Source organism: Geofilum rubicundum JCM 15548 (assembly GCF_000974365.1).
GTDB lineage: Bacteria > Bacteroidota > Bacteroidia > Bacteroidales > Marinilabiliaceae > Geofilum > Geofilum rubicundum.
Genome location: NZ_BAZW01000035.1, coordinates 1 through 43,862, shown reverse-complemented (window position 1 = coordinate 43,862; position 43,862 = coordinate 1). Strand labels below are relative to the sequence as shown.

41 protein-coding genes and 1 pseudogene are annotated in these 43,862 nt (G+C 46.5%); 22 read left to right on the top strand and 20 right to left on the bottom strand.

The annotated features are described in order from the left end of the window. Positions 1–199: 199 nt before the first annotated feature. Together JCM15548_RS14030 and JCM15548_RS14025 are read right to left on the bottom strand one after the other, a co-directional pair. Positions 200–1,360 carry a 1-acyl-sn-glycerol-3-phosphate acyltransferase gene (locus JCM15548_RS14030; protein WP_062126633.1) on the bottom strand — a complete coding sequence of 387 codons (1,161 nt, stop codon included), beginning with the start codon at positions 1,358–1,360 and terminating at the stop codon, positions 200–202. Positions 1,361–1,540: 180 nt separating this feature from the next. Continuing rightward, positions 1,541–1,888, bottom strand: a complete 348-nt coding sequence (locus JCM15548_RS14025) for a carboxymuconolactone decarboxylase family protein (RefSeq protein ID WP_062126630.1) — start codon at positions 1,886–1,888, stop codon at positions 1,541–1,543. A 202-nt stretch (positions 1,889–2,090) separates the two neighbouring features. On the opposite strand from JCM15548_RS14025, the gene JCM15548_RS14020 reads away from it, so the two are divergent. The 4 genes from JCM15548_RS14020 to JCM15548_RS24220 all read left to right on the top strand — a co-directional run bounded on the left by JCM15548_RS14020 (position 2,091) and on the right by JCM15548_RS24220 (position 5,474). Further along, the gene (locus JCM15548_RS14020) at positions 2,091–2,930 is read left to right on the top strand and encodes a universal stress protein (protein ID WP_062126627.1); all 840 of its coding nucleotides are present in this window, start codon (positions 2,091–2,093) and stop codon (positions 2,928–2,930) included. Positions 2,931–3,044: 114 nt separating this feature from the next. Further along, complete coding sequence (locus JCM15548_RS14015) at positions 3,045–3,482, top strand: SPOR domain-containing protein (protein WP_062126624.1); 438 nt, start codon at positions 3,045–3,047, stop codon at positions 3,480–3,482. An 88-nt stretch (positions 3,483–3,570) separates the two neighbouring features. Beyond that, a complete protein-coding gene (locus JCM15548_RS14010) occupies positions 3,571–4,905 on the top strand; it encodes an amidophosphoribosyltransferase (RefSeq protein WP_227625839.1) in 1,335 nt (444 codons plus the stop codon). Next, positions 4,842–5,474, top strand: coding sequence for an amidophosphoribosyltransferase (locus JCM15548_RS24220; RefSeq protein ID WP_227625838.1), 633 nt, complete (start codon positions 4,842–4,844; stop codon positions 5,472–5,474). The genes JCM15548_RS14010 and JCM15548_RS24220 overlap by 64 nt, the downstream gene beginning before the upstream one ends. Here the strand turns inward: JCM15548_RS24220 and JCM15548_RS25680 are convergent. The 6 genes and pseudogenes from JCM15548_RS25680 to glsA all read right to left on the bottom strand — a co-directional run bounded on the left by JCM15548_RS25680 (position 5,465) and on the right by glsA (position 10,136). Then, positions 5,465–5,965 (bottom strand): serine hydrolase, encoded by a 501-nt coding sequence (locus JCM15548_RS25680; RefSeq protein ID WP_369403707.1) that lies wholly within the window; start codon positions 5,963–5,965, stop codon positions 5,465–5,467. The two genes, JCM15548_RS24220 and JCM15548_RS25680, sit on opposite strands and share 10 nt — an antisense overlap. Further along, positions 5,962–6,624 carry a serine hydrolase domain-containing protein gene (locus JCM15548_RS25675; RefSeq protein ID WP_262487072.1) on the bottom strand — a complete coding sequence of 221 codons (663 nt, stop codon included), beginning with the start codon at positions 6,622–6,624 and terminating at the stop codon, positions 5,962–5,964. The genes JCM15548_RS25680 and JCM15548_RS25675 overlap by 4 nt, the downstream gene beginning before the upstream one ends. Beyond that, positions 6,599–6,922, bottom strand: a complete 324-nt coding sequence (locus JCM15548_RS24215; protein WP_262487071.1) for an oxidoreductase dimerization domain-containing protein — start codon at positions 6,920–6,922, stop codon at positions 6,599–6,601. The genes JCM15548_RS25675 and JCM15548_RS24215 overlap by 26 nt, the downstream gene beginning before the upstream one ends. A gap of 245 nt (positions 6,923–7,167) precedes the next feature. Next, positions 7,168–8,118 (bottom strand): annotated as a pseudogene (locus JCM15548_RS14000) (FAD-dependent oxidoreductase); the annotation flags it as partial. Between the two features lie 181 nt (positions 8,119–8,299). After that, a complete protein-coding gene (glsB, locus tag JCM15548_RS13995) occupies positions 8,300–9,250 on the bottom strand; it encodes a glycine N(alpha)-acyltransferase GlsB (protein ID WP_062126622.1) in 951 nt (316 codons plus the stop codon). A gap of 28 nt (positions 9,251–9,278) precedes the next feature. Beyond that, positions 9,279–10,136: a lyso-glycine lipid O-acyltransferase GlsA gene (gene glsA / locus JCM15548_RS13990; protein ID WP_227625837.1), complete on the bottom strand. Its 858-nt coding sequence runs from the start codon at positions 10,134–10,136 to the stop codon at positions 9,279–9,281. A 163-nt stretch (positions 10,137–10,299) separates the two neighbouring features. Between glsA and JCM15548_RS13985 the strand changes: the two genes are divergently transcribed. From JCM15548_RS13985 to JCM15548_RS13920, 16 genes are all read left to right on the top strand, one after another. Further along, positions 10,300–10,755, top strand: coding sequence for a division/cell wall cluster transcriptional repressor MraZ (locus JCM15548_RS13985; RefSeq protein ID WP_062126619.1), 456 nt, complete (start codon positions 10,300–10,302; stop codon positions 10,753–10,755). Positions 10,756–10,791: 36 nt separating this feature from the next. Further along, the gene (mraW, locus tag JCM15548_RS25670) at positions 10,792–10,950 is read left to right on the top strand and encodes a 16S rRNA (cytosine(1402)-N(4))-methyltransferase (RefSeq protein WP_369403706.1); all 159 of its coding nucleotides are present in this window, start codon (positions 10,792–10,794) and stop codon (positions 10,948–10,950) included. Next, entirely contained in the window at positions 10,889–11,701 is an 813-nt protein-coding gene (gene rsmH / locus JCM15548_RS13980) for a 16S rRNA (cytosine(1402)-N(4))-methyltransferase RsmH (protein WP_369403705.1), read from the top strand. The genes mraW and rsmH overlap by 62 nt, the downstream gene beginning before the upstream one ends. Further along, positions 11,701–12,081, top strand: a complete 381-nt coding sequence (locus JCM15548_RS13975; RefSeq protein WP_062126615.1) for an FtsL-like putative cell division protein — start codon at positions 11,701–11,703, stop codon at positions 12,079–12,081. Before rsmH ends, JCM15548_RS13975 begins: the two co-directional genes overlap by 1 nt. 12 nt (positions 12,082–12,093) lie before the next feature. Next, on the top strand, positions 12,094–14,205 hold the full coding sequence (locus JCM15548_RS13970) for a PASTA domain-containing penicillin-binding protein (RefSeq protein WP_062126612.1): 2,112 nt from the start codon (positions 12,094–12,096) through the stop codon (positions 14,203–14,205). Between the two features lie 34 nt (positions 14,206–14,239). Beyond that, a complete protein-coding gene (locus JCM15548_RS13965; protein ID WP_062126609.1) occupies positions 14,240–15,697 on the top strand; it encodes a UDP-N-acetylmuramoyl-L-alanyl-D-glutamate--2,6-diaminopimelate ligase in 1,458 nt (485 codons plus the stop codon). 27 nt (positions 15,698–15,724) lie between these two features. Beyond that, positions 15,725–16,957 carry a phospho-N-acetylmuramoyl-pentapeptide-transferase gene (gene mraY / locus JCM15548_RS13960; RefSeq protein ID WP_062126607.1) on the top strand — a complete coding sequence of 411 codons (1,233 nt, stop codon included), beginning with the start codon at positions 15,725–15,727 and terminating at the stop codon, positions 16,955–16,957. A 5-nt stretch (positions 16,958–16,962) separates the two neighbouring features. Beyond that, entirely contained in the window at positions 16,963–18,297 is a 1,335-nt protein-coding gene (gene murD / locus JCM15548_RS13955; protein WP_062126604.1) for a UDP-N-acetylmuramoyl-L-alanine--D-glutamate ligase, read from the top strand. A gap of 2 nt (positions 18,298–18,299) precedes the next feature. Then, a complete protein-coding gene (locus JCM15548_RS13950) occupies positions 18,300–19,487 on the top strand; it encodes an FtsW/RodA/SpoVE family cell cycle protein (RefSeq protein WP_062126601.1) in 1,188 nt (395 codons plus the stop codon). Between the two features lie 76 nt (positions 19,488–19,563). Beyond that, positions 19,564–20,661: an undecaprenyldiphospho-muramoylpentapeptide beta-N-acetylglucosaminyltransferase gene (gene murG, locus JCM15548_RS13945; protein ID WP_062126598.1), complete on the top strand. Its 1,098-nt coding sequence runs from the start codon at positions 19,564–19,566 to the stop codon at positions 20,659–20,661. 15 nt (positions 20,662–20,676) lie between these two features. Next, the gene (murC, locus tag JCM15548_RS13940; RefSeq protein ID WP_227625835.1) at positions 20,677–21,957 is read left to right on the top strand and encodes a UDP-N-acetylmuramate--L-alanine ligase; all 1,281 of its coding nucleotides are present in this window, start codon (positions 20,677–20,679) and stop codon (positions 21,955–21,957) included. Positions 21,958–22,186: 229 nt separating this feature from the next. Beyond that, a complete protein-coding gene (locus tag JCM15548_RS24210; RefSeq protein ID WP_227625834.1) occupies positions 22,187–22,522 on the top strand; it encodes a POTRA-like domain-containing protein in 336 nt (111 codons plus the stop codon). Positions 22,523–22,572: 50 nt separating this feature from the next. Continuing rightward, the gene (locus JCM15548_RS24205) at positions 22,573–22,917 is read left to right on the top strand and encodes a hypothetical protein (protein WP_227625833.1); all 345 of its coding nucleotides are present in this window, start codon (positions 22,573–22,575) and stop codon (positions 22,915–22,917) included. A 44-nt stretch (positions 22,918–22,961) separates the two neighbouring features. Then, positions 22,962–24,323 carry a cell division protein FtsA gene (ftsA, locus tag JCM15548_RS13930; RefSeq protein ID WP_062126595.1) on the top strand — a complete coding sequence of 454 codons (1,362 nt, stop codon included), beginning with the start codon at positions 22,962–22,964 and terminating at the stop codon, positions 24,321–24,323. A 75-nt stretch (positions 24,324–24,398) separates the two neighbouring features. Beyond that, complete coding sequence (gene ftsZ / locus JCM15548_RS13925) at positions 24,399–25,883, top strand: cell division protein FtsZ (RefSeq protein WP_062126592.1); 1,485 nt, start codon at positions 24,399–24,401, stop codon at positions 25,881–25,883. Between the two features lie 408 nt (positions 25,884–26,291). After that, the gene (locus JCM15548_RS13920) at positions 26,292–26,741 is read left to right on the top strand and encodes a GatB/YqeY domain-containing protein (RefSeq protein ID WP_062126588.1); all 450 of its coding nucleotides are present in this window, start codon (positions 26,292–26,294) and stop codon (positions 26,739–26,741) included. 338 nt (positions 26,742–27,079) lie between these two features. Here the strand turns inward: JCM15548_RS13920 and JCM15548_RS13915 are convergent, their stop codons facing one another. From JCM15548_RS13915 to JCM15548_RS13890, 7 genes are all read right to left on the bottom strand, one after another. Beyond that, complete coding sequence (locus JCM15548_RS13915; RefSeq protein WP_062126585.1) at positions 27,080–29,173, bottom strand: peptidylprolyl isomerase; 2,094 nt, start codon at positions 29,171–29,173, stop codon at positions 27,080–27,082. Between the two features lie 116 nt (positions 29,174–29,289). Further along, positions 29,290–30,552 carry a hemolysin family protein gene (locus JCM15548_RS13910; RefSeq protein ID WP_062126582.1) on the bottom strand — a complete coding sequence of 421 codons (1,263 nt, stop codon included), beginning with the start codon at positions 30,550–30,552 and terminating at the stop codon, positions 29,290–29,292. 48 nt (positions 30,553–30,600) lie between these two features. Further along, positions 30,601–31,032, bottom strand: coding sequence for an LPS export ABC transporter periplasmic protein LptC (gene lptC, locus JCM15548_RS13905; protein WP_262487070.1), 432 nt, complete (start codon positions 31,030–31,032; stop codon positions 30,601–30,603). Between the two features lie 230 nt (positions 31,033–31,262). Beyond that, entirely contained in the window at positions 31,263–32,078 is an 816-nt protein-coding gene (locus JCM15548_RS24200) for a tetratricopeptide repeat protein (RefSeq protein WP_227625832.1), read from the bottom strand. Between the two features lie 11 nt (positions 32,079–32,089). Further along, a complete protein-coding gene (locus JCM15548_RS24195) occupies positions 32,090–32,617 on the bottom strand; it encodes a hypothetical protein (RefSeq protein ID WP_227625831.1) in 528 nt (175 codons plus the stop codon). Between the two features lie 103 nt (positions 32,618–32,720). Continuing rightward, complete coding sequence (bamG, locus tag JCM15548_RS13895) at positions 32,721–34,010, bottom strand: BamG family beta-barrel-assembly machinery protein (RefSeq protein ID WP_488193224.1); 1,290 nt, start codon at positions 34,008–34,010, stop codon at positions 32,721–32,723. A 177-nt stretch (positions 34,011–34,187) separates the two neighbouring features. Beyond that, positions 34,188–34,721, bottom strand: coding sequence for a type III pantothenate kinase (locus JCM15548_RS13890; protein ID WP_062126576.1), 534 nt, complete (start codon positions 34,719–34,721; stop codon positions 34,188–34,190). Positions 34,722–34,902: 181 nt separating this feature from the next. Between JCM15548_RS13890 and JCM15548_RS13885 the strand changes: the two genes are divergently transcribed. Then, positions 34,903–35,958, top strand: coding sequence for an ATP-binding response regulator (locus JCM15548_RS13885; RefSeq protein ID WP_062126572.1), 1,056 nt, complete (start codon positions 34,903–34,905; stop codon positions 35,956–35,958). Here JCM15548_RS13885 and mfd read toward each other — a convergent pair. Both mfd and JCM15548_RS24190 read right to left on the bottom strand, forming a co-directional pair. After that, positions 35,955–38,120 (bottom strand): transcription-repair coupling factor, encoded by a 2,166-nt coding sequence (mfd, locus tag JCM15548_RS13880; protein ID WP_227625830.1) that lies wholly within the window; start codon positions 38,118–38,120, stop codon positions 35,955–35,957. The two genes, JCM15548_RS13885 and mfd, sit on opposite strands and share 4 nt — an antisense overlap. 13 nt (positions 38,121–38,133) lie before the next feature. Beyond that, the gene (locus tag JCM15548_RS24190) at positions 38,134–39,312 is read right to left on the bottom strand and encodes a transcription-repair coupling factor family protein (protein WP_227625829.1); all 1,179 of its coding nucleotides are present in this window, start codon (positions 39,310–39,312) and stop codon (positions 38,134–38,136) included. Between the two features lie 167 nt (positions 39,313–39,479). On the opposite strand from JCM15548_RS24190, the gene JCM15548_RS13875 reads away from it, so the two are divergent. Continuing rightward, positions 39,480–40,730, top strand: a complete 1,251-nt coding sequence (locus JCM15548_RS13875) for an aspartate kinase (protein WP_227625827.1) — start codon at positions 39,480–39,482, stop codon at positions 40,728–40,730. Here JCM15548_RS13875 and JCM15548_RS13870 read toward each other — a convergent pair. Genes JCM15548_RS13870 through JCM15548_RS13860 form a run of 3 tightly spaced genes read right to left on the bottom strand, consistent with a single transcriptional unit; the run spans position 40,689 to position 43,339 of the window. Continuing rightward, positions 40,689–41,237 carry a hypothetical protein gene (locus JCM15548_RS13870; RefSeq protein ID WP_062126569.1) on the bottom strand — a complete coding sequence of 183 codons (549 nt, stop codon included), beginning with the start codon at positions 41,235–41,237 and terminating at the stop codon, positions 40,689–40,691. The two genes, JCM15548_RS13875 and JCM15548_RS13870, sit on opposite strands and share 42 nt — an antisense overlap. Before the next feature lie 22 nt (positions 41,238–41,259). Continuing rightward, positions 41,260–42,600: a dihydroorotase gene (locus JCM15548_RS13865; RefSeq protein ID WP_062126566.1), complete on the bottom strand. Its 1,341-nt coding sequence runs from the start codon at positions 42,598–42,600 to the stop codon at positions 41,260–41,262. Next, complete coding sequence (locus JCM15548_RS13860; RefSeq protein WP_227625825.1) at positions 42,593–43,339, bottom strand: polyprenol monophosphomannose synthase; 747 nt, start codon at positions 43,337–43,339, stop codon at positions 42,593–42,595. The genes JCM15548_RS13865 and JCM15548_RS13860 overlap by 8 nt, the downstream gene beginning before the upstream one ends. Between the last annotated feature and the right edge of the window lie 523 nt (positions 43,340–43,862).

Here is a 43,862-nt window from a genome sequence, read left to right as displayed (position 1 = left end):
TGAAAAAGCCCGGTCTGAACCGGGCTTTTTTTATACTTCCTATTTAGTATTAATAGCTTGTTATTGTCTCGTAAATAACAGATTTTAAATATCTTGTACTTGCGGATGCTCAACTTGCTGAATATTATGAATTTAATTTACCCTATCAACCTATTACCCTATCGACCTAATAACCTAACAACCTAAAAACCTATTGCCCTTAAATCAATTCAGCATTGTACGACTTTTGATTGACCAGCGGATTGGCATACATCTCCATCAGTGTGGTAAAGATGAAATCATTATCACAATCGGTGAGTCTGCTAATGTGCTCCTGAATGTAATCCATAAATATCTTTTTGTCCTCTGAGGTGTAGTGCGACTGGTGATCTGTGCAGTTGTTGAGGATGTCCCAGGCAATGTAGTTGGCCGGCCAGAGTTTGTAATTCTGGTGTACGTGCTTGTCTATTAAGTCGGCCAGTGTCGAAAACTGGTCGTTTTTAACGGTGAGTGCATCAATGGGATTGAGTTCTTGTTGTAAGGGCTGGCCAAAGGCGAAGTGCACGCGACCTTTGCGTCCCCGCAGTCCGGTGCCCATGTGCATCAGATCGTCATCTTTCGTTTTTTGATAGTCGGGATCGTCGCGCTTTAGCTGAAACTCTCTGGCTTTGAGGTAATCGCAGGGGTCAAATTCGTAAGAAATGGACACCGGCACCAGTTTGAGTTCTTTGAAGTTTTCGGTCAGACTGTTTTCTCCGCTGATATTGAGCATTTTAAGCAGACTGATTTGCGTGCGGTCGTTGCCGTCTTTGGAGCGGCCTTCCCGCTGGGCAATCCAGATGCTGTGCTTCTTATCCGTCAGGGTGAAGCGAATGTACTGCGAAAGCAGACGGGAATTTTCCATCATCTGTTTCATGGGCAGATTGCGCTTAACGATAAAAGTACGGTTGAGCTTAACCAGATCGGTTATCCAGGGATAGATCAACAGATTGTCACCAATGGCAATTTCGGTGGTGTTGAACCCCTCTTCCACCAGCAATACATTGAGGATGGCCGGATCCAGCACGATGTCTCTGTGATTGGATATGAAAAGGTAGGATTCATTGGGATTGAGCTTGTCAAGTCCCTCAACCGTTACGCCGTTGGTGGTTTTTTTCAGAACATCTCTAACGTATGCTGAAATAACCTCTTCCTGAAACTGCCGGATGGAGGTCATGTGCATCAGTTTTTCCATGAACTGTTCAGGGGGAACCTGTGGGTACAGAAAACCCAGGAGTCTTAGAAAAAAAGCTTCATTTTTAAGACGATTGAATACTGTCTGAATCTCATGATCCTCGTATGGTCTGATAGATTCATAGTCCAATTGCTGTTCTTGCACCATTTCTTCTTTTGATGGTTTATGGCAAAATTACATCAAACAATTAAGTTTATGAAATTTATGACATTAATAAAAGGCGTTCGAAAGGTTAATGTTTTGAATCTCAGAGATGAATATTCAAGCCCCGGCCTTGGGTATTAAAAAAAGGCTGATGTTTTAATATTAGGTGCTGTTTGATAAGGATCAGGTGTTTTTCTGTAGTTCATCCCAGTATTCCATGGCCCGGCGGGTGTGCGGAATAACAATGGTTCCACCGACGATGTTGGCAACAGCAAAGACTTCAAGAACCTCTGGTGTGCTGATGCCCTGTTCATGGCATTTTTCCAGGTGGTATTTCACGCAATCGTCGCAGCGCAGGACCATGGAACTGACCAGTCCCAGCATTTCTTTGGTCCTTGTTGGCAGGGCCCCTTCGGCATAGGTGTTGGTGTCGAGGTTAAAGAGACGTTTGATCACCAGGTTGTCGGCCGAAAGAATGCGCTCGTTCATTTTTGACCGGTAAGCTCTGAATTCATTGATTTGATCACTCATGTTATCCTGTTTTTAGTCGTTTAATGCGGCTGCAAATTTAACAGATTATGGTGACAAACGATTATTTGGGTCATTTCTACAACTTTTTTATGAGCACGCCGTAAAAGTTATAAAATTTTAATGTTTTTTAAAGCATGCATAAAGCCTGAGTCGGCGTTTTGAAAAAAATGTCCGGTAGCCTTAACAAGTAAATTTTAACCACATGAAAAGAATTTTAGTCCCCGTCGATTTTTCGGAAGATGCCGTTTTCGCTGTTGATGTTGGTGTTCAGATAGCCAATTCATTAAAAGCCAAGTTGCGTTTGATGCATGTCAGAACAGGCAAAAAATACCATCCTGAATTTGCCAAAGACAACCCCCACTTTATTATTGATGATAAGGATACAGCTTATATGGAATATTTGGTGGACAGGGCCAGAGTTGCTTATAAGGTGGATAACGGCGAGGTGGATGCGAAGTTTCGGGAAGGTAATGTGGTCCGGGAAATTAAGAATCAGGCGCATTACGATGATTCGGTGATTATTGTTATTGGAACCCATGGAGTGTCAGGCTTTGAAGACCGTTGGATCGGCAGTAATGCGTACCGACTGGTGTCGCATGCACCCTGCCCGGTGCTGGCCGTTCGCAAGCAAATGACTTTTAATCATGAGCAGAAAATTTTATTGCCCATAGATACCGAGAAAGTGAGCCGGCGCATCGTTCCGCAGGTAGCCGGTTTTGCCAAGGTGTTAGATGCCAAGGTCTTGGTGGTTGGGATTACCAAAAGAACCAAGTGGGCCATCCCCGGACGAATCAATGCTTATGTGCACCAGGTGGAGCGTTTTTTGAAAAAGGCTGCTTTTATACCTTTTGATTCTGCCATTGTTGATGGTTCTGAAGGACCTCAGGAATTACTTGATTATGCGCATGCCAATGGGGCCACCGTCATTGCCTTGCCCGTTAAAAAGACGCTGAATCCTTTTGAAAGTGTGTTTTTTCCGTTCGCCAATGAGTTGTTGAACATGTCTGATTTGCCCATTTTGGCTGTTCCTGAGCATGAATAAAAAGGCATGATTTTGGTAGGGGCTTTTGTGCCTGATATTTTTGGATAGGGATTAAAATCTAATAAAAATCACTATTTTTGCATCAGGATTTTTCAGGAAGTTAAAAGCCAAAACATGAGATTTTTATTTCTTTTGATGTTTGTGTTGGGGACGGTAAGCGTCAGCGGACAGTCTGATTTGTTTGATAAGGTGACATCGCGCAGTATGGGCGAGGGACAGGTGAACATCAAACAATCGCCGGCCATCGAAAAACTGATGACGGATTTTGTGCGTTCCAACAAATCCAGTTCAGGTGTTGAGGGCTATCGCATTCAGCTTTATTCCGGCACCGGAAATAATACGAAACAGGAAGCACAGGATGTGCGGACCAAGTTGTTGAGTCTTTTCCCCAACGAAAATGTTTTTGTGGAGTACAATGCGCCTTTTATGCGCGTGAGAGTCGGGGCCTTTCGCCATAAACATGAGGCCTTACCCTTGCTCTCGAAACTAAAAACAAGCTTTCCCTCCTGCTATATTGTGCGGGATGCATCCATATCATTCAGAGAGTTTTAAGCAAGGCCCATCTCTAACAAGGATGGGCTTTTGCCTTTAGGAGAGGTTCAGCCCTTATTTTTTTTCATCGAAGCGTCAGTTTATTATTATGAGTGATCAGGTTAAACACGAGTGTGGCATTGTTTTGATAAGGCTTTTGAAGCCTTTGGAATACTATAAGCAGAAATATGGAACCTGGCGATATGGTTTGAATAAACTCTATTTGCTAATGGAGAAACAACACAACCGGGGACAGGATGGCGCCGGGGTTGTTAATCTAAAAATAGATCAGCCGGTGGGTAAAAAATACCTTTTCAGAGAGCGGTCCAATCTGGACAATCCCATTCAGGATGTCTTTGCCAGAATTTTTAAGCACTTTGAATACGATGACGATCACAACCATGAGCAGTTTTGTGATTCGGAGTGGGCCAAAGGGCATTTGCCCTTTGCCGGTGAGCTCTATTTGGGACACTTGCGCTATGGTACCTTCGGCAATGACTCTCTGGATTACGTGCATCCGGTGATGCGCGAGAACAATTGGCGGTCGCGCAACCTGGTGCTGGCAGGTAATTTTAACCTGACCAACACCGATGAAATATACGATGCTCTGGTGGAATTGGGACAGCATCCGAAAGATTATTCAGATACGGTTTCCATTCTTGAAAATGTGGGACATTTTCTGGATGAAGAGAACCAGCTTTTGTTCCGTCAGTTTAAGAACGAAGGTTTTAAAAACCGTGAAATTTCATCCTTTATTGAACGTGATCTGGATGTCCAAAAAATTCTGGAGCGCTCCAGCAAAAAGTGGGATGGCGGTTATGTGATTGCCGGTCTGTTTGGGCACGGCGATGCTTTTGTAGCCCGCGATCCCAATGGTATTCGTCCGGCTTCCTATTATTATGACGATGAGATTGTCGTGGTTGCTTCGGAGCGTCCGGTGATTCAAACGGCCCTGAATGTTCGGGCTTGTCAGGTGCAGGAGCTCAAGCCGGGCCATGCCCTGATTATCAAAAAGGATGGCCGCATCTCTGAAGAAATGGTGAACGTGCCGCATGAACGTCGTTCCTGTTCTTTTGAGCGGATTTATTTTTCGAGGGGCAGTGACAAGTCCATTTATCTGGAGCGTAAAGAACTGGGTCGCTTGCTGGCCCCTAAGGTGCTGGAGATGGTGGATCACAACTTGAAGGATACCGTTTTCTCCTACATTCCGAATACCGCTGAAACGGCCTTTTATGGTATGATTGAGGGCGTACGCAGTTATTTGGTTAACTGGCGCCTGCAGCAGGTGAGAGCATGGGGCCTGAGCCGGATGCCCAAAGACTGGAAGAGGTGCTGTCGCTGGAGCCGAGGGTGGAAAAAATTGCCATTAAGGACGTTAAGATGCGTACTTTTATTACGGCCGATACCTCCCGGGACGACATGGTGGCCCACGTATATGATGTGACCTATGGCATTGTCAAAAACCAGGTGGATACCCTGGTCATTATTGATGATTCCATTGTGCGCGGAACAACTTTGAAGAAAAGCATTCTGAAGATTCTGGACCGTCTGCATCCCAAAAAGATCATCATCGTTTCTTCTGCGCCGCAAATCAGGTATCCCGACTGCTACGGTATTGACATGGCTAAGCTGGGCGATTTTTGTGCTTTTTCTGCGGCCATTGAATTGTTGAAGGACCATGGCAAGGCGGACCTTATTGATGAGGTGTACCAAAAATGCAAGTCACAGCGCAATTTGCCCAAGGAGGAAATGGTCAATTATGTGAAAGACATTTACCGCCCCTTTACGGATGAGCAGGTGTCGGTCAAAATTGCCGAAATGCTTAAGCCTGAGGGTATTGATGCGGAGGTTGAAATCGTTTATCAGACGGTGGACAATTTGCACGTGGCTTGTCCCAACGACAACGGCGACTGGTATTTTACGGGGAATTATCCCACCCCTGGCGGTAACAAAGTGGTTAATACGGCCTTTATTAATTTTGTAGAGGGACGTAACGAACGGGCCTATTGCTGATCCAGTAGGTCCCGGCCCATGTTTACCCAGGTATAGGCATCCGTGGGGTGCTCTCCGATACGGGTATCGCTGCGTAAATGCCCGAGCCTTACAATGACGGCCTTTTGCGAGGGGATGATGAAGATGTATTGTCCCAATATGCCCCGGGCATAGGGGATGATTTCCTGCTGGTGGTCCATGAGCCACCATTGATAGCCGTAATAGGTGACGGACTTGCCTTTGCTGTCTTTTAGATGGGTGGCCGGATGAGTCGCGGCTTCAAGGTATTCTTCGGAAATCAGTTGCCTGCCTTTCCAATGGCCTTTATTCAGCACGAGCTGTCCCAGGCGCGCGAAGTCGCGCGCATGACTGTTGAAGCAGCAGTAGGCTTTCTCCATACCGTTTTTTCTATCCAATGACCAAAGGGCTTCTGTTTCGGCACCCATCGGCTGCCATAGTTTTTCAGCGGCATAGTCCGAAAGGGTTTGGCCGGTCACTCTGGTCAATATCAGTGCCAGTAACTGGGTGTCACCGCTTCGGTAACTGAAAGTCTCTCCCGCGTCTCTGCCATTTGTACCTCTTTCATCAAACTGGGCAGGTTGTTGCCATAATAGGCTTTGGTGGTAATGGAAAAGGCCGTGCTGTAGGCTTCGTCCCAGTTGCTTCCCGAACTCATGGTCAACAGGTGCTTTAGCTTTAATCCTTTATGATGAAGGTTGGGATAGTCGGGCAGCAACGCATCGACAGACTGATCCACACTTTTAATGAAGCCATCGTCCATGGCACAGCCAATTAACAGGCTCACAATGCTTTTGGCAGCTGAAAAGGAGTTGCTGATGTCGGTGCGCTTTACTCCATCGGCGTAGTATTCAAACAGGATGGAATCGTTTTGGACGACCAGAAAGGCGGTGGTTTGCATGAGGGCCAGTGAATCCAGTTGTACGGCCTCAGGTCTTATCTGGTTATAACGGGACGATGCCGGCCAGGGCTGCGGCTGGCCGGTTTCAACTGTTCTGTTGGGAAATATTTGATGGTCGTGAATGCCCGGCAGCTGATGAATAAGGGCTTTTTTAAGAAAAGCCGGCGTCAGTACCCATGCCAGTCCGGTGATCAAAAGAAGCACCAGAACGATGCCTTGCCATTTTTTAAATCTCGATTTTGGGTGCGCCATCGTTGGTGGGTTTATCTTCAGGTTTCCATTCCCGGATATAGATGTCATCGGGGAAGGCCACTGGTTTGTAAATGGACCGTCCGCCTATTGTCCTCAAACACTCCTGTATGCCTTCTGAAACGCTTGGGTGTGGATAGAAAATCTTGAGTACTTCGCGCAGACTGTTGCCCTGATTGATGAGGTGCGCCACAGACACGATGTAGGCAGAGGCTTGCGGGCCTGAGGCCCGCATGCCCAGAATGCGTTGGGTGTCGTCGTTGCTGACCAGTATTTTGATAAAGCCGGTGGTGCTGCGCATGGCAATGGCCCGGTTGATGAGTTTGTTGGAATAATAGCTGCCCTATAGGGAATGCCCTGTTTCTGCAGAGATTTTTCGTTGGCGCCGACGGCCGCTACTTCCGGCTTAAAAAACATCAGGGTGCTCATGTGCGAATAATCCAGCGGATATCCCGCTTTCCCCACCATTTTTTCGACGGCCTTTCTTCCTTGCAATTCGGCCACGCTGTAAAGTTGTGAATGGCCTGAAACATCTCCTGCGGCATATATATGAGACGGTTTTCCATTGATCATCACCTGGCAGTTGTCATTGATGGTGAGTGTGCCCCGCTCAGTGGGTTGCAGTCCGGCATTCTGCGGTTGGAGCGATTCCAGATGGCTGACCCGGCCGATGGAAATGAGGGCCACGTCCACTTCCAATACTTTACTGTGTCCATCGTCATAATCAAGAATGACTTCGAGGTGGCCGGGGTGTTTTTTGACGGTTCTTAACTGGGCCGTGTGATGAATGGTTACCCCGTTAATCGCCAGGTTGTCGGCCACGTAGTCGCTGACATCATCATCCTCATAGGGAAGTACCCGGTTGGAGCGGTCCAGGAGGTGCACTTCGGTTTGCTTAAAGTTGGAGAAGATGGTGGCGAACTCACAACCAATGATGCCTGAGCCGATAATGAGGATTCTTTCCGGGAACTGCTTGAGGGCCAGTACGCCGTTGGAGTCAATGATTCTTTGTCCATCCACCTCCAATCCGGGATATTCCCGGGGTTTGGAGCCTGTGGCGATGAGAAAATTGGTACCGGTGACCACCTCTTCTTTTTCGTCCGATACCACCCGCATCGATCGGTTGTTGATGAAGGAGGCCATGCCCTGCATCAGCGTGATGCCGCCTTTGAGGTCTTTGGAGCGGGCAAAGGTTTCGATCTGACTGCGCATCTGGTATTGCTTCTCTTTGGCGGCTTGCATAACGGTGTTGAGCACTTTTTTGTAATCCACAGAGAGCCCGCTGGCCCGATAACCCCGGTCTACCCGCGCGGCGATGGAGTAATCGAGCGATAATTCATACATGGTTTTAGAGGTCAGTGCCCCGTTCATGATGCCGGCCCCGCCCAGGTGGGAGCCTTCTATCAAACAGACTTTCATGCCAAAATCGACGCCGCGCACGGCGGCTGAGAAACCGGCAGGTCCGCTGCCTACTATCACCAGATCAAAATGCTTCATATTATGGTCGATGCGCTTTTTATGAAAAAACATATTAGAAAGGCCTTTCCGGCCTACTAATGGAACAAGCTTTGTCTAAGATGGTTTTGTTAATTCTTAAAAGTAAGGAAAAAACAACAAAGCCGCATGGGAGAATTCTTCTTTTTCCATGCGGCTTTTTGTTTTATTGAATTTTGTCCGATTAATCGTGTGGATCGTTGCGGTTGTAACTGTCCACGTGCCGGTTGATTTTGGCTTCATAAAGCTCCTTGATGGTAATGATGATACCCGTTTCCTCTACGCCGCCAAATCCGTCGTTCACCGCCGTTCCAAAAGTCTTCATGGAAGGGGACAGGTTCATGTAGGCGTTGATCAGCGGAGGGATGTTTTCGCCCAGTTCCCGGACTTTCTTGCTCAATATCTTGTAGTCATCGGCGTACGACTGACCGCCAAATAATTCTGCCACGACTTCGGGCCGAATGGTGGATTCGACCGGGTTCTTAGGGTACACCAGATTGTTCTTGTCCCGGAAATAAATGCCCATAAATGAGCGGATTAAATCGCGGGCTTCCTGGTTCGACTGGGTGTACATGGTTACTTTGCCAAAAAAGTATTTCATGTGGGGGTTGTTGACCATCAATGAACCCAGTCCGTCCCACAGGTTGTCGAGGGCAAACAGACTTTTGGAGCCCATCTTGCTCGACTGGTAATGGGGTTGTACAAAGGATCGGCCCAACTCTATGGTGTAGGGCAGATAGTTCTCGATGAAATCCTCTGAGAAATGAAACATTTTGGCGGTGGCTATTTCAATTTCTCCTTTGGCATTGGTGTGCAGCTGGTCGCCCATGATGTAACGATAGCCGCCAAGTATTTCTTTTTCGGAAGGATCCCATACAATTAGTTGGCGATAAGGAACCTCACTCGTGTCGTAACTGTCGAGGTCAATCTCTTTACCTGTACCGCCGCCGGCAGCTCTGAAAGTCAGCTCCCTTAAACGTCCTACTTCTTTCAAAAGATGGGGGGCTTGATGGGCTGCAAAGTCATAGATGCGGTTGTCCCCTTTGTTGGTCTTTCTTACAAATATCTCTTTTGTAAGTTCTGCCTCCAGTATGTGAGTAGGCACAGGGGAAATTACTGGTTTGATGGATTCCATTAAATTCAAAATTTATTTTGATACAAAATTAGTCGTTTTTCGCTAAGGCATATACCATTTCTTTTATTTTTTCGGCCGATTTGGCTGCATCCTTTTCATTTTTAAGGGATTGCCAGGGGACGGGCTGACCGTAGCGAATGGTGAGGTTTTCCCCTTTTTGTTTAAACATTTCATCAGCCAGATAAAGCATTTCTATGTTGGCTTTAATCCCCAGGCGTTTGCGCCATTTGGCCAAATTGTAGAAGAAAGGGGTGTTGTGACCCGAAATATGGACGGGCACAACGTCTCGCTGGTGCTGAATGGCCTTTTTGATGAAATTTCTTTTCCATTCCAGGTCTTTGATAATGCCGCCTTGTTGTTTACGGCTGACCAGTCCCGCCGGGAAAAATAAAATTTGGGCATCGCTCTGGTAGGTTTCTTCCAATACCCTGGCAGCCTCACGGGAGTGGCCACCATGCTTATTGACCGGCAAAAAGATGTTGTTGAGGCCCTTGATGTGCATGAGGATGTCGTTCACCGGAAATTTGATATTGGGAAATCTTTGGCCGGTGGCAGTTAAAAAAGCAATGCCATCCATGCCGCCCAAGGGGTGGTTGGAGGCAAACAGATAGCGGCCATCTTCCGGAATGTTTTCAAGGCCGATGGTGTTAAATTTTACGCCAAAATCATCCAGAATGGCCTGTGAAAAAGGAAGTCCCTTAATGTGGTTGTTTTGTGTAATGATCCGGTTTACGCCATCCTGATGGGTAATCCTTTTCAGATAACGGATGATGAAACCGGGAATTGTTTTTAACAATGCGGGGTTTTTGTTGGCAAAAACCTGCTCTATATCAATGAGTAACTCTTCTCCCTCTTTCGGGTTTCTTATCGTTGTTTGGCTCGTCACTGGAATACTTATTTAAAAATACTTCTCTAAAGAGAGTCCAATGATACGAAAAAATCGGGCAAATGGTTTCGGGTGCCTAAAAAAAGCTAAAATAAAGTGGGGTAAAGTGGTTGATTGTGGGATAAAAATATCATACCTTTACGGGTAAAAGTGTAAAATTGTAATGGTCACATTTATAGGCGATTTTGAATGTAAAGCCGATGCGAAAGGTCGCATAGTGCTTCCTGCTGCCTTTAAAAAATCAGTGGGACAGGAGGAATGGCGTTTTGTGGTGCGAAAGGATTTATTTGAAAAATGTCTGGTGTTGTACCCCTATGCCTATTGGGAGGAAGAATTGGTGAATTTACGACAAAAGCTGAATCCCTACAAACGTGAACACAAACAATTTTTGCGCGATTTTTTCAGGGCTTCGGCTGAAATCAGTCTGGATGGTAACGGCCGCTTTTTAATTCCCCGGCGCTTGATGGATCAGGTGGAGGCCAACCGGGAGGTCATGCTGGTCGGGGTGGACCGATATATTGAGCTTTGGTCGCGCGAGGTTTATTTGACCATGTCTGATAATCCGGATGTTTTGGCCGGACAGGCTGAAGCCTTGCTGGGTAACCCGAAGACCGATTAAACCGTTTTTTCCATTTTTGAACGAAATCCCATTTTGATGAACGCCACCTATCACACACCGGTACTTTTGCAACCTTGTATGGAGGGCTTGAATATAAAGCCCGATGGCACTTATTGTGATTTAACTTTTGGGGGTGGCGGACATAGCAGAGCCATTCTTGAAAAATTGGGTCCCGAGTCGATTGATTGTTTTTGATCAGGATGAGGATGCCTGGGATAACAGGATTGAGGACAGCCGGGTCACTTTTGTCCGTCACAATTTCCGGTATTTGTATCAGTTTGCTAAATATTTGGATGCGACGCCTCTGGATGGTATTTTAGCAGACCTTGGGGTGTCGTCGCACCATTTTGATTCGCCGGACAGGGGCTTTTCTTTTCGCTTTGAAGGGGATCTGGACATGCGTATGAACCGGCAGACTGGTATTACAGCGGCCGAGGTGCTTAATAGCTACAGTGAGGAAGATTTGATACGGATTTTTAAATTGTATGGGGAGATTTCTTCGGCCCGGCGACTGGTGAACGAAATTGCCGGTTTTAGAGGGGCTAAGCCTTTTGAAACAACCAGTGAGCTGAAAGATTTAGCGGCAAAGCTGGCACCCCGCAAGGACGCCGCGCGTTTTATGGGACAGGTCTTTCAGGCCTTACGCATTGAGGTAAATGGTGAGATGGAGGTCTTGCGGGAAATGCTCAGGCATACCGTGGAAGTCTTGAAACCAGGTGGGCGTCTGGTAATCATGTCGTACCACTCGCTGGAAGACCGACTGGTGAAGAATTTTTTCAGAACCGGAGATATGGATCAGTCGGAAGTGGAAAGGGATATTTATGGCCACGCCTCGGTGCCTTTTGAATTGATTACCCGGAAGGTGATCGTGCCTTCGGAAGAAGAGATAGAAAAGAACCCCCGGGCCCGGAGTGCCAAATTGCGGATTGCTCAAAAGACAGAATAATGTGGAAGCGTAGTAAAAGATATAAGGATTTTGAATCGGGCCAAGAGGTCATACAGGACATTAAGGGCTATACCTTTAAGGACTTCATCAATGGCGAGTTTTTTAGCAGCAGTTCCATTTCACGCCAATGGCCTTATTTTTTGTTTCTGGTTATTTTGGCTTTTATTTATATCAACAATCATTATTCGGTTGAAAAGTTGTTGAAAGAGCAGGTGGCTTTGAACCGTGAATTAAAGGATCTTAAATATGAGGCCATTACCACTTCTTCGGAATTGATGCAAATGAGTCGCCAATCAGAGGTCGTGTCCAGAGTAAATGATGCCGGACTGGGGCTGGAAGTGCTTAAAACACCCCCCAGAATATTGAAAACCAAAAAATAGAGGAGAGATAATATGACCATTAAAAAAAGCATCATGTTCAGGGTGGGGGTTGTGTACCTTTTTTTCCTGGGGCTTGCTTTGTGGTTATTGGTTGAATTGTTGTCACTGAAACTTTTCAATTCTGAAAAGTGGAAGTCGATGGCGCGTGAGGTAGAGCGTAGCGAGAATGTGGTGGAGCCCAACCGGGGGGATATCCTGGATGTTCATGGTATGAAGCTGGCCTGTTCGGTTCCCAATTACCGTTTGTACATGGATTTGTTGGCCGAAGGGTTAACCGATGCCAAATTTAATGCCCATATTGATTCGTTGTCGATACAGCTTTCGCGCTTTTTCAGAGATAAAAGCGCTGCGGCCTATAAGCGGGATTTGCGGGTGGCGCGACAAAAGGGGCGTCGCTATTACATGGTGCATCCGCGTCGCATTTCCTATACCGAATTACAAATAGTGAACCATTTTCCGCTGTTTAGGGAGGGACCCAATAAGGGCGGGTTTATTCCGGAACAGTACGACCAGCGTAAACAGCCTTTTGGTTCGCTGGCTTCCCGCACCATCGGGAAACTTTATGGTGAAAGTTCCAAGGGTGGCATGGTGGGCCTGGAGAGGGCCTATGATGATGTGCTGCGGGGAACGCCCGGTACCAGTGTGATGAAACGCATTTCGGGCAGATGGGTGCCGGAGGTTGTGACTCCCCCTGTGGATGGTCTGGATGTGGTAACCGCTTTGGATATTGGTATTCAGGATGTGGCTGAACACGCCTTGCGCACACAGTTGGCCTTGCACAACGCCCAGCATGGGGTGGCTATTTTAATGGAGGTGGAGACCGGTGCCATTAAGGCGCTGGTCAATTTGCACCGCCAACGACCCGGGGTGTACATCGAGGATTATTTCAATTATGCCATCGGGGAATCCACGGAGCCGGGATCTACTTTTAAACTGGCCACCTTAATGGCTGCTTTGGAAGACGGCGTGGTGCGGATTGGCGATTCCATTGATACCGGGAATGGTGCCTACCGGTACTTCGACCGGATTATGCGGGACAGCCATCATGGTGGTTACGGAATGCTCAGTGTCGGAGAGGTTTTTGAAAAATCTTCCAATATCGGTATCTCCCGTATTATTTATGATAATTATAAGGACAATCCCAGGCGCTTTGTTGACCGGCTGTATAATATGGGATTGAACAAACAATTAGGGATTGAGATAAAAGGGGAGGGACGCCCCGTGATCAAATATCCGGGCGATAATTCCTGGTCGGGCGTCACTCTGCCATGGATGTCCATTGGTTACGAGGTGCAGATGACGCCCCTACAAACCCTTTCTTTTTACAATGCTGTGGCCAATAAAGGCCAAATGGTAAAGCCCATGTTTGCCAAAGGCTTGAGCCGGCATGGGAAAATGGTGGAGCGTTTTGCGCCGGTGGTATTGAATTCTTCCATAGCTTCGCGTGAAACCATTGAAACAGCCCATCAATTGCTGGTCGGTGTGGTGGAGCGGGGCACGGCTCGTAACATTCGAAACAGCAATTATTCCATTGCCGGAAAAACGGGTACCGCTCAGGTGGCCAAAGGGTCACAGGGTTATAAAAGTGGTGGTGTGGAGTACCAGGCTTCTTTTGTGGGTTACTTTCCGGCCGATCGCCCCCGGTATTCTTGTATAGTAGTGGTGACGGCCCCCTCTAACAATGTTTATTATGGAAACGTGGTAGCCGGCTCTGTGTTTCGGGAAATTGCGGACAGGGTGTATGCCACGGGTTTTGACTTTGTGGAGAAGGCCGAATGGGAAAGGGCCGAGAATTATGGGGTTTTCCCCTATTCGAAAGGTGGACCGATGGGCGACCTGGTCACTGTTTTTGAAGAACTGAATTACCCGGTGTATGAACGTCATCCCATCAACGATTGGGTGTCGACACTGGCTTCTGATACAGGGGTGGTCTTTCGGCCCAAACCGATACCTGTGGGTTTGGTCCCTGCCGTTATTGGCATGGGCGCTAAAGATGCGGTGGCTGTTCTGGAGAATATTGGCTTAAAAGTTCATCTACAGGGGGTGGGACGCGTTGTTTCCCAGTCGCAACAGGCCGGAAGTGCCGTTCGCAAGGGAAGTACTATTTTTATTAGATTGGGTTAATCATGCCCCGCATAGGGGGCAAAAACTAGGATATATGAAGCAGCTAAATGAATATTTAAAGGATCTGGATGTCTTGGAGATGGTTGGAACGGGAGATCCGGAGATCTCAGCCCTGACATTTGATTCGCGACAGGCTGCTGATGGATTTATTTTTGTGGCCATGCGCGGTACGAAGGTCGATGGGCATACTTTTATTCCCAAAGCAATCGCTGCCGGTTGCCAGGTGGTGGTGTGTGAAGAAATCCCTGTCGAAACACCGGATGGGGTGATCTATATTCGGGTGGCGGATACCGCCAGGTCCCTCGGCTGGTTGGCTGCCTGTCACTACGACTATCCGTCGCAGCAACTCCAATTGGTGGGCGTCACGGGCACCAATGGTAAAACCACTATTGTCACCTTGCTGTACCGATTGGCTGGTGAATTGGGGTATAAGTCAGGATTGTGCTCTACGGTGGCCAATTTCGTGGATCAAACGGTTATAGCTGCTACCCATACAACGCCTGATGCCTTAACCCTTCAGGGTATGCTCCGGCAAATGGTGGATGCCGGTTGTGGTTATTGTTTCATGGAGGTCAGCTCTCACGCGGTGGTGCAAAACCGTATTGCGGGTCTTCGGTTTGCCGGTGGTGTTTTTACCAATATCACGCATGATCATCTGGACTACCACCTGACCTTTGATGCTTATCTGAAGGCTAAAAAGGGCTTCTTTGATGGTCTTGAAAAAGACGCATTTGCTCTGGCCAATGCCGACGATAAAAACGGTTCGGTGATGTTGCAGAATTGCAAAGCGGTTCACAAAACTTTTTCTTTGCGTGAGATGGCGGATTACCGTGTGCGGGTCATTGAAAGTCTCTTTGAAGGCATGCATCTCGAAATCAATGGTAAGGAGCTTTGGACCCCGTTTATCGGCCGCTTTAATGCGGCCAATCTGGTGGCCGTTTATGGGGCTGCTTTGCTGTTGAATTGGGATCAGGAGGAGGTGCTGACGGCTCTGAGTAAATTGTTGCCGGTGGACGGGCGCTTTGAAACCATTCGTTCACGTACCGGCATTACGGCCGTGGTGGATTATGCGCATACCCCCGATGCCTTGCAAAATGTGCTGGAGGCTTTGAACCAGATTCGGCAAGCACAGAATGATCTGATTACCGTTGTGGGAACGGGCGGCGACCGGGATCCTTTCAAGCGGCCCATTATGGCTGCAGAGGCTGTGAAGAGCAGTACCAAGGTTATTTTGACATCTGATAATCCGCGCAGTGAGGATCCGGAGACCATAATCGGCCAGATGATGGAAGGGGTGGATTTTAAAGACCGGATAAAGGTTATTTCCATTACCAATAGGAGAGAAGCCATACGAACGGCCTGTTCCATGGCCAAAAAGGGGGATGTTATTTTGGTAGCCGGCAAAGGCCATGAAACCTACCAGGAGGTGAAGGGGGTTCGGTCTCATTTTGATGACCGGGAGATTATCCGGGAATTTTTTGAGCAATTGTAAGCCTAAATATTTACTAAAACCAGGGACATGTTATTTTATCTCTACGAGTATCTTCAATCCATTAATTTTCCCGGCGTAGGGATGTTTCAGTACATTACTTTTCGTTCGGGCATGGCAGTGATTTTTTCATTGCTGATGGCCACTTTTATCGGAAAACGGGTCATCAAGATGCTTCAGAAACAGCAGATTGGCGAAGTAGTGCGCGATTTGGGTCTGGAAGGCCAATACCAGAAAAAGGGAACGCCCACCATGGGGGGACTGATCATCATTGTTTCCATTCTGGTTCCGGTGTTGTTGTTTGGGCGACTCAATAACGTGTATGTTATTCTGATGCTTGTGACGACGGTCTGGCTGGGGATTATCGGATTCCTGGATGATTATATCAAGGTGTTTAAAAAGAATAAGGAGGGACTGGCCGGACGCTTTAAAATTATTGGTCAGGTGGGCCTCGGCATTATTGTTGCTTTAACGCTCTATTTTAATGACGATGTGGTGGCGCGGATAAAAACGCCTGTGCCCGACCAGTATGTGGAGGCGGCGGATGGTGCTGTTACGCAGGCCATGGCTGTGGAAACGATTAAAGCTCCGGTGACCAATGTGCCTTTTTTTAAGAATAACCGGATTGATTATACCTCACTGGTGGGATTTTTAGGAGATAAGGCCGCCTCATGGGGCTGGCTGGTCTTTGCGCTGGTGGTGATATTTATTATTACGGCGGTGTCGAACGGGGCCAACATGACCGATGGGCTGGATGGCTTGGCCACGGGGGTTTCCTCCATCATTGGGGTGACCCTGGGAATATTTGCGTACTTGTCGGGCCACGCCATATACGCCGACTATCTAAACATCATGTTTATCCCGCACTCTCAGGAGCTGGTGGTGTTTATGAGTGCCTTTATCGGGGCTGGCATCGGGTTCTTGTGGTACAATTCTTTCCCGGCCCAGGTGTTTATGGGGGATACGGGTAGTTTGACCCTGGGCGGCATCATTGCGGTATTTGCCATTTTGGTGCGTATTGAGTTGTTGATTCCCATTCTTTGTGGCGTCTTTTTGGTAGAGAATGTCTCGGTGATGATTCAGGTGGGCTGGTTCAAATACACCAAACGAAGGTATGGTGAGGGCAGGCGGGTGTTCAAAATGGCGCCCTTGCACCACCACTATCAGATGAAGGGCTACACCGAATCAAAAATTGTGACGCGCTTCTGGATTGTGAGCATTATTCTGGCCGTGTTAACCATTGTTACTTTGAAAATTCGTTAAGCGATATGCAAAAGGAGTTGGTGATATTAGGTGCCGGTGAAAGTGGGGTGGGGGCAGCGCTTTTGGCTCGGGCCAAGGGAATTCCGGTTTTTGTGTCGGACAATGGCCCGATTGCCCCGCGTTTTAAAGAGGAGCTGGCCAGCGGTCAAATTCCTTTTGAGGAGGGTGGACATACCCAAAGCCGTGTGTTGCAGGCCGGAGAAGTCGTTAAAAGTCCGGGCATTCCCGATACTGCGCCATTGATTCAAGCCCTTGAGGCGGCCGGTATACCTGTTATTTCGGACATTGAACTGGCCGGACGTTATACCCGGGCCCATATTATTGGCATTACCGGCAGCAATGGCAAAACAACCACGACCTTGTGGTTACACCATGTGTTAATGGGGGCCGGAATGGATGCCGTCTTGTCGGGCAACGTGGGTGTGAGTCCCTGCCGCGAGCTGGCCCGGCGTGATCCGGCCATTTTTGTCATGGAACTGAGCAGTTTTCAGCTCGACCGGATGTATCAATTTAAGGTGGATACGGCCATTATTACCAATATCACCCCTGACCATTTGGACAGGTACCATTATCAATTTGAGAATTATGTGCAGGCGAAGCTGCGCATTTTGCAAAATCAGGATGCCAAAGGTGCTTTTATCTGGTGGCAGGAAGATCCTGTTCTGAATGAATTTTTGAAACCCAATATCACGCCTGCACGCTCCCTGTCTTTTTCGAAGAACAGGGTGGCAGCGGCTTATGTGGAAGGGGGACAGTTGGTGGCGACTTCAGGGGCAAACACCTTAAGGATGCCGGTGGAGGACCTGGCATTGCAGGGCCAGCATAATTTATACAATGCCATGGCGGTTGCGCTGGCGGCTCTGACGGCCGGGGCCCCCGTGGAGGCCATTGTGGATGGTCTGAGCTCCTTCAAGGGGGTGGCGCATCGTTTGGAGCATTGCGGCGAGGTGGACGGGGTGCTCTACATAAATGATTCCAAGGCGACGAATGTTGATTCAACCTGGTATGCTCTGGAAAGCATGACGCGACCGGTTATCTGGATTGCAGGGGGGACCGACAAGGGCAATGAATATGAGGCGCTGCATCCATTGGTCACTGAAAAAGTGAAGGCACTGATTTGCATGGGGGTGGATAATGAAAAATTAATTAAGGCCTTTAGCGGACTGGTGCCGGAGGTGGAAAGCACGGCAAGTATGGAGGCTGCGCTGGGCGCAGCCCGGCGACTGGCTTCACCGGGAGATGTGGTTTTGCTGTCGCCGGCTTGTGCCAGTTTTGACCTGTTTAAGAATTACGAACACCGGGGTGATCTGTTTCGGCAGATGGTTTCGGTAACAGATTGATTATGGGAGATTGGATACGGAAATATGTCAAAGGCGATAAGGTGATCTGGGGAATTATAATTTTTCTCTCCATCGCCTCATTGTTATCGGTTTACAGTGCTACGGGATTTTTGGCATACAAGCACCAGGGGGGCAATACCTCCTATTATATGTTTAAGCAGTTTTTCTCGCTTAGTTTTGGCTTTGCCATCATTATCCTGGTCCACCATATTTCCTATAAGTGGATAGCCCGCTTTAGTCTGATTGCCCTGTATGTAGCTATTGCCCTACTGGCCATCACGCTGGTCTCCGGGGTGAATTTAAACATGGCCTCCCGGTGGTTGACCATTCCGGGCATTGGTATCACTTTTCAACCTTCTGAAATGGCCAAACTGGCCCTCATTGTGTATGTGGCCAAAATACTGGCGCAATATCAGAAGGAAGAAGAATCGGCCCGGGAAGCTTTTAAGCCCATCATGATTTATGTTATGGTGGTGGCGGGACTCATTTTTAGGGAAAACTTTTCCACTGCTCTGCTGGTTGTGGCGGTTAGTGTGGCCATGATGTTTGTGGGCAGAGTACCGATGAAATATCTGGCCGGAACCGGGTTGGTGGCGATTGGCCTCATTGTGTTACTGCTTTTTCTGGCACCGAAAGTAACATTTTTGCCTCGGGCGCAAACCTGGGCTTCGCGTGTGGAACAGTTCATGGACCCGGAAAAGGCGGACAAGTCCTTAACGTATCAGTCGGACCAAAGCAAGATTGCCATAGCCTCGGGTGGACTCATTGGTAAAGGTCCCGGCAACAGTGTGCAACGGAATTTTATCCCCCACCCCTACAGTGATTTTATTTTTGCGATTATTGCGGAAGAGTATGGTTTCCTGGGTCCCTTTCTGGTGCTGATGGCCTATGTGTTTTTGCTGGGGCGTATCGGGGTGATTGTGAGGGCCAGCAACCGGACTTTCCCGGCCTTTCTGGCTTTGGGTTTGGGTTTGATGCTGACTTCCCAGGCATTTGTGAATATGGGGGTGGCCGTTGGTATCTTTCCGGTAACGGGTCAGCCCTTGCCTCTGGTCAGTCTGGGAACCACCTCGGTTTTATTTACCTGCATGGCTTTTGGCATGATACTGGGCGTTAGTCGGCACAACATAGAGCAACGAAAGCTGGAGAAGGAGAAAGAAGCAGTGGCCGTTGCGGATGTGCCAAATTAGAAGGGAAAGGGATGCTGCCCATAAAATGGTCTCAGAGAGGGATGCATCATTATATAAAGAATTAAAAAGATTTGGGATGACACCAAAATTTATCATCAGCGGCGGAGGTACGGGAGGTCATATCTTCCCGGCCATTTCTATTGCGGATGCCCTTAGGGGGGCATTGCCCCATTGTGAAATACTATTTGTGGGAGCTCTGGGACGTATGGAAATGGAGAAAGTGCCCGCTGCCGGTTACCCCATTGTGGGGCTGCCCGTGGCTGGTTTTCAGCGACGGCTGACCTGGAAAAATGTCACCTTCTTTTTTAAGCTGGCGGCCAGTATGTTAAAGGCGCGGAAAGTCATCAGGACCTTTCAGCCGCATGTGGTCATTGGCGTGGGCGGTTATGCCAGTGGTCCGGTATTAAGAGCTGCGGCTTCCCGGGGTATTCCGACCTTGCTTCAGGAGCAGAATAGCTTTCCGGGGGTGACCAATCGCCTTCTGGCCAAAAAGGCGGCGGCCATTTGTGTGGCTTATCCCGACATGGAACGGTTTTTTCCGTCCGAAAAAATATTTTTTACGGGGAATCCGATTCGCAGTCACCTTTTGAACCCCATTGGACTTTCCGAGGCCCATGCGGCTTTTGGTCTGAAGGCTGATATGAAAACCATATTAGTGGTGGGCGGCAGTCTGGGTGCCGGAAGCGTGAACAAGGGCATCCTGAATGGTATTGCGCGCATGAAAAATGAACCGGTTCAGATACTGTGGCAGACAGGGAAAAATTATTATGAGAAAATTGGTGGGGCTCTTGAGTCTTTGGCTTTGGAAAATGTGCGGGCTTTGCCATTTATACAAAGAATGGATTGGGCCTATGGCCTGGCGGATATGGTGGTGTCGCGTGCCGGTGCCGGAACCATCAGTGAGTTGGCTTTGCTGGGCAAGGCATCCGTACTGGTGCCTTCGCCCAATGTGTCGGAAGACCACCAGACCAAGAATGCCATGGCGCTGGTCAGTAAAGAGGCCGCTGTTCTGGTCAGGGATGTGGAAGCGCCGGATGTTTTGCTTGCCATGGCACTGGAGCTGTTGGCCGATGATGAACGGTGCCGGAGGCTGTCTGAGAATATCCGGCATTTTGCACGACCAAATGCCGATAAAGACATTGCGCAGAGGGTGCTGGAATTAGGCGGTTTTTAAAATGGGAGGGGAAAGATGATGAACAATCCGGAAAAAATAAAGCAGGTTTGGCTGATTGGAATAGGGGGCATTGGCATGAGTGCTTTGGCACGCTATTTTCATCACAGAGGTATGCCGGTGGCCGGATACGATCGGACGCCGTCTTTGGTGACCGATGCGCTGAAGAAGGAAGGTATTGAAGTTTTCTTTGATGGTGATCCGGAGCTGATTGCCCCTGTTTACCGCAGCAAAGAGGATACTTTGGTGATATATACGCCGGCGGTAGAGGCTTCTCAGCGACAGTTGACCTGGTTTCGTGAAAGACACTTTGAAGTGTTAAAGCGGGCACAGGTTTTGGGTTTGATTTCTTCCGGCAGCCAAAGTATTTGCATCGCCGGCACGCATGGTAAAACAACCATTTCTACAATGGTCGCCCATCTTTTTAAGCGGAGCCGTATTGGATGTACCGCTTTTCTGGGAGGTATATCCAAAAATTATGGCACCAATTTCTGGTGGGATGAAGCCTCTCCTTTTGTGGTGTTGGAAGCCGATGAGTTTGATCGTTCGTTTTTATGGTTGAATCCGCAATCGGCGCTAATTTCATCCACCGATGCCGATCATCTGGATGTTTATGGCGACAAGGAGAAGGTGGAAGCTGCTTTTTCAGATTTTGCACAAAGGGTGTCGGGTGACGGCTTTTTATTGTTGAAAGAAGGGGTGGCGATTCGGGAAGGTGGACAGCAAGGGGTGAAGGTTTTTACCTATTCGCTGCAATCGCCGGCGTCGGATTTTTATGCCTCAGGCATAAAATTGGCGAATGATTTGTATGGCTTTGATTTGGTGACGCCTCAGGGACTTATTGAAAATCTGACTTTGGGGGTACCCGGGCTGTTAAATATAGAAAATGCGGTGGGTGCTATGGCGCTGGCTTTGCTGAATGGGGTAACGGTCGAAGAAATACGTGCAGCCCTGCCTTCCTTTGAGGGGATTGCCCGCAGGTTTGATATACATGTTCATTCCCCTGAAATGGTGTATATCGACGACTATGCCCACCATCCGGAAGAGATACATGCCACGCTGGAAAGTGTTCGCGCGATGTACCCCAACCATAAGGTGACGGGTATTTTTCAGCCCCATTTGTATAGTCGGACCAGAGATTTTGCCGAAGCTTTTGCGGCTTCTTTGTCCCGTCTGGATGCCCTTATATTGCTGGATATTTATCCGGCCCGCGAATTTCCGATTCCAGGGGTGGATGCGCAAATGATTGGTGAACAGATAAAAGATATTCCGGTAGCTATGCCACCAAAGAAAATTTGATCCAGCAATTGGAATCATTGGTTGTGCCACAAGTCGTCATCACCATGGGGGCTGGTGATATTGATCGTCTGGTGCCCACACTCACAAAGCATCTGGGAACTTTTGTCAACAAATAAGACCTGTTAAAAACAACTGGGAAGTTGTTGATAAATAAAGGGATGTATGTTTAGGGGGTTGAGGTGAAAAGGATTATATTTATGCGGGTTAATGAACTTTTTAATAGAGAGATATGGATAAGTTGGTGGGTATATTGAAATGGGTGCTGCTGCTGGGCTATTTCCCGGTCATGCTGGCCTTTGTTTCAGTCAGCCACCAATCGGTTGTCTGTTCGGATGTGAATGTGATTGTGAGTGATAGTGCACAGGCCCGTTTTGTCAGTGCCGAAGATGTTCGGAAGTCCATTCTCGATGCCTACCCGGATTTGTTAGGGGGGCCTGTGGCGCAAATAAACTTTGATGAGATGGAGGCTTTTGTGAATGAACACAGTGCCATTCGTTCCACACAGGTTTATAACTCGGGTTCAGGTGTGCTAAATGTGAAGGTGGCTCAACATGAACCATTGTAAGGGTTTTTGCGGCGGAAGGGACGTTTTATCTGGATGAGACAGGGCGTCAGGTGCCCGTTTCTTCGCATTTTTCGGCCCATGTACTGGTGGTCAACGGCACAGTTCCAAAAGACAGGAGCACCTTGGTTAAGGTGGCCGGGATGATTACCGGAGATCCGTTTTGGACGGCCCAGATGGAACAGATTTATATTCGCAGGAATAATGAGTATATTCTGGTTCCGCGGGTGGGCGATCACCTCATATTGTTAGGTCAACCCGAAAATGTGGAAAAAAAATTGAGAAATTTAAAAGAGTTATATACGAGCGGTTTGGATCCCAAGGAATGGAATGAATATCAGGTGATTAATCTGAAGTATGAGAATCAGATCATCTGTTCCCGTAACCGCTCACTTTGATAATAAGCATGTAAGCGCAGAATCAGAATAAAACCCAAAAGAGAATGAATCAGGAATCAAAATTAATTGCCGCCATAGATATTGGAACGACTAAAGTGGTAGCCGTAGCAGGCAGGAAGTATCCCGACGGACATATACAGGTGCTGGGTGTGGAAAAAGCCCAGTCGACCGGTGTGAAACGGGGGGTCGTCCTGAATATTGACGAGACGGTTTCGGCTATTAAACAGGCTGTTTCGGCATTGGAGGCACGTTTTGATATTCGTATTGCTGAGGTTTTTGTCGGCATGGCCGGCTACTCCATGAAAAGTCTAACCAACCGCTGTTATCGCTTCATTGATCCGAATGATGAAATATCGACTTTTGATCTGGAGCAATTGTTGCGGGACAGTCATCGGATTTCTTTGGATCCCGGTGAGAAAATCATCCATGTTATTCCACAGGATTATAGTGTGGATAATGAGCAGGGTGAAAAGAATCCCGTGGGCATGTCGGGACAGCGCTTAGAAGGAAACTTTCACGTGGTTATTGGTCGCATGGCTTCGGTAAAGAACATTGAAAAATGTGTGCACCGTGCCGGTTTACAGTTGAATGGCGTGGTTCTGGAACCACTCGCTTCGGCACATGCTGTGTTGACCGAAGAAGAGATGGAAGCAGGGGTGGTGATGATTGATATTGGTGGCGGAACGACCGATTTTGCGCTGTTTTATGATGGCATTATTCGTCACACAGCGGTAATTCCTTTTGGCGGCAATGTGGTGACCAATGACATCAAGGAGGGTTGCTCTGTTTTGTTTAAGCAGGCAGAAACCCTGAAGGTGCAATTTGGATCGGCCATGGGCAGCATGGCCCGTGAGGACATGGTGGTGGCCATACCGGGAATGCCCGGATGGGAGTCGAAAGAGATTTCGTTTAAGAATCTGTCCAGCATTATTCAGGCGCGAATGGAGGAAATCATTGAATATGTGGCCCACCATATTGATACTTCCGGCTACTACGATAAATTGGGCGCAGGCATTGTTATTACCGGTGGCGGAGCTTTGCTGAAAAATATTGCCCATTTGATCCGATTAAAAACGGGACTGGATGTACGAATGGGCCAACCCGACCGTTATATGAATGAGGACCTGGTGAATGAGGGGGAAATGCCGCTTTATTCTACTTCTGTAGGACTTTTGGTCAGTTCCTCTATGTATGCGACCCAAAGGGTGGTGGAGCAAAAACTGTTTGAAAGTCCGGAAGAAGAGCAGCCCGTTCGAGCTGAAGCAGCCTCAAGAAAAGTGGTTTCCAAACAAAAGACGGGAAGGTCACGGATGGCGAAAGAAGCCAGTCATATTACAGGTGATCTTTTCGGCAGTCTTAAGAACAGAATTGCAGGCATTTTTGACGACAAGGATGTGGAGATGTAGTAGTGTCTGAAAGGGTATTCTGAACGCTCCCTGAGGGAAATTGTATTTGATTAACGATGTTGAGGAGACAGTTGTATGACTGATGATCTAATGAATTTTGAAATACCGAGCCACCACTCTTCCATCATTAAAGTGATTGGTGTTGGAGGAGGCGGAAGCAATGCGGTTAATTATATGTACGGCCTTGGCATAAGAGATGTGAGTTTTGTGGTATGTAACACAGATGCACAGGCCTTGACCAATAGCCCGGTACCCACCAAAGTCCAGTTGGGCGAATCGCTCACCGAAGGCCGGGGTGCCGGTAACAAACCGGATAAAGGCCGGCAGTCGGCCATCGAGAGTATTGGTGAAATGACCAAGGTGCTGCAAGACAATACCAGAATGGTGTTTATTACAGCCGGTATGGGAGGGGGCACCGGTACCGGAGCTGCGCCCATTATTGCCAAAACTGCCAAGGATATGGGTATTCTTACAGTGGGCATTGTTACCATACCTTTTAAGTTTGAAGGAAAGGTGCGCATCAATCAGGCCATTGATGGTATTTCTGAGATGGAAAAGAATGTGGACTCATTGTTGATTATCAACAATGAAAAGCTACGTGATATGTACGGTGACCTTAAGTTAAGCAATGCCTTTTCTAAGGCTGATAACGTTTTGGCCACGGCTGCCAAAGGAATCGCAGAGATTATTACGGTGCATGGATATATCAATGTTGATTTTGCGGATGTTGAAACGGTGATGAAGGACAGTGGTGTTTCGATTATGGGTTCCGGTCTGGGTGTGGGTGAATTTCGCTCCATTGATGCCATTCAGGCCGCATTGGAATCACCTTTGCTGAATAATAATAATATTTCAGGTGCCGGAAACATCCTTTTAAACATCACTTCGGGTGCGGATGAGATCACCATGGATGAGGTGGGGCAAATTACCGATTACGTGCAGGATGTTGTCGGTCATTCGGCTTCCATTATTTGGGGTACCGGCACGGATGATACCTTGCAGAATGAGGTGGTGGTAACAATTATTGCCACCGGCTTTGCCTATAGCAATATGGTGGAGCCTGCACCCAAATCGTCAGAGAAGAAGGTGACCCGCCTGGAAATGGATGAGGATGGCAACCTGCAGACGGCGGATGAAGAGGTAGGTGAGTCTTTTGAAGAGGAGTTTGATATGAATGACTTGCCACCACGGGTGGTGACTTTTAGTGAGGTGGACGAGGAAAAACAACGCAAAATAGAGTTGTTGTATGGTCCCGACAAGGTTGAAGAAAAGGAGCAGAAGGACTCTATATTTGATCTGGATGCGGATGCCGAGCCTCAGTTGTTTATACGGAAACCGGATGGCTCCCGTATACAGGTAGATCCGGACGACCTTCTGGATGAACGTCGCATTGAGGAGATGGAAAATGTGCCTGCTTATAAGCGACGAAATGTAAAAATGGGAACCGAAACGGCTGTGAAAACGGAAACCAAGGTTTCGCGTTTCTCTATTTCAGAAGATGCTAAGGGAAAGCCGAAGATTGGTCCGAATAATAGGTATTTGCATGATAATGTGGATTGAGTAGGGGGATAGGGGATTAGGTTGAGAGGGTAGGAAGGGTAGATGGGGTCGAGAGGGTGAAAAAGGGTAGAAGGGGTTGAGTGGGTGAGAAGGGGGTATGATGGGTTATGAGGGTGAGAGGGTGAGAAGGGTTGATGGGGTATTAGGTCGAGAGGTTGATAGGGTGAAAAAGGGGCGATGGGGTTGGGAGGCAAGCGAAGCGCTTCCGATAGATCGGAACTGCGCCTGCGGCTTGAGGTCCCGCGAAGCGGGATGATAGGTTGATAGGTCGATAGGGTGAAAAAGGGTAGATGGGGTTGAGTGGGTGAGAAGGGTTGATGGGGTATTAGGTCAATAGGTCAATAGGTTGAGAGGGGGAGAAAGGGAGATTGGGGTTGGTGGGGTTAAATGAAATAAAAAGAAAGATATATGTCGGTTTTAGGAAATTTGGGAGAAGAGATTAAGGCGGCGATGAAGGCCAGGGATGCGCTTCGTTTGGAGACGCTTCGGGCGATTAAAAAGGAGCTTCTGGAGGCGCGTACTGCTAAGAATGCGGGTGGAGAGGTCTCGGAGGAGAATGAGATCAAATTGCTTCAGAAAATGGTTAAGCAGCGACGGGATTCGGCTGATATTTACAATGCCCAGGGGCGTGCGGATTTATCCGAGAAGGAATTGATGGAGGCGGATATTATTGGGGCCTATTTGCCGAAACAGCTCACGTTTGAAGAACTGGAGTCTGCGGTTAAAAAGATTATTGCTTCAGAAAATGCCACATCCATGAAGGATATGGGCAAGGTTATGGCCGCTGCCTCCTCTCAGTTGGCAGGGAAAGCAGATGGCAAGGACATTTCTCAGATGGTCAAAAGGCTTTTGTCGTAAATGGGGGTCTGCCTTCACGACCTGCCTTCATTAAAGCCCAGCGAGTTTACCGGATAATGGATTATATGTATAGGGATTTCTGGTCATTCAGAAATCCCTATATGTTTTAGGGCCTTTGGCCTTTGCGAAAATTCTGTAGGTTATTGGGCGTTCATTCCATAAGAATAATAGTCATGTTGGCTTGAGCGATGTATAGAAAACACAAAGGGGATGGTCTTTTTGGACCATCCCCTTTGTGTTTTTCTGAAGTATCTCCGACTAGAAGGTAAACGATTCCCGGTATTTCAACTTCACTGCCCCTTCTTACCCGTTGAACCCATTCTACCTTCTACCCTTCTCTAATAGAACTGAGCTCTTCTGTCCACGATTTTAGCATTATCTCTCATGGTCTCTACCAGCTGGTAGTCCACTTTCATGGTGAGATTCTGATTCAGTTCGTTAACAACGTTCTCGGAGGCTACTTCTATTTCTTCGATGTTATTGACTTTGACCACATAAATGCCATTGTTTCCCTTGATTGGTTGGGAGATTTGATTGACAGGGGTATTAACAGCAGCTGCAACCAGTGCAGGTTCTACACCTGCTCCGGGAACCTGAGAGGAGGCAAAAGTGATGTTTTGCGCACTTTGAACGGATGCATTCATCTGTTGGGCAATGGTTTCTAAATCAGTACCGGCCGTTACCTTTTCACGCATTTGAGCCAAAAGCTGTTCGGCTTTTTTATCAGCGATCAATTCTCGCTCTATCTGAGGTTTGGCGGCTTCTAGCGGACGCACACCTTCTTCGTTGGCCTCAATAAGGTGGGCCACCACAAAACGGTCGCCGAATTCAAATACGGGAGAAAGGGTTCCGACATTGGACTCATAAGCCCAGCGAACCAGTTCTCTTGACGATTCAAGACCACCGACGGAACGATCGTTCTCGCCGATTGAACGGCCAAATCTCTTGGTGAGATTTTGCTCTTCAATGGCCTCATTGAATTTCTCAGGAGAGTTGTTTAAGGCAGCAAACTTGGTAGCTTGGCTATAAACATCCTGATAGGTTTTTGAACTGTAGGAAATTTCCCGGGCCAGCGTGGCTACCTGGTATTTTGGTGTGGGTGCACTCTGTTGTTGAACATGCACTATGTGAATGCCAAATTGGCTTTCAACTTTTAAAATATCACCTGTTTCGTTTTGAAATACGGCATCATTAAATGGTTTAACCATCATGCCTTCTCCAAACCATCCCAAATCACCACCGTTAATCGCGGATCCCTGATCTTCTGAGTAGCGACGCGCCAAATCTGCAAAGTCAGCGCCGTTTCGGGCCAGATTAAGCAAACTGTCAGCTAGGTCATCGCCCCCTTCAGCGCCGTCTGCCCGGATCAGAATATGACGTGCTCTCACGGAATCCGGCAGGTTGTTGATCGCTACCAGACGTGTGGCTTTATAGCTTTCGCTTTCAAAGTAGGGGCCATATACATCTCCCTCTTCTGCGTTGGAGACAAAAGCCGCAATTTGAGAACTTAGTTCTGCGGGACGCTGATTGCGACCTGTAAAGGGTTCGTCTGAATTTAGGTTGACAAACTGAATGGGATCAATGTCGGGGTTTTCAAAATCCTGAATCATTTCATCTATCCAGTCACTGGCCGCCTGACGATCGGCTTCCGTTGGTTCAATATTGAATGTGATGTACTCAATATCCCTGGATGCTTCCTGTTCGAATAAATGCGGGTTATTATTATAATAAGTCTTGATTTCACTCTCGGATACGCTGACAACACTGTCCGGAACGGATGTGAAACGGGCAACTACAAAATCAAAATCTGCTTGTTGACTTCTGGCTTTAATTTCACTTTCTTTCCAGATTTCAGGAATATACATGCCTTTTTTTAGAAGCGTACTGTACTTATTGTATAACCTTTCATTCATCAATTGCTCTTCCATAACCATCCAATAGAAGTAGGCCGTCGGATCCTGATTTTTGGATAGTAAAAAGTTGACCACTTGTTGCTGGTCAAAGACTCCGGTTTGTTGGTTGGCAAATAAAGGATGCTGTTGAATGGCCGGATGGATGTTTTGTCCTGTAACCATATCCATCAACTCATCAGATGTGACATTGATCCCGATTTGTTCGTATTGCTCTTCCAGCAATGTTTGGTTGACTAACTGATTCCAGGTTTGCTCACGTAAGCGGTAAGCCTCTTCTTCTGATAGAGTGGAGGCACCCTGGTTGAGTTTGTTGAATTCTTCCATTTCAGAAACCTTGTTCTGGAATTCCTGAATGTTTATGGATGTACCATTGATGTTGGCTACTTCCATTTGGTTACCTGAAAACATGGAACCTCCTGAACTCATGAAGTCCATCATGATGAAGGCAAAAAGTGCTAAGCCAACAGCTATGGCTACAAGAACTCCTCCTTTACTACGTATTTTTTCTAAAGTTGCCATTCGAAAAACAGATTTATTATTTAGCGTTTTTAACAGGCTACGAATATACAAAAAATTGTATTACTACATTGTAAACAACACTTTGATTGTATTTATAATCTGGCAATGATGGTGGATTACCGGGAAGGTAAAGTTATTTGTACCAATTCTATTTTAGATTTGGAGGCTTCCAGTATTTTGAATTGGAAATTCTCAATTTCCAATTCCTCATTGACCTCAGGTATGGCTTCATTGTGGACGAGGATGAGACCCGCCAGGGTTTCATAATCTTCACTAACGGGAAGTTCGAGGTTGTATTTTTCGTTGAGGTAGTCTATTTCAAAACGTCCTGAAAAGTTGTAGGTGGTTTCAGATATCTGGGCTTCAATCAGGTCCGAAATATCGTGCTCATCATCTATTTCCCCAAAAATTTCCTCCAGGATGTCCTCCAGGGTAACGATGCCGGAAGTGCCACCAAATTCATCCACCACCAAAACAATACTTTTGTGTTCTTTGGTGAAAATTTCCAGTAGTTTGCTGGCCGGCATGGATTCGGGTACCACGGAAATAGGGCTGATGACATTTCGCAGGCGTTTGGGGTTGCGAAACATGGCCGATACATGCACGTAACCCACCACATTATCAATGCTTTCCCGATAAACTAAAATCTTGGAGAGCCCTGTTTCAATGAATTTTTTTTGAAGGACTTCCATTTCTTCGTCAATGTCCACGGCTTCCAGCTCTGTTCGGGGAACGGAGCACTCACGGACCTTTACTGTGGAGAAGTCGAGCGCGTTTTTGAAGAACTTCATCTCCTCAGCAATTTCTTCATGCTCATGGCCTTTATCCTGTCTGGCCATGAGTAAATGATCCAGATCGATGCGTCCAATAACCAGGCTGTCTCTCAAAGGTTGGTCACGAACACGGATTATTTTGTGGATGAAGAAGTTGGAAAAACTAAGGGTGAGTTTGGATATGGGATAAAATAGGATGTAGATGATTCTCAAAGGCATTGAAACCAGATTGAGCGAAACGGCCGGGTTAATGCGGAAGAGGATCTTGGGCAAAAATTCGGCTATAATCAGAATGAGCAGGGTGCTGATAATGGTTTGGATAAGCAGTATGGAAACGCTGGAATCGGTGAACCTGCTTATGGGATGTTCCATTAATTGGGCCATATATTTACCATAAATCACCAATGAGATATTATTACCAATGAGAATGGTGGATATGAAAAGTCCGGGATTGTTATGGAAGATGTCTGATATTTTACTGAGTCGGGGATGTTTTTTACGGTTCAACTCAATCATCAGTTTGTTGGTGGAAAGAAAGGCCATTTCGCTTCCTGAAAATACAGCTGATAAAATAAGTGTAAGCAGAATGACTGAGATTTGGTCCATCGTTGTCGTTTCTTTTTGCTTATAAAGATAGTGAAAAATACATTTGAATCATCTGTTGATGGAAGGTGCGATTGTATCCTGATCCGATGTTTCGTTTTCAGGTTGTCCGGAATCCAGTTGGGCTTCTTCAACCTGAAGAATTCCGCTGATGTTTTTGATTTTGTAGTTTTCCATGCGCTCATCCGACTCAAAACCATGGCCGGTGATGATCTCCGTTTCGGTGGTAATTTTTATAAACTGATCTGAATAAATGGTTTTGTTTTCCGCATCCCAGAACAGAAGTTCTGTATTGATTATTTCGGCGTTGGTGTTCACCGCTTCAACATCATTGCGGAGTTCCCATAAGTCATCGTTTTGATAATAGATGGCTTCCTTGCATTTGATTTGCGCATCAATTTCTTCCAGATCGTTGAATATATAGAGGTGTAAGCCTTTTGGGAATTCGATGGTGGGTTCTTTGCGTTGGTCGAACTGCTGCATCTCAGGGTGATAAACCGATATTTGACTTTCCCGGAATCGGTGATGGTTGAGGTGAGTTCTTTAAGAGTGAGACTGGGTAATTCCTCCCGGTTGGTCAGTTCCTTAATTTCTTCTGGTTTGTTGGGTTGGCAGGCGAGCAATGAAACAACAATGGCAAGCAGTATGAAAATACTGCCTGCCGTTGTTAAAAATGAGAATGTTCTCGAACCTGGTTTCAATGCTTGGTTGTTTTATTTGGTTCGGACCGTGGTTCTTTCATTTATCCATCCACCTACGGTATAGGTAGATCCTACCTCTAAACCTTCAAAAAAGACTTCGTCTTTGGCAGGGAAGTGAGCTGAGTATATCCGGATTTGCTCATTGGCTTCATCGGCGAAACTTGGATCTACTGATTTGGCTTTCATGAACTTGTCAACGGCCGCCCAATATGCGGATTTCTTTTCCAGTTCCTTACTGCCAATGGAATTGGCTGAAAGCGCGTAAGCTTTCCCTATCAGGATGTAAGGGGCTCCCCAGTCGGGTCGCACTTCAATCGCTCTCAGTGCATGGTTGCGTGCCTGTGTCAGATTGTCCTGAGACAGGTGCAAGGTGGCCATTTGATTCAGGTATTCCCCTTTTTGCTCCGCATTTTCTGTTAATTCCACAGCCTGAGCGTAGAACTCAAGGGCTCTGTCAATATCCTCTGCTTTAAGGTACATTCTGGCCAATCCAAAGGCCGATGCACCGGAAGGCTCAATGTTGTGTTGGTATTCCGACACCTTGTACAGTAATTCGGCATCCTCGCAAAGGCCACGTGCCAGAAGCTGACTAACACGCTTTAACCAGGCCAGGTCGAATTTGTTTTCTTCTAACTGGGGCTCATAAATCTTGATGATGACATCACAGGTAGCCACGCCGCTATTGGCAAACATGCTTTCAACACCACCTTTAACCTGTTCGTATACTCCGTGGTAACGTGATTTGCTTTGGTCTTTCAGCGTATGGTCCACAATGTCACTAATGGTTGTGTAGTTGTTCACCACTTCTTCGGCATCAATTTGTCCCATGTTGTACATGTTCACCGAGGTGCCCATATAGGTGGCCAAAAAGGCTGGCTGGATGAATTTTTCAATCCGGTAATGGCGTCCTTAAGCAGTTGGTAGGCCTCGGCCACCACTTCGCTGTTGTCCCGCTTATAATTGAGCATGTCAACCGCCTTGTATCCCTTAATGGCAGGTGTTGGTGTCCGTGGGTGGTTGCCAAAGAATTGCATGCGCTGATCATGGACCTTCATTAAATAGGCATATAATTCCTCAAATTTTGCGGCATCCCTATTCTTTGAAATTTTATCTTTCAACATGGTGGCACCGTCCAGGTAAATGTTGACTGTGGCAGCCGGACATTCTTTGAAGACTATTTCCCAGGATGGAAAGGCGGCATCGTAGTTTTTATTTCTAAAATCTTCGTTGTACAAGGATAGATTTTTGACACATCGGATGCTGTCTTCCCCTATTCCGTATTTAGTCCCTGATTCTAAACCGGTCTGGGCGTTTGCTTGCGCTATGGATATAATTAATCCAATAACTATTAGTTTAATTGCTTTCATTGCTTCATTATTTAATTTAAGGTATGAATGAACTTCCATCCACTACAACGTTTTGTGGGTTTTGGCAACGGTGGTTGTTCTTTTCTTGGTTTGTAATTGTTTCTTAATCAAATTTACGCTTCATGAACCAATACTCGTGCATGGTAAAACTTAAGGTAAACCGGCCATAGGTTTCTTTTATTTGGTTGGGTTCCTCTGTGCCTATATTACCGTATTCAAAGCCCAGGTTGACCGACGTGTTGCTTCGTCCCAGTGGTAATCCTAATCCAAAACTCATGCCAAAGTCGCGCAACTGGTAATCATTGAGCATGATGTAATCTTCATTGTAATGAATGCCAGCCCGGTACCTGATGCGCTGGAGGTAATTGCCAGCCGTTCTTTCATTGGGAATGAATTCGGCGCCAAATGACAAATAGGTGGTATTGGCCGTTTCGGTGCTCTCATCCGGAAACTTAGAATCCGCCCAGCGTTCTGTGGAGTAGTCTGCTGCCACTGTAAGTTTGTCTATGAGGGAATAGGAAACACCTAATCCAAGTTTCATGGGCATTTCAAACATACTGCTGCTCCATTGGTTGTTTTCTTCTGAAAGAATGATGGAGGTTGTAAATAAATTGCCTTCCGGATCATAATTGTAGCCTTGGGCTTCTACCGTATTCGTCTCTCCGTTGATGCCGGTTTTAGGGCGAAATATGGCTCCGACTACCAATTGTTTGTTTTCTCCCAGCCGGGTGGTGTTTTGTAAACCAAAATCAAACATGACATTGCTGATTCGGTGTTCTTTTAATAAGCCAAATTTATAGTCGCCCGGGTTTTCAATAAACTCCTGGTAAGAAGTATGGGTGACATCCCCAAACCAGAAGTCGGCATTAATTCCCAGAGACAACTGAGGCAACAACTGATAGGCTAGGCCACCGTATAAGTTGGTAATGTTTCCGGAGCCCTGTACCCGCAAAATATGTGGGGTGGTGGCTTCTTGTTGCAATGTTTCAAACATATATCCGGCCTTTGTAGCGGGCCGCACCCCAAAGGAAATACCCATTTTGGGTCCGACCCCAAAGCCAAAAGCGAAATGATCAAAATTAATATCTGAAAAATCCTGTTCGGCCTGACCGCTTGAAATTCGCTGTATTTTGGCTTCCAGGCCAGCTTCGAAAAAGAAGGACATCGAATCGATGGCCGAGTAAGCAGCCGGGTTCATATTGTTGAGATATTGGGACGTGCGAATACCGATACCGGTTCTACCCATCGCGGTATTCCGGCCAAAACCCTGTGGGTTTAACTCCCCCAATCCGTAACGTGAAAATGGAGAAAAAGTCCTGTTTTGAGCATGAAGAATGCTCACAGAAGATACTATTAATAATGCTGTAAGCAATAGCTTTAAAGTTCTATGCATTGTAGTCCAGTATTCGGTTTAGTCCTAATAACACTAAGTTTTGATTTGCAAAGATGGGCTTTTTTAATTTTCTGGCAAAAAAATCTGAGTCGCCGCCAGTGATTATTGTTTTATTGATGGCCCATTTTTCCTGACAAATGGCTCGATACCCCTCCATTTCAAAAACCATTCCATTTATCACTCCTGAAGCAATGGCTTCATTGGTAGAAAGGCCCGGAAAGCATGGTTTTCGAGTTTAGAAACCATGGGAAGCTTGCTGGTAAAGGTGTTGAGTGCCTTGAAACGCATTTCCAATCCGGGTGCAATATTGCCCCCTATATAGGTTTTTCCGTCCAGTAATATTTCATAGGTAATGGCTGTTCCTGCGTCAATAATCATCAAGGAAGCATCCGGATATAGTGATTGGGCCCCTGCTACGGCTGCAAGTCTGTCAATGCCAATGGTCTCAGGCGTTTTGTAAAGACTGGAAAAGGGCAGAGGGGTCCGACTGTCCATCACAAGGCATCGGGAAATGTGTTTTTGAATTTCTGTGAAGTCATCATGGGCCACCACAGAGGAAACGATGGCCGCTTCCGGATGAAATTGACGGATGGCTTTAATCAAAGAACTTTGGTCATCGTGAGAAGCATAATCAACTGTCAATAGTGTGTATTTATCAAAAACCCCGAATTTAATTGAGCTGTTTCCTTTGTCAATGACTATTTTAACCATTATTTTATTTTAATTTTAAAGCAGGCTTAAGGATGCAAATTTAATTTAAGTTGCTTAAAATGATGCCTTTTTAACCAAAATTTATCCTAACCTTTAGAAACTGTTTAAGTTTTTCTAAAACCAAAATTTAGACAGCTTTCTGGGTTCTTAGTATTCATTTAAAAATTGATATTTTCTGAGTATGCGCAAGGTCTTAATTGTTGAAGATGATAAGTTTTTGTCAGCTATTTTTGCGCTGTTCATCAAGGATATGGGGCATGAATTGGCTGGTCGTTGCCAAAGTGGTCCGGAGGCATTGGAAAAATGTAATGAGGTTAGACCCGATGTGGTTTTAATGGATATACATTTGGAGGGAGAGATGGATGGCATTCAAACTGCTGAAAGGATTCAGCGGGATCTGGAGATTCCGGTCATATTTGTTTCCAGTGATACCAGTTCTACGGTTGTTGAACGGGCCATTGTGTCTAATTCATATGGCTATTTGGTGAAGCCTGTTCAAAAAAAGGAATTGGCGATTTCTATCGACCTGGCTTATTATAAGCATAAAGCGGTTCTTGATCAAAAGCGGCGGGAAGAGAGTTTCCGAAGGTTCTTATCGGAGGCCCCCGTGCCCATTATGATTCTGCAGGAAGGCCGCATTCAATATCTGAATATGGAGGCCCTGGATTTGTTTCATACCCATTATATAGAGGATATGATCGGACTTCCGTTTTTAGATTTTGTGGAAGCATCATCCAGAGAAGAGTTGGGTGCCTTTCTCAACAACGATGAGGGGTTGGGAAAGATTAAGCAACACATGAATGGTATCCGTGTGACTGGTTTACATGGCAAACCTTTGGATGTGGCTGTGAGTGGTTCATGGGTGACTTTTAACGGCAAGAAGGCCATGCAGTTGATTTTGAATGATATTACCGTTGAAAAATCCGCATTGAGAGACAGCAAGGCGCTGCGCCAGGCTTTGTTCAACGGGGGCAAGGGCGTGATGATTATCGATAATGCATTGAATATAGCAGGCGTCACTGCCGGGTTCAGAAGCTGTATCGGATTAGAGGGAGAGTTACCGGGGCTTAAGGATCTGGATATGGATGAAATGGTGATTCAAAAAATGCTTGAATGTGAAGAGGAGATTTCAGAGTCTTTTATCATTCAGTATAAGCAAAAGTCGTATAAATGTACTGCCACCATCATTGGGCGAAAAGGGTTTGACGACCGGGAAGTCATTGTCCGGTTGGATTAACCGCTTTCTGCTCCCCGCATGTCTGTTAAAATGGTGAGAATGTCGTCCATCCTGGCGACTTTGGGTATCTTTAACCAAAGTTTGCCGTTTTTTTCTTCCATTCTGGCCGTTTTTTGATGGCGTTGCAGCCATTGTAAAACGTTGCTAAAGGTGGCCGACTGGTAATAGGGTGAGCTTTGGTTGCTGACAAAGTTGATGCGGATCTGCCTGTTTTTATACGACAGCTTTTCGATACCCAATTGTAAGGCATTGATCCTGATTCTTACAATATTTAATAAACTCAATGCTTCAGTAGGTAAGCTACCAAAACGATCGTCCAGGTTTTTATGGAATTCCTCCAGTTTCGAAAAGGCCTTTATATTATCCAGTTCGCGGTATAAATCCATCCGCTCAGCGATGTTGGTGATGTAGTCATCCGGAAACCTGACATCAATATCTGTTTCAATCTGGCAATCACTGACGAATTGAACATTTTCCGGGCTTTGAGGGGGCTGTTCTTTAATGAGCTCAGGAAATTCTGATTCCCGTAGCTCCAGAAGGGCTTCCTCCAGAATGCGCTGGTAGGTTTCATAGCCAATGTCGGCAATAAAGCCGCTTTGCTCACCACCCAAAAGGTTTCCGGCTCCTCTGATGTCCAAATCCTGCATGGCTATTTGAAAGCCACTTCCCAAATCGGAAAACTCCTCCAATATTTTTAATCGACGACGGGCATCGTTGGTCAGTGTGGTTATGGGAGGTGCTAATAAATAGCAAAAGGCTTTTTTGTTAGAGCGGCCTACGCGGCCCCGCAACTGGTGAAGTTCACTGAGGCCGAACTGGTGGGCATTGTTGATGATGATGGTGTTGGCATTGGGAATATCCAGTCCCGATTCAATAATGGTGGTGGCAATGAGTACATCGAAATCGCCATTAATGAAGTCGAACATGATTTTTTCCAGTGCTGCACCGTCCATTTGCCCGTGTGCCACCACTGTTTTGATGTCGGGTAAAATGCGGTTTAGGAGGCTCTCAATTTCCAGAATATTCTGGACTCTGTTATTGATAAAGAAGACTTGTCCGTTGCGCTGCACCTCATACAGAATAGCTTCTTTAATAATTTCCTGATTAAAAGTGTGCAGTTCCGTAAAAATGGGGTGACGGTTGGCCGGTGGTGTATTGAGTATGGATAAATCACGGGCACCCATGAGGGAGAACTGAAGCGTTCGTGGAATGGGTGTGGCTGTGAGCGTTAAGGTGTCCACATTGACTTTCAGGCGTTTCAGTTTTTCTTTCACGGCCACACCGAATCTTTGTTCCTCATCAATAATGAGCAAGCCCATATCTTGAAATTCAACATCCTTGCCAATGAGGCGGTGGGTGCCGATAAGAATATTAACCTTTCCGGCCTGCGTGTCTTTCAGTACCTGGCGTACCTCTGCCGATTTGCGCAATCGGCTGACATGTTCGATGCGAACGGGGAAGTCGGCCAGTCTTTCCCGGAAGGTGTGGTAATGTTGTAAGGCCAGGATGGTGGTTGGCACCAGAATGGCCACCTGTTTATTGTCGGTAACAGCTTTAAAGGCTGCTCGAATGGCAATTTCTGTTTTGCCGAAACCGACGTCTCCACAGACCAGTCGGTCCATCGGCGTTTTCTCCTCCATGTCCTGCTTCACGGCCAGAGTCGATTTTACCTGGTCCGGGGTATCCTCATAAATAAAGGAGGCTTCCAATTCTGTTTGCAGGTAGGAGTCGGGCGAAAAGGCAAAACCCGGCTCCGCTTTTCGCTTGGCGTACAGCGCAATCAGCTCCCGGGCAATATCTTTCACTTTCTTTTTGGTCTTCTCCTTCATTTTGGACCAGGTGGCATGTCCCAATTTATGAATTTTCGGAGGTTCACCTTCCTGCCCTTTATATTTACTGATCCGGTGCAAAGAGTGGATGTTGACCATGAGCACATCGTTGTCACGGTAAACCAGTTGAATGACTTCCTGCTTGTGGCCGTTCTCTTCAACAGTAACCAGTCCGCCAAAGCGTCCGATACCATGGTCCACATGCACCACGTAATCACCCGGGTTAAGCCGGGTGAGCTCTTTGATGGTGATGGATTGTCGGGCCGACCGGCTTTTGTCGGTCTTGAGAGAAAACTTGTGATAGCGGTCAAAAATCTGATGATCGGTATACATGCATAGTTTTAGGTCATGGTCGACAAAGCTTCATGCAGAGCATGCTGGAGCTCCTCGTAGCTGATTTTGGCCCCGCGATCTTTAAATATTTGACGCAGGCGTTCCAGCTGGCGATCGTTATCCGATAAAATGATGATTTGATAACCCTCCTGCTGTCGCTCCAGAATATTGGCTTCCACCATGTCGAAGTTTTTGTGAAACAGGGGTTGTGGGGAAGTGTTAAACGGAAGGGTTTGAGAAGGGGTGAAGCTTGAGAGGAATTCAGGATGACGAGCGGTTTGTCGGACAGGTGTTGCATCAATTGGTCGCCATCGACCAATTGACCGGGCTCCGGGATTTTTAGTTCCAGAACTTCTTCTGCCTTGCCTGCATCGAAGCGCTCTGTCACTTTTTCAAAAATGGCATTCATTCTGGACTGCACAAGGGCTGGTGAATCCATCCAGATAACAATATCGTTGGTGATGGATTGCGTGAGTGGCAAATAGTCTGCCGAACCGGTGGCTACCAACTCCGGAATGATGGTGATTTCGTCAAAGCTGCTTTTTGAGAGCTGGTTTTCTATGTCGAATGAGCGGATGCTTTCTATCTCATCACCAAAAAAGTCGATACGAAAAGGCTCTTCATGGGAAAAACTGTAAATGTCCAGAATGGATCCACGAACCGAATAATAGCCTGGTTCATAGACGAAATCGGCTTTTTGAAAGCCCAGCTCTTTTAAAAAATCGACCACAAAGAAAAGGTCGATTCGTTCGTTTATCCCAATCGTAAGTGTTTGTTCTTCAATGACAGAACCGCCCGGAACTTTTTCCAGGAGAGCTTCTGTATAGGTGATGAAAAACTGTTGGGCTTTAGCCTGTCGCAGCTGTTGGAGGGCTTCGGTGCGTAATATCAACTGGCTGCTTTCGGGTTGACCAAATTCAGGTGATCTCTTATAGCTGGATGGTAAAAAAAAGACATCCGACTCATCATTGATTTGTATTAAATCATGGTAAAGGTAGGCGGCACTTTCTTTGTCAGCAGCCACAAAAAGATGGGGATGGTTTTCCTTAAGCGCTGTTATAAGCAGGGCAGGCGAAGAACCCGACAGTCCTTTAATATGAATGGGTGCATCTGGCTTGAGGAGCCAATCCTGGATGATTGAAATTTGCGGGTGTTGTAAATATTTTTGTGCCGGAGCGGGAGTTGAGCTCATCTTTTTTTTGCAAAAGTAAGGTTTTTGACTTGAAATACGTTTATTTTGCCTCTGGCTTAATAGCAGGAATTGTTGATGGGCTTGGTCACTCGACGATCAACGTTCCGCGTTGTCCTGAAAAATTTATACAGCCCGGTAGTGTTCATTTTCAATTAGATTGATTTGGTATGATAAGTGTCTATAAATTTGGCGGTGCATCGGTTAAGGATGCCCAAGGGGTGCAAAATGTGACCGGTATTGTCAGGAAATCCACCCAGCCACTGGTGGTGGTCATTTCTGCGATGGGCAAAATGACCAATGCCTTTGAAGAATTGACCCGGTATTATTTTAACCGGGACCTGGATTTGTGTCAGCAGAAGCAGCAGGAAATAATTCGGTATCATCAAAGCATTATTAAAGATTTGTTTGGAGATGAAAAAGGGAGTGCCGGATTCAACCGCCTGGCAGAACTATTGGCACAGCGACTTAAGCAGGCACCTTCAAGACACTTCGATTTTGAATACGATCAGATTGTTTCCTTCGGAGAGATGTTTTCGACCAGTATTGTGGCGGATTATTGGACCGCTGTCGGACAAACAAATAAATGGGTGGATGTGCGGACCATTTTGAAAACGGATGATTTGTACCGGGATGCGAATGTGAATTGGGAGTTGACCGCTGAATTAATGGAAGATACTTTTCTGTTTGATGAAGTTTCCTGTTATTTAACCCAGGGTTTTTTAGGGGGGACCCTTAGTAATTTGACCACCACGCTTGGTCGTGAAGGTTCTGATTACACGGCCGCCATTATCGGTTACGTGCTGAATGCCAGAGAGGTGACCATCTGGAAGGATGTGCCGGGTGTATTAAATGCCGACCCCAGATGGTATTCTGAGGCAGTCAAAATCAATGAGTTGTCGTACAACGAGGCCATTGAGTTGTCCTTTTATGGTGCTCAGGTTATTCATCCCAAAACCCTTAAGCCACTACAAAACAAAAATATTGCTTTACAGGTCAAGTCCTTTATTGAACCGGATGGCCAGGGGACTGTTATTTGTGAGCGCAGTGGTATCAGTGAACCGGTGCCGGTGTTTATATTAAAGAAGGAGCAGGTGTTTTTGACCGTTTCACCGCACGACTTTTCATTTATCATGGAAGACCGGTTGATTGAAATTCTCACCCTTTTTAGTCGCTACCGCATAAAAATGAACCTGATGCAAAACTCAGCCTTGAATTTTTCGGCTTGTTTCGATGATGGCCGCGATACGAATGCCTTAATGGAAGATTTAAAGAAGAACTTTTTGGTCCGCTATAACAATGGTGTGGATTTGTTAACCATCCGTCAGTATACGCCCGGGGCTATAGAACAAATGACCTCGGGTCGCGAGGTCATTGATTCACAAATTACCCGGAAAGTAGCCCGGTTTGTCATGCGTTAGCTTTTTATTTTTCCAACCTGACGCGAAAGACGGGTTTGAGTCCCATCCGTTCGCCACTTTGCCCGTACAGGCATAGGCCAGAACGAAGGAGTGCACCTCCTTGTGAAAGATTTGTTCTTCCGGAGAAAAAAGCCAGGTTTCTTCAAACTGAATTTCTTCGATTAAGCTCCGGGCATAATCCGGTTTGTTTTCGATGTTTTGAATATCCTCCACCGTAAGTGCTTCGTTGGAGAAATAGTCATAGGCCTTTAACCGGCCATTGTATACATTATCAAAAACCTGTTCCACCAGTTTTGGGGTATTCATGTTTTTCAGCCGCCAATCGGCCCATGTGTCCAATGTGTCGGAGTTGATAATATCCACACTGTAAACAATGGTGTCCGCCATCAAGTGGGCCGAGTTGAGTCCCTTTTCGGACAAGACTATGACGCCTTCTTCCACTTTTGTTTCCACGCATCCTGCCAACAGCGTAATGGCCAGGATTACAAGTGTAGTTCGTTGTCTCATAGGCTTTCGTTAAATCTTATTGTTAGGCTTTGAATACGAGTCGTTCGCCTTTTTGTTTCGTGTTGATGTTGCCATTTTTATAAACCAGGTGGCCATTGACCCAGGTGTTTATAACGGCATGTTTAAAGGTGGTGCCCGAAAAAGGCGACCATCCGCATTTGTACCTGACCGATTCATCGGTAACCGTTTCGTCAGCCTTGGGATTTAAAAGAACCAGGTCCGCGTAATATCCTTCCCGGATAAAGCCCCGCTTTTCAATGCGGAAAAGGGTCGCCGGTGCATGACTCATTTTTTCAACTACCAGTTCTTTGGTAAAAATGCCTTGCTCGGCCATTTCCATCATGGCTAATAGCGCATGTTGCACCAAAGGGCCACCGGAAGGTGCCTTGAAGTAGCTGCTGTTTTTCTCGTCCAGTGTATGTGGCGCATGATCGGTGGCCACCACGTCCAGCAGGTTGTTTTTCAATCCTTCGCGCAAGGCGTCCCTGTCGGTTTGTGATTTAACTGCCGGATTCCATTTGATGCGTGAACCGTATTTTTCATAATCATCTTGCGTGAACCAAAGGTGGTGCACACAGGCTTCTCCGGTAATTCTTTTTTGCTCAAGGGGCAGGGTGCTGTTGAGGAGAGAGAGTTCTTTTTCGGTGGATAAATGCAGAATGTGTAAGCGACTGTTGTATTTGGCGGCCAGTTCTACAGCCAGCGACGATGATTTATAGCAGGCTTCAGTACTCCGGATTTCCGGGTGGTATTTAAAGGGCATGTTTTCGCCATATTTTTGCTGGTAAATGGCCATGTTTTTCTGAATAATTTGTTCATCCTCACAATGGGTGGTGATTAGCATAGGGATTTCGCGAAAAATATTTTTGAGCGTTTCTTTGTTATCCACCAACATATTTCCAGTAGATGAACCCATGAAGACTTTGACGCCGCAGACTTTTGTGGGGTCTGCTTTTAGAACTTCTTTCACATTGTCGTTGGTTGCTCCCATATAAAAGGAATAGTTGGCCACTGATTTTTCGGCACCCAAGCGGTATTTTTTCTCCAGTTCTTCAATGGTCACGGTTTGGGGATTGGTGTTGGGCATTTCCATGTAAGAGGTAATGCCTCCGGCAACGGCGGCGGCAGATTCGGTGGCGATTTCAGCTTTATGCGTTAAGCCCGGTTCACGAAAATGAACTTGATCATCTATGGCCCCGGGTACCAGAAGCAGACCTTCCGCATCTATTTCTGTGTCGGCTTTTGGCAGGGGAGCTCCTTCCAAAATGATTTTTTCTATATAAGTTCCCTTAATGAGGAGGCTGCCCCTGAAGCTTTTCCCTTCGTTTATAATAAGGGCATTCTTTATAAGTGTACTAGACATGGGAGTTTTTGTTATATTTTTTGAAAAAGCTACTTACTTTCATTTGAATAACGCCCATCATGGCTTCACCAAATATACCACCGCTCATTTTTGAGCTGCCTTTTCGTCTGTCGGTAAATACGATGGGTACTTCTATAATTTGAAAACCATATTTCCATGTTGAAAATTTCATCTCAATTTGAAAGGCGTAGCCTTTAAATTTGATTTTGTCGAGTTCAATGGTTTCAAGCACGCTTCTGTGGTAGCATTTGAATCCGGCCGTGGTATCCATTATTTTCATGCCGGTTATCAGGCGTACATATACAGAGGCGAAATAGGACATGAGCACGCGCCCAATGGGCCAGTTGACGACGTTCACACCTGATTTGTAACGAGAACCGATGGCCAAATCGGCATGTTCTATCGTACAGGCCTGGTACAATTTGATCAAATCCTCCGGATTGTGTGAAAAGTCGGCATCCATCTCAAAAATGTAATCATAGCCCTTGGTCAGTGCCCATTTGAAACCGGCAATATAGGCCGTACCCAAGCCCTGCTTCCCTGGTCTTTCCAATAAATGAAGCTGTTGCGGGAGTTCATTTTGCAGTTTTTTCACGATGGAAGCCGTTCCGTCCGGAGAGTTATCATCAATAATCAGCAGGTGGAGGTTTTCGATGGGCTGTTCGAGGACCGTCCTTATAATAGCTTCAATATTCTCAATTTCGTTATAGGTAGGGATTAAAACAATGTTCTTCGTCACGTTGTTGTTATTAAGTGGTTTGATGCGAAGATACAACATCATAGAATATTTTGCCTAAATTTATGGCACTTTTTGTTGCATTTGAGGGAGTGCATATGTATCTTTATAGTTCCGCTCTTTACGAAAATGATGTCCAAATAATTTTTTTGGGTTCGTTTTTAGGCAGTTAGCTTTTGGGTCAGGAATTAGTTCCATTAAAGGTTTGGAAACTGGGAAAATTAAGCGTTACTTTGCATCCGCTTTCCAAGAGAGATCAGGTTCATCAAACGCGATGAAGCAGGGGAGCCACAAGGTTGAAAATAGTGCTAAAGGAGTAGCGGGCGATATTTGTTTCATCTTTCAGGAAGATGTAAGCAGCTCATTAAAAACGGCTTCAAAAAAACTTTCAAATTTTTGACAAAAACATTTGGCGGTTAAAAATAAAAGGTCTTACTTTGCACTCGCTTTCCAAAAGAGGTTAGCACGCTGAAAAGCAGAACTGGCGCTGGAAACAGCAAAAAGGAAGCTTAAAAGCAAAACCAAA

Excerpts from the sequence above, each read along its gene's own strand:
- JCM15548_RS14030 (WP_062126633.1), bottom strand. The coding sequence starts at position 1,360 with ATGGTGCAAGAACAGCAATTGGACTATGAATCTATCAGACCATACGAG.
- JCM15548_RS14025 (WP_062126630.1), bottom strand. The coding sequence starts at position 1,888 with ATGAGTGATCAAATCAATGAATTCAGAGCTTACCGGTCAAAAATGAAC.
- JCM15548_RS14020 (WP_062126627.1), top strand. The coding sequence starts at position 2,091 with ATGAAAAGAATTTTAGTCCCCGTCGATTTTTCGGAAGATGCCGTTTTC.
- JCM15548_RS14015 (WP_062126624.1), top strand. The coding sequence starts at position 3,045 with ATGAGATTTTTATTTCTTTTGATGTTTGTGTTGGGGACGGTAAGCGTC.
- JCM15548_RS14010 (WP_227625839.1), top strand. The coding sequence starts at position 3,571 with ATGAGTGATCAGGTTAAACACGAGTGTGGCATTGTTTTGATAAGGCTT.
- JCM15548_RS24220 (WP_227625838.1), top strand. The coding sequence starts at position 4,842 with ATGCGTACTTTTATTACGGCCGATACCTCCCGGGACGACATGGTGGCC.
- JCM15548_RS25675 (WP_262487072.1), bottom strand. The coding sequence starts at position 6,624 with ATGGCGCACCCAAAATCGAGATTTAAAAAATGGCAAGGCATCGTTCTG.
- JCM15548_RS24215 (WP_262487071.1), bottom strand. The coding sequence starts at position 6,922 with ATGCGCAGCACCACCGGCTTTATCAAAATACTGGTCAGCAACGACGAC.
- glsB (WP_062126622.1), bottom strand. The coding sequence starts at position 9,250 with ATGGAATCCATCAAACCAGTAATTTCCCCTGTGCCTACTCACATACTG.
- JCM15548_RS13985 (WP_062126619.1), top strand. The coding sequence starts at position 10,300 with ATGGTCACATTTATAGGCGATTTTGAATGTAAAGCCGATGCGAAAGGT.
- mraW (WP_369403706.1), top strand. The coding sequence starts at position 10,792 with ATGAACGCCACCTATCACACACCGGTACTTTTGCAACCTTGTATGGAG.
- JCM15548_RS13975 (WP_062126615.1), top strand. The coding sequence starts at position 11,701 with ATGTGGAAGCGTAGTAAAAGATATAAGGATTTTGAATCGGGCCAAGAG.
- JCM15548_RS13970 (WP_062126612.1), top strand. The coding sequence starts at position 12,094 with ATGACCATTAAAAAAAGCATCATGTTCAGGGTGGGGGTTGTGTACCTT.
- JCM15548_RS13965 (WP_062126609.1), top strand. The coding sequence starts at position 14,240 with ATGAAGCAGCTAAATGAATATTTAAAGGATCTGGATGTCTTGGAGATG.
- mraY (WP_062126607.1), top strand. The coding sequence starts at position 15,725 with ATGTTATTTTATCTCTACGAGTATCTTCAATCCATTAATTTTCCCGGC.
- murD (WP_062126604.1), top strand. The coding sequence starts at position 16,963 with ATGCAAAAGGAGTTGGTGATATTAGGTGCCGGTGAAAGTGGGGTGGGG.
- JCM15548_RS13950 (WP_062126601.1), top strand. The coding sequence starts at position 18,300 with ATGGGAGATTGGATACGGAAATATGTCAAAGGCGATAAGGTGATCTGG.
- murG (WP_062126598.1), top strand. The coding sequence starts at position 19,564 with ATGACACCAAAATTTATCATCAGCGGCGGAGGTACGGGAGGTCATATC.
- murC (WP_227625835.1), top strand. The coding sequence starts at position 20,677 with ATGATGAACAATCCGGAAAAAATAAAGCAGGTTTGGCTGATTGGAATA.
- JCM15548_RS24210 (WP_227625834.1), top strand. The coding sequence starts at position 22,187 with ATGGATAAGTTGGTGGGTATATTGAAATGGGTGCTGCTGCTGGGCTAT.
- ftsA (WP_062126595.1), top strand. The coding sequence starts at position 22,962 with ATGAATCAGGAATCAAAATTAATTGCCGCCATAGATATTGGAACGACT.
- ftsZ (WP_062126592.1), top strand. The coding sequence starts at position 24,399 with ATGACTGATGATCTAATGAATTTTGAAATACCGAGCCACCACTCTTCC.
- JCM15548_RS13920 (WP_062126588.1), top strand. The coding sequence starts at position 26,292 with ATGTCGGTTTTAGGAAATTTGGGAGAAGAGATTAAGGCGGCGATGAAG.
- JCM15548_RS13915 (WP_062126585.1), bottom strand. The coding sequence starts at position 29,173 with ATGGCAACTTTAGAAAAAATACGTAGTAAAGGAGGAGTTCTTGTAGCC.
- JCM15548_RS13910 (WP_062126582.1), bottom strand. The coding sequence starts at position 30,552 with ATGGACCAAATCTCAGTCATTCTGCTTACACTTATTTTATCAGCTGTA.
- lptC (WP_262487070.1), bottom strand. The coding sequence starts at position 31,032 with ATGCAGCAGTTCGACCAACGCAAAGAACCCACCATCGAATTCCCAAAA.
- JCM15548_RS24200 (WP_227625832.1), bottom strand. The coding sequence starts at position 32,078 with ATGGGACAAATTGATGCCGAAGAAGTGGTGAACAACTACACAACCATT.
- JCM15548_RS24195 (WP_227625831.1), bottom strand. The coding sequence starts at position 32,617 with ATGAAAGCAATTAAACTAATAGTTATTGGATTAATTATATCCATAGCG.
- bamG (WP_488193224.1), bottom strand. The coding sequence starts at position 34,010 with ATGCATAGAACTTTAAAGCTATTGCTTACAGCATTATTAATAGTATCT.
- JCM15548_RS13890 (WP_062126576.1), bottom strand. The coding sequence starts at position 34,721 with ATGGTTAAAATAGTCATTGACAAAGGAAACAGCTCAATTAAATTCGGG.
- JCM15548_RS13885 (WP_062126572.1), top strand. The coding sequence starts at position 34,903 with ATGCGCAAGGTCTTAATTGTTGAAGATGATAAGTTTTTGTCAGCTATT.
- mfd (WP_227625830.1), bottom strand. The coding sequence starts at position 38,120 with ATGTATACCGATCATCAGATTTTTGACCGCTATCACAAGTTTTCTCTC.
- JCM15548_RS24190 (WP_227625829.1), bottom strand. The coding sequence starts at position 39,312 with ATGAGCTCAACTCCCGCTCCGGCACAAAAATATTTACAACACCCGCAA.
- JCM15548_RS13875 (WP_227625827.1), top strand. The coding sequence starts at position 39,480 with ATGATAAGTGTCTATAAATTTGGCGGTGCATCGGTTAAGGATGCCCAA.
- JCM15548_RS13870 (WP_062126569.1), bottom strand. The coding sequence starts at position 41,237 with ATGAGACAACGAACTACACTTGTAATCCTGGCCATTACGCTGTTGGCA.
- JCM15548_RS13865 (WP_062126566.1), bottom strand. The coding sequence starts at position 42,600 with ATGTCTAGTACACTTATAAAGAATGCCCTTATTATAAACGAAGGGAAA.